46 protein-coding genes and 3 tRNA genes are annotated in these 56,764 nt (G+C 69.3%); 32 read left to right on the top strand and 17 right to left on the bottom strand.

The window, feature by feature from the left end:
• The 3 genes from ACK5KK_RS01155 to ACK5KK_RS01145 all read left to right on the top strand — a co-directional run.
• On the top strand, nt 1-2,072 hold a 2,072-nt coding region (locus ACK5KK_RS01155; protein ID WP_416888256.1), incomplete at its 5' end, for a ComEC/Rec2 family competence protein.
• 10 nt (nt 2,073-2,082) lie between these two features.
• Nucleotides 2,083-3,111, top strand: a complete 1,029-nt coding sequence (holA, locus tag ACK5KK_RS01150) for a DNA polymerase III subunit delta (RefSeq protein WP_416888255.1) — start codon at nt 2,083-2,085, stop codon at nt 3,109-3,111.
• A gap of 140 nt (nt 3,112-3,251) precedes the next feature.
• Nucleotides 3,252-4,169, top strand: a complete 918-nt coding sequence (locus ACK5KK_RS01145) for a hypothetical protein (protein ID WP_416888254.1) — start codon at nt 3,252-3,254, stop codon at nt 4,167-4,169.
• 51 nt (nt 4,170-4,220) lie between these two features.
• On the opposite strand, the gene rpsT is transcribed toward ACK5KK_RS01145, so the two are convergent.
• From rpsT to ACK5KK_RS01130, 3 genes are all read right to left on the bottom strand, one after another.
• Entirely contained in the window at nt 4,221-4,481 is a 261-nt protein-coding gene (gene rpsT / locus ACK5KK_RS01140) for a 30S ribosomal protein S20 (protein WP_416888253.1), read from the bottom strand.
• A gap of 115 nt (nt 4,482-4,596) precedes the next feature.
• Nucleotides 4,597-5,340, bottom strand: coding sequence for an alpha/beta fold hydrolase (locus ACK5KK_RS01135; RefSeq protein WP_416888252.1), 744 nt, complete (start codon nt 5,338-5,340; stop codon nt 4,597-4,599).
• A 51-nt stretch (nt 5,341-5,391) separates the two neighbouring features.
• Nucleotides 5,392-10,095, bottom strand: a complete 4,704-nt coding sequence (locus tag ACK5KK_RS01130) for an ExeM/NucH family extracellular endonuclease (protein WP_416888251.1) — start codon at nt 10,093-10,095, stop codon at nt 5,392-5,394.
• A 202-nt stretch (nt 10,096-10,297) separates the two neighbouring features.
• On the opposite strand from ACK5KK_RS01130, the gene lepA reads away from it, so the two are divergent.
• The 12 genes from lepA to era are packed head-to-tail and all read left to right on the top strand — an operon-like array spanning nt 10,298 to nt 24,060.
• Nucleotides 10,298-12,142 carry a translation elongation factor 4 gene (gene lepA / locus ACK5KK_RS01125; protein ID WP_416888250.1) on the top strand — a complete coding sequence of 615 codons (1,845 nt, stop codon included), beginning with the start codon at nt 10,298-10,300 and terminating at the stop codon, nt 12,140-12,142.
• Between the two features lie 24 nt (nt 12,143-12,166).
• Nucleotides 12,167-12,817, top strand: coding sequence for a DUF1990 family protein (locus ACK5KK_RS01120; RefSeq protein ID WP_416888249.1), 651 nt, complete (start codon nt 12,167-12,169; stop codon nt 12,815-12,817).
• On the top strand, nt 12,817-14,034 hold the full coding sequence (gene hemW, locus ACK5KK_RS01115) for a radical SAM family heme chaperone HemW (protein ID WP_416888248.1): 1,218 nt from the start codon (nt 12,817-12,819) through the stop codon (nt 14,032-14,034). The genes ACK5KK_RS01120 and hemW overlap by 1 nt, the downstream gene beginning before the upstream one ends.
• A 60-nt stretch (nt 14,035-14,094) precedes the next feature.
• The gene (gene hrcA / locus ACK5KK_RS01110) at nt 14,095-15,129 is read left to right on the top strand and encodes a heat-inducible transcriptional repressor HrcA (protein ID WP_416888247.1); all 1,035 of its coding nucleotides are present in this window, start codon (nt 14,095-14,097) and stop codon (nt 15,127-15,129) included.
• A 39-nt stretch (nt 15,130-15,168) separates the two neighbouring features.
• Complete coding sequence (dnaJ, locus tag ACK5KK_RS01105) at nt 15,169-16,278, top strand: molecular chaperone DnaJ (RefSeq protein ID WP_416888246.1); 1,110 nt, start codon at nt 15,169-15,171, stop codon at nt 16,276-16,278.
• A 3-nt stretch (nt 16,279-16,281) separates the two neighbouring features.
• The gene (locus ACK5KK_RS01100; RefSeq protein ID WP_416888245.1) at nt 16,282-17,016 is read left to right on the top strand and encodes a 16S rRNA (uracil(1498)-N(3))-methyltransferase; all 735 of its coding nucleotides are present in this window, start codon (nt 16,282-16,284) and stop codon (nt 17,014-17,016) included.
• The gene (locus ACK5KK_RS01095) at nt 17,010-19,949 is read left to right on the top strand and encodes a DEAD/DEAH box helicase family protein (protein ID WP_416888244.1); all 2,940 of its coding nucleotides are present in this window, start codon (nt 17,010-17,012) and stop codon (nt 19,947-19,949) included. The genes ACK5KK_RS01100 and ACK5KK_RS01095 overlap by 7 nt, the downstream gene beginning before the upstream one ends.
• A 33-nt stretch (nt 19,950-19,982) precedes the next feature.
• A complete protein-coding gene (locus tag ACK5KK_RS01090; protein WP_416888243.1) occupies nt 19,983-20,330 on the top strand; it encodes an HIT domain-containing protein in 348 nt (115 codons plus the stop codon).
• 46 nt (nt 20,331-20,376) lie between these two features.
• Nucleotides 20,377-21,405 carry a PhoH family protein gene (locus ACK5KK_RS01085; RefSeq protein WP_416888257.1) on the top strand — a complete coding sequence of 343 codons (1,029 nt, stop codon included), beginning with the start codon at nt 20,377-20,379 and terminating at the stop codon, nt 21,403-21,405.
• A complete protein-coding gene (gene ybeY / locus ACK5KK_RS01080) occupies nt 21,402-21,872 on the top strand; it encodes an rRNA maturation RNase YbeY (RefSeq protein ID WP_416888242.1) in 471 nt (156 codons plus the stop codon). Before ACK5KK_RS01085 ends, ybeY begins: the two co-directional genes overlap by 4 nt.
• A complete protein-coding gene (locus ACK5KK_RS01075) occupies nt 21,869-23,167 on the top strand; it encodes a hemolysin family protein (RefSeq protein WP_416888241.1) in 1,299 nt (432 codons plus the stop codon). Before ybeY ends, ACK5KK_RS01075 begins: the two co-directional genes overlap by 4 nt.
• A complete protein-coding gene (gene era / locus ACK5KK_RS01070; protein ID WP_416888240.1) occupies nt 23,164-24,060 on the top strand; it encodes a GTPase Era in 897 nt (298 codons plus the stop codon). The genes ACK5KK_RS01075 and era overlap by 4 nt, the downstream gene beginning before the upstream one ends.
• 21 nt (nt 24,061-24,081) lie before the next feature.
• Here era and ACK5KK_RS01065 read toward each other — a convergent pair whose 3' ends face one another.
• Nucleotides 24,082-24,735: a hypothetical protein gene (locus ACK5KK_RS01065; protein WP_416888239.1), complete on the bottom strand. Its 654-nt coding sequence runs from the start codon at nt 24,733-24,735 to the stop codon at nt 24,082-24,084.
• A gap of 101 nt (nt 24,736-24,836) precedes the next feature.
• Between ACK5KK_RS01065 and ACK5KK_RS01060 the strand changes: the two genes are divergently transcribed.
• The 3 genes from ACK5KK_RS01060 (at nt 24,837) to fmdA (ending at nt 27,089) form a co-directional block, all read left to right on the top strand.
• Nucleotides 24,837-25,475 carry an AmiS/UreI family transporter gene (locus ACK5KK_RS01060; protein WP_416888238.1) on the top strand — a complete coding sequence of 213 codons (639 nt, stop codon included), beginning with the start codon at nt 24,837-24,839 and terminating at the stop codon, nt 25,473-25,475.
• The gene (locus ACK5KK_RS01055; protein ID WP_416888237.1) at nt 25,472-25,753 is read left to right on the top strand and encodes a zinc ribbon domain-containing protein; all 282 of its coding nucleotides are present in this window, start codon (nt 25,472-25,474) and stop codon (nt 25,751-25,753) included. The genes ACK5KK_RS01060 and ACK5KK_RS01055 overlap by 4 nt, the downstream gene beginning before the upstream one ends.
• Nucleotides 25,754-25,838: 85 nt before the next feature.
• On the top strand, nt 25,839-27,089 hold the full coding sequence (fmdA, locus tag ACK5KK_RS01050; protein WP_416888236.1) for a formamidase: 1,251 nt from the start codon (nt 25,839-25,841) through the stop codon (nt 27,087-27,089).
• A 17-nt stretch (nt 27,090-27,106) separates the two neighbouring features.
• On the opposite strand, the gene ACK5KK_RS01045 is transcribed toward fmdA, so the two are convergent.
• A complete protein-coding gene (locus ACK5KK_RS01045; protein WP_416888235.1) occupies nt 27,107-28,111 on the bottom strand; it encodes an ABC transporter substrate-binding protein in 1,005 nt (334 codons plus the stop codon).
• A 131-nt stretch (nt 28,112-28,242) separates the two neighbouring features.
• Here ACK5KK_RS01045 and ACK5KK_RS01040 point away from each other — a divergent pair, with 131 nt between their 5' ends.
• The 5 genes from ACK5KK_RS01040 to ACK5KK_RS01020 all read left to right on the top strand — a co-directional run bounded on the left by ACK5KK_RS01040 (nt 28,243) and on the right by ACK5KK_RS01020 (nt 32,976).
• Nucleotides 28,243-28,728 carry a MarR family winged helix-turn-helix transcriptional regulator gene (locus ACK5KK_RS01040; protein ID WP_416888234.1) on the top strand — a complete coding sequence of 162 codons (486 nt, stop codon included), beginning with the start codon at nt 28,243-28,245 and terminating at the stop codon, nt 28,726-28,728.
• A gap of 168 nt (nt 28,729-28,896) precedes the next feature.
• A complete protein-coding gene (gene leuA, locus ACK5KK_RS01035) occupies nt 28,897-30,660 on the top strand; it encodes a 2-isopropylmalate synthase (protein WP_416888233.1) in 1,764 nt (587 codons plus the stop codon).
• Nucleotides 30,661-30,755: 95 nt separating this feature from the next.
• Entirely contained in the window at nt 30,756-31,484 is a 729-nt protein-coding gene (recO, locus tag ACK5KK_RS01030) for a DNA repair protein RecO (protein ID WP_416888232.1), read from the top strand.
• Nucleotides 31,481-32,281: an isoprenyl transferase gene (locus ACK5KK_RS01025; protein ID WP_416888231.1), complete on the top strand. Its 801-nt coding sequence runs from the start codon at nt 31,481-31,483 to the stop codon at nt 32,279-32,281. Before recO ends, ACK5KK_RS01025 begins: the two co-directional genes overlap by 4 nt.
• A 29-nt stretch (nt 32,282-32,310) precedes the next feature.
• On the top strand, nt 32,311-32,976 hold the full coding sequence (locus ACK5KK_RS01020) for a DsbA family oxidoreductase (protein ID WP_416888230.1): 666 nt from the start codon (nt 32,311-32,313) through the stop codon (nt 32,974-32,976).
• 1 nt (nt 32,977) lies between these two features.
• On the opposite strand, the gene ACK5KK_RS01015 is transcribed toward ACK5KK_RS01020, so the two are convergent.
• A complete protein-coding gene (locus tag ACK5KK_RS01015) occupies nt 32,978-33,475 on the bottom strand; it encodes a glutathione peroxidase (protein ID WP_416888229.1) in 498 nt (165 codons plus the stop codon).
• An 11-nt stretch (nt 33,476-33,486) separates the two neighbouring features.
• On the opposite strand from ACK5KK_RS01015, the gene dusB reads away from it, so the two are divergent.
• From dusB to ACK5KK_RS00990, 5 genes are all read left to right on the top strand, one after another.
• The gene (dusB, locus tag ACK5KK_RS01010; protein WP_416888228.1) at nt 33,487-34,698 is read left to right on the top strand and encodes a tRNA dihydrouridine synthase DusB; all 1,212 of its coding nucleotides are present in this window, start codon (nt 33,487-33,489) and stop codon (nt 34,696-34,698) included.
• Complete coding sequence (locus ACK5KK_RS01005) at nt 34,688-36,061, top strand: deoxyguanosinetriphosphate triphosphohydrolase (protein WP_416888227.1); 1,374 nt, start codon at nt 34,688-34,690, stop codon at nt 36,059-36,061. Before dusB ends, ACK5KK_RS01005 begins: the two co-directional genes overlap by 11 nt.
• The gene (gene dnaG, locus ACK5KK_RS01000; RefSeq protein WP_416888226.1) at nt 36,061-37,911 is read left to right on the top strand and encodes a DNA primase; all 1,851 of its coding nucleotides are present in this window, start codon (nt 36,061-36,063) and stop codon (nt 37,909-37,911) included. The genes ACK5KK_RS01005 and dnaG overlap by 1 nt, the downstream gene beginning before the upstream one ends.
• Before the next feature lie 33 nt (nt 37,912-37,944).
• The gene (locus ACK5KK_RS00995) at nt 37,945-38,724 is read left to right on the top strand and encodes an ATP-binding cassette domain-containing protein (protein WP_416888225.1); all 780 of its coding nucleotides are present in this window, start codon (nt 37,945-37,947) and stop codon (nt 38,722-38,724) included.
• A 42-nt stretch (nt 38,725-38,766) separates the two neighbouring features.
• Nucleotides 38,767-38,842: transfer RNA gene (locus ACK5KK_RS00990), tRNA-Asn, on the top strand.
• A gap of 20 nt (nt 38,843-38,862) precedes the next feature.
• Here ACK5KK_RS00990 and def read toward each other — a convergent pair.
• A complete protein-coding gene (gene def, locus ACK5KK_RS00985; RefSeq protein WP_416888224.1) occupies nt 38,863-39,429 on the bottom strand; it encodes a peptide deformylase in 567 nt (188 codons plus the stop codon).
• Nucleotides 39,430-39,478: 49 nt separating this feature from the next.
• Here def and ACK5KK_RS00980 point away from each other — a divergent pair, with 49 nt between their 5' ends.
• From ACK5KK_RS00980 to ACK5KK_RS00970, 3 genes are all read left to right on the top strand, one after another.
• Complete coding sequence (locus ACK5KK_RS00980; RefSeq protein ID WP_416888223.1) at nt 39,479-40,576, top strand: DMT family transporter; 1,098 nt, start codon at nt 39,479-39,481, stop codon at nt 40,574-40,576.
• Between the two features lie 14 nt (nt 40,577-40,590).
• Nucleotides 40,591-40,664, top strand: a tRNA-Ile gene (locus ACK5KK_RS00975).
• Between the two features lie 149 nt (nt 40,665-40,813).
• Complete coding sequence (locus ACK5KK_RS00970; protein ID WP_416888222.1) at nt 40,814-41,317, top strand: DUF3145 domain-containing protein; 504 nt, start codon at nt 40,814-40,816, stop codon at nt 41,315-41,317.
• Between the two features lie 156 nt (nt 41,318-41,473).
• On the opposite strand, the gene ACK5KK_RS00965 is transcribed toward ACK5KK_RS00970, so the two are convergent.
• The 10 genes from ACK5KK_RS00965 to ACK5KK_RS00920 form a co-directional block, all read right to left on the bottom strand.
• Nucleotides 41,474-42,712 (bottom strand): beta-ketoacyl-[acyl-carrier-protein] synthase family protein, encoded by a 1,239-nt coding sequence (locus ACK5KK_RS00965; protein ID WP_416888221.1) that lies wholly within the window; start codon nt 42,710-42,712, stop codon nt 41,474-41,476.
• 55 nt (nt 42,713-42,767) lie between these two features.
• Nucleotides 42,768-43,016, bottom strand: a complete 249-nt coding sequence (locus tag ACK5KK_RS00960; RefSeq protein ID WP_416888220.1) for an acyl carrier protein — start codon at nt 43,014-43,016, stop codon at nt 42,768-42,770.
• A gap of 78 nt (nt 43,017-43,094) precedes the next feature.
• Nucleotides 43,095-44,096 carry a beta-ketoacyl-ACP synthase III gene (locus ACK5KK_RS00955; RefSeq protein ID WP_416888219.1) on the bottom strand — a complete coding sequence of 334 codons (1,002 nt, stop codon included), beginning with the start codon at nt 44,094-44,096 and terminating at the stop codon, nt 43,095-43,097.
• The gene (locus ACK5KK_RS00950; protein WP_416888218.1) at nt 44,093-45,013 is read right to left on the bottom strand and encodes an ACP S-malonyltransferase; all 921 of its coding nucleotides are present in this window, start codon (nt 45,011-45,013) and stop codon (nt 44,093-44,095) included. Before ACK5KK_RS00950 ends, ACK5KK_RS00955 begins: the two co-directional genes overlap by 4 nt.
• Before the next feature lie 92 nt (nt 45,014-45,105).
• Nucleotides 45,106-46,317, bottom strand: coding sequence for a PucR family transcriptional regulator (locus ACK5KK_RS00945; protein WP_416888217.1), 1,212 nt, complete (start codon nt 46,315-46,317; stop codon nt 45,106-45,108).
• Nucleotides 46,318-46,325: 8 nt separating this feature from the next.
• Nucleotides 46,326-49,055, bottom strand: coding sequence for a pyruvate dehydrogenase (acetyl-transferring), homodimeric type (gene aceE / locus ACK5KK_RS00940; RefSeq protein WP_416888216.1), 2,730 nt, complete (start codon nt 49,053-49,055; stop codon nt 46,326-46,328).
• Between the two features lie 163 nt (nt 49,056-49,218).
• Nucleotides 49,219-51,027: a glycosyltransferase family 2 protein gene (locus ACK5KK_RS00935; protein ID WP_416888215.1), complete on the bottom strand. Its 1,809-nt coding sequence runs from the start codon at nt 51,025-51,027 to the stop codon at nt 49,219-49,221.
• Nucleotides 51,024-52,385, bottom strand: coding sequence for a UDP-glucose dehydrogenase family protein (locus ACK5KK_RS00930; RefSeq protein ID WP_416888214.1), 1,362 nt, complete (start codon nt 52,383-52,385; stop codon nt 51,024-51,026). Before ACK5KK_RS00930 ends, ACK5KK_RS00935 begins: the two co-directional genes overlap by 4 nt.
• The gene (locus tag ACK5KK_RS00925) at nt 52,382-54,469 is read right to left on the bottom strand and encodes an acyltransferase family protein (protein ID WP_416888213.1); all 2,088 of its coding nucleotides are present in this window, start codon (nt 54,467-54,469) and stop codon (nt 52,382-52,384) included. The genes ACK5KK_RS00930 and ACK5KK_RS00925 overlap by 4 nt, the downstream gene beginning before the upstream one ends.
• Before the next feature lie 10 nt (nt 54,470-54,479).
• Complete coding sequence (locus tag ACK5KK_RS00920) at nt 54,480-55,844, bottom strand: glycosyltransferase (RefSeq protein WP_416888212.1); 1,365 nt, start codon at nt 55,842-55,844, stop codon at nt 54,480-54,482.
• A gap of 626 nt (nt 55,845-56,470) precedes the next feature.
• Between ACK5KK_RS00920 and ACK5KK_RS00915 the strand changes: the two genes are divergently transcribed.
• Nucleotides 56,471-56,543 (top strand) — tRNA-Val (locus ACK5KK_RS00915).
• Nucleotides 56,544-56,764 lie beyond the last annotated feature (221 nt).

The following is a 56,764-nucleotide window of genomic DNA, read 5'->3' as shown; positions in this document are numbered from 1 at the left end:
CGTTGGCGTGCGCGGTGGGCGCCGCGGCGGCGGCGGGGGTCGCGGTCGCCGCGCCCGATCGTGCGGCTGTCGCCGACCGGCTCGCGAGCGGGCCCGTCGCCGAGGAGGTCACGGTCGCGGGCAAAGTGGAGCGATACGGGCGGTCGTGGAGCTTCGATGCCCGGCTCCGCGACCCGGCGGCGACGCCGATCCTGGTCGTGCTGCCCGATCCGCCCGCGCGGCTCGATGTCGGAGCGATCGCGGAGGTCGCCGGCAGTGCCCGCGCGGCGGAGGCCGGTCGTCGTGAGGTCGCGGTGGTGGAGGTGCACTCGACGCGGGTGCGGCAGCCGCCGACCGGTGTGCTCGCGGCGGCGGCCGATCTTCGCGCCGGTCTGGCGGCGGTCACGCGGGATCTCGCGCAACCCGGCGCGGGCCTCATCGCGGGACTCGCCGTGGGGGACACCGGCGGCGTGGAGCCGAATCTGGAAGAGCGGATGCGCACCGCCTCGTTGTCGCACCTGACGGCGGTGTCGGGGGCGAACTGCGCCCTGGTGGTGGGACTGGCCTTCGGTCTGTCGGCGCTGGCCGGGGCGCGCCGCGGAGTGCGGGTGGTGTGCGCCCTCGCGGCGCTGGCCGGGTTCACGGTGCTGGTGACGCCGGAGCCGAGCGTCGTGCGAGCCGCCGCGATGGCAGCGATAGCGATGCTGGGGGTGCTGTTGGGGCGAGTGGGCGCCGGGCTGGCGCTGTTGTGCACCGCGGTGATCATCGCACTCTTGTTGGATCCGTGGCTGTCGCTGTCGCTGGGGTTCGCGTTGTCGGTCGTTGCGACGGCGGCGCTGCTGGTCGTGGCCGACCCGCTGGCCGACGGCCTCGGGCGGTATCTCCCGGGTCCGTTGGCGCTGGGGGTATCGGTTCCGCTGGCCGCGCAGCTGGCCTGCGCGCCGCTGCTGGTGCTCATCACGCCGGTCGTCTCGGCCTACGGCGTGCTCGCGAACCTGCTTGCCGCATCGGCGGCTCCGGCGGCGACGGTGCTCGGGCTTGCGGCCTGCCTGGGCGCGGGCATCCCTGTGCTCGGCCCCGGGCTCGCCGCGGTGGCCTGGTTGCCGGCGGCGTGGATCGCCGCGACGGCGCAGGTGTTCGCCGATCTGCCCGGAGCACTACTGCCGTGGCCGGCGGGGCTGGCCGGGGTCGCGGGGTTGGCCGTGGCCGGGGCCGCCGTGGTGGCGGTGGTCGTCGGGCGCGCCCGACGGCTCGCGTTCGCGGTGCTGGGGGCGATCGTGGCAGCATTGATCGTGGTGGGGCCGGTGGCGGCCTGGTGGGATCGCGCCGGAGTGCCCGAGCGATGGTCGGTTGCGATGTGTTCGGTCGGGCAGGGGGATGCCGTGCTCATCGCCTCCGCTGGACAGGTGGCCCTCATCGACACCGGACCCGACCCGGACGTCTTGGCGCGTTGTCTCACGCGTTTCGGCGTGGACCGCGTAGATCTGCTCATCCTGACGCACTTCGATCGTGACCACTCCGGAGGCGTCGCGGCGGTGCGGGGCGCCGTGGGCGCTCTGCTGCACGGCCCGGTCGACGACGCCCATGCCGCAGCCGTGGTCGACGACCTCACCGCGGGTGGGGCGCGGCCGGTGCCCACCGTTGAGGGCGCCTCCGGCGCGCTGGGAGACGCCCGGTGGCGCGTGCTGTGGCCCTCCGCCGACACCGAAACCGGAGGTAACGATGCCAGCGTCGTCGTCGAGGTCACCGGTGGGGGCGTTCCTTCCGCGGTGTTCCTGGGTGATCTGTCGGCCGCCCCGCAACAACGATTGCGGGCGTCGTTGGCCGGTCCAGTCGAGGTCGTGAAGGTCGCCCACCACGGCAGCGGCGATCAGGACCCGGGGCTGTATGCCGCACTCGCACCTGCCGTCGCGTTGATCTCGGTGGGGGAGAACGACTACGGGCATCCGCGCGCGGAGACCCTCGATGTCCTCGCCGGGGTCGGGGCGACGATCGCGCGCACGGATCGTGATGGCGACATCGCGGTGTGGCGCGACGGCGACTCGCTGCGGATCTGGCGGTCGCCGCCCAGCGTTGTCGTTCCCGGCGGGTAGGCTGACGGGCATGCCGCCCGCCCCGCGTCGCGCCGCTTCGCGCTCCGCCATCCCGCAGGTGTCGTGGCGTGCGCCGCAGCCGGCACCGATCGTGCTGGTGTCGGGGCCGGAGGAGGTGTGCGCAGAACGCGCGATCGGCGGCATCCGGGACTACCTGCGGGCCGAGGATCCGAGTCTGGAGGTGTCGGATCTGCGCGCGGACGACTACGCGGTGGGGGAGTTGCTGGCGCTCACCTCGCCGTCGCTGTTCGGGGAGCCGCGGCTGGTGCGGGTCGCGGGGGTGGAGAAGTGCACCGACGCTTTTCTCGCCGAAGCCCTGGCCTACCTGGAGCATCCCCAAGACGGGGCGACCGTCGTGCTGCGTCACACCGGTGCGAGCGTCCGGGGAAAGAAGCTGCTCGACGCCATCCGTGCCGGAACCGGCGACGGCATCGAGATCGCGTGTGCGGCCATCAAGCGCGACGCCGACCGCTTCGACTTCGCCGCGGGGGAGTTCCGCGCTGCGCAGCGGCGTATCGCTCCGGCGGCGCTGCGGGCTCTGGTCTCGGCGTTCGCGGACGACGTCACCGAACTGGCCGCGGCGTGCCAACAGCTGATCTCCGACGTGTCTGGCGACATCGGTGAAGACATCGTGCAGCGTTACTACGGGGGCCGGGTCGAGACCACCGCGTTCGCGGTTGCCGACACCGCCATCGCGGGACGATACGGCGACGCACTCATCGCCCTCCGGCACGCCCTCGCCAGCGGCGCCGACCCGGTGCCGATGGTCGCCGCGATCGCGATGAAGCTGCGCTCGATGGCGCGCGTGGCCGGTAACCGCGAACCCGCCAAGCAGCTCGCGGCCCGCCTGGGCATGAAGGACTGGCAGGTGGACCGCGCCCGCCGCGACCTGACCGGCTGGAACGAAGCGTCGCTGAGCACCGCGATTCAGGCCGCGGCCCGGGCCGACGCCGAGGTGAAAGGCGCATCCCGCGACCCGGTGTTCGCCGTCGAACGGCTGGTGACCGTCATCGCGACCCGCGCCCCGTACGGAGCGTGACGCCCCCGGGCGCGGCTGCCCGGCAGGCAGCCGGTGTCAGCGCACCCGATGTCTCACCTCATGTCTCAGAACGGATGCTGGCGCCTCTCTACTGATACGGGCGAGCCTCGCACCGGTGCCGCCCGCGAAAGGAGACGGGCATGTCCGTTCTGTTCCTGCAACGCACGCGCGTCGCGCGCGTGTCCGTGCCCACTGTCGTGGAGCGCTACCGCGGCGAGGTGCACGCCACCTACCGCTACCTGCGGCTGGCGATCATTCTGCTCACAGTCCTCCTCGGGTGCGCCGTAGGCATTCAGGTGCTGGGCGACGGGGGCACCGTCCTGCCGTCGGTCAGCGCGTACTACTACAGCCCGGCACGTGCCGTATTCGTGTCGAGCCTGTGCGCGATCGGAGCGTGCATGATCGTGCACCGCGGCCGCAGTGACCTCGAGGACGTGCTCCTGAACTTCTCGGGCTACCTCGCCTTCTTCGTCGCCTTCGTGCCGACCCCGTCCGTCGTGATCGCCGGGACGGATGCCGCGGCCCAGGCGCCGCGCGATCTGACCGACGCCGTGAGCAACAACACCGGGGCGATCCTCATCGTCGGGCTGATCGCGTTCGTCGTGGAGATCTTCGTCGTTCCGCGGCGGGAACGCTCCTTCCGCGGACGAGCGGGCCGCACCGCCCACGTCGCGAGCGCGATCGCTTTCGCCGGCCTCGGGGTCTTCTTCCTGGTGGCGCGCGACGAGTTCATCCAGCGGGCCCACACGATCGCCGCCGCCGGACTGTTCATCGGCATCGTCGGTGTCGTCGGTGTCAACGGGGTGGCCCTGGCCCGCGCGGCTCGGGAGCGGGGGGAGAGCCGCCGTGCTCAGGTGTGGAACCGCTACACGATCGGGTTCCTCGTGATGATCGGGTCGGTCGTCGCCGTCGTCACGGTGGCGCGGCCGATGGTCGCGCAGTGGGTGTTCGTGCTGGAGACCGCGCTCATCGCCCAATTCCTGCTGTTCTGGATCGTCCAGACCGTCGAACGGTGGCGGGTGCCTGAGCCGCCGCAGGACGACCTCGTGCCCGGCTGAGCGTGCGAACGACGAAGGCCCGCCTCCGGGGCGGGCCTTCGTCGTTCATGCTCAGAGAGCGGCGACCTGCTTGGCGATCGTCGACTTGCGATTGGCAGCCTGGTTCTCGTGGATGACGCCCTTGCTGACGGCCTTGTCGAGCTTCTTCGTGGCGCGCGCCAGGGCCACCTGCGCGGCAGCCTTGTCACCGGCGGCGATCGCCTCACGGGTGCGCCGCACCTCGGTCTTCAGCTCGCTCTTGACGGCCTTGTTGCGCTCACGCGCCTTCTCGTTGGTCTTGTTGCGCTTGATCTGCGACTTGATGTTCGCCACGTTCGACGGGTCTTTCGTTCGGAGTTTCGGATGGACGTGCCGAGTGACAAGGAGAGGGCTGTCGCCCGACGGTCGTGTGAGGAGGAGCCCACACGCAAGCCAAGGAGAGAGTTTATCAGCTTTCCGAGGGACGACCGTCCTGGCTCTGCTCGACCGTGGCGACCGCGAGGTCGAGCAGAGCGTTGAACACCTTCGGCCGCATCGCGGTCACGAGATGGCTGGTGCGGGGGACCACGATGAGCTCGGCGGCGGGCAGCGTGCGAGTGAAGAGCCGTTCGTGCAGCCGCAACTGGTCGAACTGGCCGTTGATGAACCACGTGGGCACCGTAATGCGCCGCAGCGAATCCAGCAGATCGAGCACCGACAGGCTCCGCAACGCGAGGTCCTGCGCGTCGTACGCGTAGCCGCCCGCGCCGAAGTCGGGTCGCGTCTCGGCGGGGAGCGTCGCGTCGAGGATGCGATCCGCGATGGGCTGACCCCTTCCCGGCAACCGGTCGAATCCGCGGGCCAGAGCGCGATAGGCGGCAAGGCCCAGCCCCCGCGGAATCGCGGAGCACGAGGCGGCGATGAACGCGTCGATCGGTGGCGGTTCGGCGCGCCCGGCGTACGCGATGGACAACAGTCCGCCCATCGAGTGGCCGACGAGGAGCACCGGGCCGTGCGCGGCGGCGTCGCGCACGGCCCGGTCGATCGTCTCGAACGCGCCCTCCAGCGTGAACGTCTCCGTCATCCGGCTGCCGTGCCCGGGAAGGTCGGGCGCGATGCCGCTGATGCCGCGCGCCTCCAGGTGCGCTCGTTGCGAGCGCCACATGGTCGCCGATGTGCGGATGCCGTGGACGAACACGACCTGCACCGACATGGCGCTCAGCTTACCCGCGCCGCCGCCCGCCCCCGCTCCTGAGCGGCGCGGTCACCACAGCGAACGCACCGTGACCGCTCGGCTCGTGCTGCCCGCCGCGAGCGTCGCATCATCGGGGACGAAGACGGCGACGTAGCGGTGGGTGCCGCGGGTGAGCCGGCCCAGACGCACACTGGCGGTACCGCTCGCGGAGACCTCCGCGGTACCGACCACGGCGCCGTCGGCACTGCCCTCGCGGAACTCCACCCTCCCCGCCGGGGCGCCCTCGTCCTGCGTGACGCGCGCGATCAGTGTCGAGGGCAGGAACCGGTTGATGTGGATCGGCAGATAGGCCCGCAGCGTGGTCTGCGTCGCGGACGGCTCAACCGCCGCGTCCACCGTCACCGGCACCCGCACGACGGTGCCGGACTCGGCGGCGGTCAGGGTGACGACCATGGTTCCGGCGGGAGTTCCGGCGGGAACCGCGATCGTGACCGTCGCGGCGCCGCTGGCGATCGCGGTGGTGCCGTGCACGATGCCGTCGATGCTCACCTCGAACTCGGTGTTCTCGGGTGCGCCACGGCTGGTCAGATCGACCCCGCCGACCTGGAAGGAGAACTCCTCGCCCGCCGCGACGGCCGCAGGCAGACCGGACACGGCGATCGCCTGCGTCGCGAACGACGGCGCCACCGGCGACTGGTCGGCAAGGTAGTCGACCCACGCCTCGTAGTCCAGCAGCCCGGTGTCGACCGGGTCGCTGCCCTCGGTGAACACCCGGAAGTTGTCACCCCCGGAGGCGAGGAATGAGAAGGTGCCGATGCGGTACTGGCCGGCCGGGTCGATGGGTGCCCCGTCGACCCACACCCCGGTGATCCGCTCTCCCTCGGGGAGGGTGTCGTCGAACGTGTAGGTCACGTTGTCCGACAGGCCGAGCTGCAGGTAGGGGCGCTGCGGGACGTTTCCGTCGGCGTCGCGCTGCCACTGTTGCTCCAGCAGCATCACGAACTGCGCACCGGTGAGGGTCACCAGGGCGAGCGTGTTGTTGAAGGGCAGGACGGCGTTGGCCTGTGAGAACGAGACCTGACCGTCGGCGAGGCCGTCGACCGCGGTGGCGCCGAACTCCGCCTGCGTGTCCCACAGGTCCGCGCGCAGACCGCCCGGGTTGGTCACACCGATCACCGCTCCATCCGGAAGGATGCCGAGGCTGTCACGGAGCATGTTCGCGACCGCCTTGCCGAGGGAGGACTCGGCGGCGCGGTCGTCGCGGACCCCGCCGGTCCACACGCCGTCCACGAAGGCACCGCCGCTGAACGCGGTGGTGATGTCACCGGCGACGTCAGCCACGGCGGTGTCGCCCACCTCCGCCGCCGCCGCGAGAGCCTCCTCGACGATCTGCGCCACCTCGGCCACGCGGGGGTAGTCGGCGATCAGTGCGTCGTCGTCGACGTCGGTGCGGGGAACGAGGCGTTCGGTGTGGGCGGTCACATCGGCGGTGTCGGGGTCGATGGTGAGGGTGATCTCGCCCAGGTTCGCGCCGTACGCGCCCGTCTGCACGACCGGGCGGGTCGCGTCGGTGCCGGGAACCGGCGCCGACCACGCATACTCCTTGTGGGTGTGGCCGGTGAAGACGGCGTCCACTTCGGCCGTCGTGTCGTTCACGAGGTCGGCGAAGGGGCCACCCGCGGCCAGCTCCTCCTCGAGGGTGACGCCATCGGGTGTTCCGGCACCGGCCCCCTCGTGATAGAGCGCGATCAGCACGTCCGCCTCGCCGTTGCCTTCGTCGCCGTCCGACAGCTGCGCGGCCACGCGGTTGACCGCGGTCACCGGGTCACCGAAGGTGAGGTCGGCGATCCCCGCTGGTGATACCAGCGACGGTGTCTCCGCGGTGACCGCGCCGATGAGACCGACCGTGATGCCGTCCGCTTCCCACAGCGCATACTCGGGGAACGCCGGTGTCTCGGTTCCCGTCAAATAGACGTTCGAGCCCAGCTGCGGGTAGTCGGACGCAGCCGAGACGCGTCCGGACAGGTCTGCGAACCCGCGGTCGAACTCGTGGTTGCCGACCGCGGTCGCCTCGAGGCCCAGGGCGTTGAGCACATCGATCGTGGGCTGGTCCTGTGCGACCGACGACGCGAACAGAGACGCCCCGATGTTGTCGCCCGCAGAGACGAACAGCACGGGGCCGGATGCGGCCTCCCGCAACTGTTCCACCGTTCCGGCGAACGCCACCGTGTTGGCGTCGATGCGGCCGTGGAAGTCGTTGATGCCCAGGAGCGTCAGCTCGATCGGCGCCGCCTGCGAGGTCAGCCCGACGATCAGCGGGTCGTGGTCGCTGGAGCGATACACGTCGTCGGCGTAAAACAGTGTTCCGTGTGAGGCGTAGCGACTGTATTCCAGGGCCACCGACTCGCCCGAGTTGATGTTCCAGATGTCGGCACCCGTGGCTCGCGAGCGCGCTGCGGGGTTGAGCAGCACGTGGTCCAGCGACCCGGACTGACCGCCGAAGCTGTACGACGCGGTGTCTACGGCGAACTCCTGCGCCGCGTCGACGTAGCCCGCCTCGTACAGGACATGCAGGGGGTCCTCCTGGCTGTACGCGTTGAAGTCGCCGGCGAGCGCCACCGCGGGCACATCGCCCTGGATGTCGGCGACCCAGTCGCGCAGCGCCGTCGCCTGCCGGACGCGCGACTCATTGGAGGCGCCCTGTCCGTCACCGGCGTCGGCGTCGCCGGGCCACGGGCCGGCTGACCCCTTCGACTTGAAATGGTTCACGACGAACCAGAAGGGCTCGCCGCCCGCGGTCGGCGCGAAGGCCTGCGCGATGGGCTCGCGCGCATTCGCGAAGGCGCCGCCCTCGCCGCTCTGATCGCCAAGAGCGCGCGAGGCGCCGACGGGAGACACGGCGGCGGTCCGGTAGATGATGGCGTTGCTGATGGCGTCCTGCTCCGCGACGGCGGGAAGGTCCGCCGACGACGGCACGAACGCCCATTCCTCGGCGCCGGCGGCGGCGTTGAGGGCGGCCACCAGCGTCGCAGTCGCCTCGTCGGCTGCCTCGCCCAACGCGGCGGAGGTCTCGATCTCCATGAGACCGACCACATCGGCATCCAGCGCCGAGATCGCATCGACGAGTTTGTCCTGCTGGCGCTGCAGATCGTCGGCATCCCACGCGCCGCGCTGCGGGCAGCCGCTGCGCACCGTGACGCCGTCGCCGAATCGATCGGTGTAGGCCACGCACGAGGGGTCCTCGGCTCCGAGCGTCGTGAAGTAGTTCAACACGTTGAACGAGGCGATCGACATGTCGCCGCCGACCGGCTCGGGCGCGGCGGTGCGCGGGGAGCTGAACAGCACGTCGTCGACCCCGGAGCCGTCCGCCACCAGCGGGCGGGTCGGGTTGAGCTTCCACGTGTCGTTTCGCCAGTCGACGATCAGCGGTTCGTTGAAGGTGACCGATCCCCCCACGACGATCGGCTCGACCAGCGACACGTAGGCCGGTGTCAGTGCGCGGTTCGCCGTGGCGAGGAAGTTGATCGTGGTGCCGTCGTCGAGCACGACGCCACGGGCAGCGTTGTCGACGGCCACGGCCGCCGCGTCGGCCGAGCCCGGGCGTGCCAGGTCGGTGGGCTGGCGGAGCGGATCGGACCCGGCCGCGAGACCGACTTCGCCGTACTGGCTGGTCGGGTAGGTGTCGGTCACCGTGAACTCGCCGCGGGGGGCGATCAGCATCGATTCCAGGGCCTCACGTGCGGCGTCGCCGGCGGGCCAGGTCACCTCGGCGGGGATCGGGGCGAGGGCGTCGTCGACGACGACGGCGGCACCCGGTTCGACGGTGACCTCGGTGAGGCCGTTCCACTCGGACACGACCCCGGTGATCTCGACGGTGTCTCCGAGCGCGACCTCGTCGACTGCGCCCGGGGCGTAGACGAACACCGCGTGCGAGGTCCCGTGGGAGGTCGGGTCGACTCCGCCGGTGCCAGGGGTTTGGATGACGTAGCCGGAGAACCCGCCGGTGGGGTAATGCGCCGTGACGACCCCGGTGGTCATGACGGTGTCGCCGACGTGCGGACTGACCGCCCCGGTGCCCTGGATCTGAGCGATCGTCAACGTCAACGTGTCCGGGTCGGGGGAGAACTCGTCGTCCAGACCGACCGGCGACGGCGCACCGGGCGCGAAGTCGGCGGCGTTGTCGGCCGTGTTGGTGAACGCGCCGTCGCGCGCCGCGCTGGTCGCGTTGGAGGTCCCCGGGGCGGCACCGGCTCCGGCGAACGTGGAGGCACCGCCCCACCCGACGAAGTCGACCACGTCGGGGAGCGTCACGAGGTCGGTTGCGCCGGTGAGGGCCGTCAGCGATGCGACGAGCGCCACCTTGCCCTGCGACCCGCTCATCGCGATCGTGCCGTCGACGTCGGCGGGCACGTCGGGGAGCGCCTCGTTCGCGCCGAACGCTTCGCCGATGAGCACCTGGCCGCCCGCGGGCACCGTGAGCTCTCCCAGCGGCGTCACCTGCCACGTCGATCCCGTCGCCGATGCGTACTGCACGCTGTAACCGGACAGGTCGATGTCACCGTCGCTGACGTTAGCCAGTTCGATGAAGTCGCGGTCGAACGCCGCGCCACTGTTCCCGCCGCCACCGTAGACCTCGGAGATCACGACGGGGGCGTCGGGGGAGACCGCGGCGACGGCGGCGACGGGTGTCAGACCGGCGGCGAGGACGGCGCCCACCGCGGCGGCGGCGATCGCGGGGCGGACAGGGGGGCGTCGGCGGCTGTTGTACGTCACGTCATCTCCCGGCGGCCGAGCGCGGGGGTGCTCCGCGCTGGGGACGACCGCCTCCTCGAGCATCGTGCGATCGTTGCACTGCTCACAAGCCCCTGACGATGAACATTTCGTACATGAGTGGTTTCTCATCTGTGGCACGGTCGTCCCGGCGGAGCCCGGCATGCCCGGGGCCACGCCCGCGCCCCGGTAGACTTCTGAGGACATGTCACCGCGCGCCCTCCAGCCTCTCGAGCCCGCCGCCACGCCGCCCGAGTTCATCCGCAACTTCTGCATCATCGCCCACATCGACCACGGCAAGTCGACGCTGGCCGACCGGATGCTGCAGATCACGGGAGTGGTCGCCGATCGCGACATGCGCGCGCAGTACCTCGACCGCATGGACATCGAGCGGGAGCGAGGCATCACGATCAAGTCGCAGGCGGTGCGGATGCCGTGGGAAACCGGCGAGGCCACCTTCGCGCTCAACATGATCGACACTCCTGGGCACGTCGACTTCACCTACGAGGTCTCCCGCAGCCTTGCCGCCTGCGAGGGCGCGGTGCTGCTGGTCGACGCCGCCCAGGGCATCGAGGCGCAGACCCTCGCGAACCTCTACCTCGCGCTGGAGAACGACCTCCACATCATCCCCGTCCTCAACAAGATCGACCTGCCTGCCGCCGACCCCGACAAGTTCGCCGCCGAACTGGCGAACCTCATCGGTGGACGCCCCGAGGACGTGCTGCGGGTCAGCGGCAAGACGGGGCAGGGCGTCGATGAGCTGCTCGACCGCATCGTCCAGGAGATCCCGCCACCGGTGGGGGCCGCCGACGTCCCCGCGCGCGCGATGATCTTCGATTCCGTGTACGACGCCTACCGCGGCGTCGTCACCTACGTGCGCATGGTGGACGGTGAGCTCCGCCCGCGCGAGCGCATCCAGATGATGTCTACGCGCGCCACCCACGAACTGCTGGAGATCGGGGTGTCGAGCCCGGAGCCGGTGCCGACCAAGGGGCTGGGCGTCGGCGAGGTCGGCTACCTCATCACCGGTGTCAAGGACGTGCGCCAGTCGAAGGTCGGCGACACCATCACCGACCAGCGCAAGCCCGCATCGCAGGCGCTGCCCGGGTACACCGACCCGAAGCCGATGGTGTTCTCGGGCATCTACCCAATCGACGGCAGCGACTACGCCGACCTTCGCGAGGCGCTCGACAAGCTGAAACTGTCCGACGCGTCGTTGCAGTACGAGCCGGAGACCTCCGTCGCGCTCGGTTTCGGTTTCCGATGCGGGTTCCTGGGGCTGCTCCACCTCGAGATCATCACGGAGCGGCTCTCCCGCGAGTTCGGCCTGGACCTCATCACGACGGCGCCCTCGGTCACGTACGAGGTCGACACCGACACCGGCGAGACGGTCACCGTCACCAACCCCAGCGAGTACCCCGACGGGCGGGTCGCATCGGTGTCGGAACCGGTCGTGAAAGTCGGCATCCTGCTGCCGAAGGACTACGTCGGGACGGTCATGGAGCTGTGCCAGTCCCGCCGCGGCACGCTGCTGGGTATGGACTACCTCAGCGAGGACCGCGTGGAACTGCGGTACAACATGCCGCTCGGCGAAATCGTGTTCGACTTCTTCGATCAGCTGAAGTCCAAGACGCAAGGCTACGCGAGCCTCGACTACGAGCCCGCCGGCTCGCAGAGTGCGGACCTGGTCAAGGTCGACATCCTGCTGCAGGGCGAGAAGGTCGACGCCTTCAGTTCGATCGTCCATCGCGACAAGGCCTACGGGTACGGCACGATGATGACCGAGCGCCTGCGCAAGCTGATTCCGCGGCAGCAGTTCGAGGTGCCGATCCAGGCCGCGATCGGAGCCCGCATCATCGCGCGGGAGAACATCCGCGCGATCCGCAAGGACGTGCTCGCGAAGTGCTACGGCGGCGACATCACCCGCAAGCGCAAACTGCTGGAGAAACAGAAAGAGGGCAAGAAACGCATGAAGATGGTCGGGCGCGTCGAAGTTCCCCAGGAGGCGTTCATCGCCGCGCTGTCCGGCGACGTCGAAACCAAGAAGTGACGACCGCCAAGTAGGGTGGACAGCATGCGTCGCGGGAGCTTCCAGGAGGGGATGGTCGACTACGCCGCCGTCGGAGCGACGCAGGCCGCCGACCTGATGGGCTACCCGCCGCACCGCAGCGTACCGGCCGAGAACTCGTGGCGGATCGGCAGCGGCCAGGCGCGGTTCGCGTCGTCGACCGAGGCGCTGCTGTCCTGGTCGGCGTTGCGCGGCGCGGGCCTGGAGGTCTCCAACGTGCGCCCCGCGTCGGGTCCGACGTACGCCGGCGTGAGCTTCGACGCCGAGGGGTCCCCGATCGCGCCCAGCAGGCTGGAAGCCGACCAGCGCTTCGCCGCCGACGGCACTCCGTACGTCGGCGCGGGCACGACCGTGCACGTGCACGGGCGTGTCAAAGGCATGCGCGGCGACGCGGAGCTGCGTGTCATCTCGGCGGTGGAAGAACCGCGGCGCGTAGGCTTCGCGTTGGGCACCGTGTCGGGGTCGGTCGTCAGCGGCGAGGAATCGTTCCTGTTGGAGTGGCGTGACGACGACGAAGTGTGGTTCACCGTGCGGGCGTTCGATCGGCCCACCGCGGTGCTGTACCGGCTGTTGCCGCCGCTGGTCAAGCGCCGTCGCCGCGAGCTCTTCCAGCGCTACTTGCGGGCCATCTCTCCGCTGTACGCGACACCGTCCTGATGGGGGCGGCGCTACCGGTCGGCGAACCGGCGCCGGCCGACGGCGCGCTGCCCGCCGACCTCACCGTCGACGCGGAGGTCGACTTCGGCGTGTACCTGCACGTGCCGTTCTGCCGGGTGCGGTGCGGATACTGCGACTTCAACACCTACACCGCGACAGAACTTCGCGGCGCCCGCCAGGACGACTACGCCGACACGGTCCAGCGGGAGATCGAGCTGTCGACCGGCGTCCTGGCCGCGCGCGGACCGGTGCGTCCCGCGGCGACTGTGTTCTTCGGCGGCGGCACCCCCACGCTGTTGCCTGCGGGCGACCTGGCGCGCATGCTCTCGGGCATCCGCTTCGCCTTCGGCCTCGTGCCCGGAGCCGAGGTGACCGTAGAGGCCAACCCTGACACGGTCACCGCCGACCTCGCTGCCGGGCTCGCACGGGCGGGCGTGACGCGGATGTCGATCGGGATGCAGTCCGCCGTGCCGCACGTTCTGGCCGCTCTCGACCGCAGCCACGACCCCGCCGCGGTTGCGCGTTCGGTCGGGTTCGCACGAGAGGCTGGACTGGCGGTGAGTCTCGACCTCATCTACGGGGCCCCGGGGGAGAGCCTGGCCGACTGGCGCACGTCCGTGCGTACTGCGCTCGAGCTGCGGCCCGACCACATTTCCGCGTACGCCCTCATCATCGAAGAGGGCACGGCGCTGGCCCGGCGCATCCGACGCGGTGAGATGCCAGCCCCCGACGACGACCTGCAGGCGGACATGTACGAGACGGCGGACACCGAGTTCGCCGCCGCCGGCTACTCGTGGTACGAGGTGTCGAACTGGTCCACCGATGCTGGCACCCGGTCGCGGCACAATCTGGCGTACTGGCGCGGCGCCGACTGGTGGGGCTACGGGCCCGGCGCCCACAGCCACATCACGGGGCTGCGCTGGTGGAACGTGACGCACCCGGCCGCCTACGCGCAGCGCCTCGCCGGCGGACAGTCCCCGGCGGCGGGCCGCGAACGCCCGGATGCGGCGGCGCGACATCTGGAGTCGGTGATGCTGCGATCGCGCATCTCGGAGGGCCTGGCGATCTCGGACCTGTCTGACCGGGGCCGGCGACGCATCGCCGGACTGATCGCCGACGGTCTGATCGACGGCACGGCCGCCGTGCATGGCCGGGTCGTGCTCACGCGGCGCGGGCGGCTACTGGCGGATGCCGTGGTGCGTGCGCTGACCACGTGACGGTCCAGGCCGCGTTAGAATTGGCACTCAGTCGTCACGAGTGCCAGCGGAGGAGGGATCATGGTCTCGGATCGGGGACTTCAGGTCCTTCGCGCGATCGTGCAGGACTACGTCGACACCAACGAGCCGGTCGGCAGCAAGGCGGTCGTCGACCGCCACCATTTCGGGGTGTCGGCGGCGACGATCCGCAACGACATGGCGCTGTTGGAGGAGGAGGAGCTGATCGTGGCACCGCACACGTCCTCCGGTCGTGTGCCGACCGACAAGGGCTACCGCGTGTTCGTCGATCATCTCGCCGAGTTGCAGCCGCTGTCCCCGGCCCAGCGCACCGCCATCGCCTCCTTCCTGGAGGGCACGGTCGACCTCGACGACCTGCTCGTGCGCACCGTCCGGGCCCTCACCCGCCTGACCGGTCAGGTGGCACTCGTGCAGTACCCCTCGTTCGCGCGGGCGCGGGTCTCCCACGTCGAGGTGGTGCCGGTCGGCGGCGGGCGCTCTGTCGTGATCGTCGTGACCGACACCGGCCGTGTGTCGCAGCGGATCGTCCTGCTGCCGGGCGCGTTCGACCCCGACCAGGTGCCGGTCGTGCGGTCGCTCGTGTCGGACCTGGTCACCGGTAAAAACGTCCGCGACGGACTTCAGGCGATCGCCGCCCTCGAAGCGACGACGGCCTCGGTTCCGATCGACGAGGTCGTGCGCGCCGTGGCGCGCGTCGTCGCGGAGGAACTCGAGGAGTTCCGGCAGGACAAACTCGTCATGGCGGGGTCGGCGACCCTCGCGCGACGTGAGTCCGACTTCCGCGGCAGCATCTACCCGCTCCTGGAAGCCATCGAGGAGCAGGTGACCCTGGTGCGCCTCATGAGCGACATGGTGGCTGACGACCAGGGCCTGGCCGCGTCGATCGGGCGCGAGAACGAGGCGTTCGGGCTCGAGGAAGCCTCGGTCGTGACCGGCGACTACGACGCGTCGGTCTCGCGCGCCCGGGTCGGCGTGCTCGGCCCCACGCGCATGGACTACCCCAGCAACCTCGCGGCGGTTCGTGCCGTCGCGCATTTTCTCAGTCGGCTGCTCGAAGAAGACGAGCGCACTCGCTGACGCGAACGGACCGCGCCCGGTGGGGCAGGAAAGGCGAATGTGGCAGACCACTACGACGTACTCGGTGTGTCTCGGGACGCGTCTCCCGAAGAGATCAAGAAGGCGTACCGCCGCCTGGCGCGCGAACTGCACCCCGACGTGAATCCCGGGGCGGACGCGCAGGAACGCTTCAAGCTCGTCACCCACGCCTATGACGTGCTGAGCGACCCGGACCAACGCCAGCGCTACGACCTCGGCGGTGACGGGGGCGCGTTCGGCGGCGGCGGATTCGGTGGCTTCGGCGACATCTTCGAGACCTTTTTCGGCGGCGGCGGCGGTGGCCGTGCCGGCCGACCCCGGGATCGGCGCGAGCGGGGGCAGGACGCGTTGGTGCGCGTGACGCTGCAACTGGGCGACGTCGTGTTCGGCACGCACCGCGACATCGAGGTCGACACCGCCGTGCTGTGCGAGACGTGTCAGGGCTCGTGCTGCCAGCCCGGCACCCAACCGGTCACGTGCGACGTGTGTCACGGCTCCGGTCAGGTGCAGCGCACCGTGCGCAGTCTGCTGGGAAACGTCGTCACCGCCGCCCCGTGCACCGCGTGCCAGGGGTATGGCACGACGATCCCCTATCCGTGCGCCACCTGTCAGGGGCAGGGACGGGTGCGGGCGCGCCGCACCGTCTCGATCGACATCCCCGCCGGGGTGGAGACCGGGCTCCGGCTGCAGTTGCCCGGCTCGGGCGAGGTGGGCCCCGGCGGCGGCCCCAAGGGCGACCTCTACCTGGAGGTCACGGTGGAATCGCACGAGGTGTTCAGCCGCGATGGCGACGACCTCCTGGCGACGCTGGAGGTGTCGATGCCGGATGCCGTCCTCGGCACCACCACGACCATCGACGCACTCGACGGCACGGTCGATCTGGAGGTGCGTCCCGGCGTGCAGTCCGGCGACGTGCTCACCATCAAGGAGCGCGGCGTCACCCCGTTGCGCGGCACGCGGCGCGGCGATCTGCGCGTCGGCGTGCAGGTGGTCACCCCGACGCGACTGGATGCGAAGGAGCGCGCCCTCATCGAAGAGTTCGCGGCGCGCACGAAGGCACCCGGTCCCCAGCTCGCGCAATTCCATCAAGGATTGTTCGCCAAGCTCCGCGATCGTTTCCGTGCCGGCTGACCCGTGGCGCTGCACTTCGTCGTCGACGCACCGCTGACCGAAGCGGTCGGTGGGCTCCTGACGCTCACGGGCGCCGAAGCGCACCACGCCGCCACCGTCCGCCGGGTGCGGGTCGGGGAGACGGTGACCGTCGGCGACGGAGCCGGAGTGTGGACGACCGGGACCGTCGAGTCCACCGGGCCGCGTGCCGTGGGCATCCGCGTGATCGCGCATGAGGAGGTGCCGCGTGCGGTGCCCCGCCTTGTCCTGGTGCAGGCGCTGGCCAAGGGCGGACGCGACGAGTCCGCCGTGCAGGCGGCGACCGAGCTGGGTGTCGACGAGGTGGTGCCGTGGCAGGCCGCGCGAAGCGTGTCGCGCTGGGATGCGGCGAAAGCGGTCAAGGGTGTCGCGCGCTGGTCGGGGATCGTGCGCGAAGCCGCTAAACAGGCTCACCGCACCTGGATCCCCGCGGTGGGAGCGCCCGTGACGACCGGTGCGCTCGCGGCGCGCGCCGGCGCCCGGATGCTGGTGCTCGACCCCACGGCCGACGCCGCGCTCACGTCGGTCGAGCTGGACGCGGCGGACAGCCGGGACCTGGTTCTCGTCGTGGGCCCGGAAGGCGGGATCGCGCCCGAAGAACTCGACGCGCTCGGTGCTGCCGGCGCCACCGCCGTACGCCTGGGCGACACGGTGCTGCGCAGCTCGACGGCGGGACCGGCGGCGCTCGCCGTCCTCAACGGGCGTCTCGGCCGGTGGTGAGTCCGGACGTGACCGGGGAGGCGGCGCGGCCGCTCGCATCGTGGCGGTTCACCGGCGACCTGCGGCACTACCAGGCCGATGTGCTCGAGCGCGTGGTCCCCGACGGGGACGACCGCGTGCACATCGTCGCGCCGCCGGGATCGGGCAAGACGCTGCTGGGGCTGCTCCTGGCGGCGCGGCGCGGCGCGCGCACGCTCGTGCTCGCGCCGACGACCACGATCCGCGCGCAATGGGCGGACACCGCCGCATCCCTCGTCCCCGACGGCGCCGCCGCCGTCTCGGATGATCCGGGTTCCCCGGGGGATCTCACGGTGCTCACCTACCAGCTACTCAGTGTGCTCGACGGCGCCAATCCGCTGGAAGAGCTGGCCCGCACCCGATGGCGAGAAGAACTGGAGGAGACCGGGCGGTCCGCCGCCGACGCCGATCAGTGGCTCCGCGAGCTGGCCGCCGGGAACCGGCCCGCCTACCGGGCGGGGATCGTGCGTCGTTCGCGCGCGCTGCGCCGCGCACTGGTCCGGCAGGATCCGGCGAGCCTGGAGGGTGTCCTGCACCCCAACGCCCGCGCGGCCGTCGCCGCGCTCGTGGCCCATGGTGTCGAGACGATCGTTCTCGACGAGTGCCATCACCTGCTCGACCACTGGGCGATGGTGGTCGCTGCGCTCGTCACGCGCCTGCGTGACGCCGGGCGGCGGCCCCTGGTGATCGGGCTCACGGCCACGCTTCCCTCGCCGGACGATGCCGACGAATACGACAACTACACATCGCTGCTCGGCGAGGTCGACTATGAGGTCCCCACCCCGGCGGTGGTGCGGGAGGGAAACCTCGCGCCGTATCGGGACCTGGTGCACTTCGTGGAACCGCCCCCCGACGAGCTCGCGTTCCTCCGGGACCGCGCCGATGCGCTCTCGGTCCTCATCCGCACGACATTCGCCCGGGATGCGGGGCTGGAGTTCCTCTTGTCCGAGCTCCAGCCCGAGCTGCCGTCGTCGGACGCCGACCCGCTCACCCCGCCGCCGGCGGACGACGGCGGGGACGCGCGCCTGCAACGCGCCTTCACGGAGGACTTCGCCGGTGCCGAAGTGATCGCAGCCATGCTGGCGACGGTGGCACCGGACCACCCGCTGGTCGCGCTCCTGCCATCGGCGGCGCGGCGCACGCCCACCGCCGACGAGGGGATGCGCACACTGTCGCGCTTCGCGCTGAACCATGTGCTGCCCGATCCTCGGCGGCGTCCGCAGTGGGAGCGCATCCGACGTTCGCTGGCGGATTTCGGCTACACGCTCACCGACCGCGGCGTGCGGCGGTCGCGGGATGCGGTCGACACGATGCTCGCCTCCTCGCGGGCCAAGGATCACGGTGCGTGCGACATCATCGCGAGCGAACGTGCCGCCCTCGGCGACGACCTGCTGCGGGTCCTCGTGGTGACCGACTTCGTGCGGCACGGAAACCGGCAGGGCGGACTGGTGGACGGCGCCGGTGCGCTGCGCACGTTCGATGTGATCGCGACCGACACGGCGACCCGTGATCTGCCGGCGGTGCTCGTGACCGGAACGACGGTGCGTGTGGCGACCGAGCACGCCGGTGACGTTGTCCGCGCGCTGGGGCGGGAAGTCGGCACGTCGGTCGCCGCGGCCCCGCGGCTGGAGCGGGCGTCGATCAGCGAGGTGCACGCCCCGGGGGTGACCACCGCAGACCTCGTGCGGGCGGTTTCGGAGCTGTTGCGGCGTGGGGTGGTGCGGATCGTCGTCGGCACGCGGGGCCTGTTCGGTGAGGGGTGGGACTGCCCATCGGTGAACACGCTCGTCGACCTCACCGCCGTCGCAACGGCGGCGGCCACACAGCAGTTGCGGGGACGCACTCTGCGCCTGGACTCGGCGTGGCCCGAGAAGGTCGCGCACAACTGGACCGTGACGGCGCTGCTCCCGGCCGGCTTCCCTCTCGATGCCGATCCCGACGCGAGGCGGCTGCGCCGCAAGCATTCGCGGCTGTGGGGTCTGGACCGCGACGATCCGGACCGGGTCGTGCGCGGGCTGGGCATCGCGCTCACCCGCTCGGCCCGAGAGCTCGTGCGTCGGTCCAGCCGGGCAGACGCGGGGGTCTCGGCGGGCGCGCTCAACGAGGCGGTCGCGGCCGATGTGGCATCGCGTGTCGACACGTACCAGAGCTGGCGCGTGGGCACCGCGTACCGTGACGACGAACGCACCAGCGTGGTGCTGTTGCGCCCCGCCGGTGCCGCGGTGTTCCGCACGAGCACCTCGGTCGCCCACACGCTCACGACCGCGACGACGCTGCTCGGTGCGGTCGCCGCCGGCGGTGCGACGTTGGCCACCGTCGCCCCGGACCCGGCGGTTTTGGGCGTCGGAGTCGCGGTGGGCGCACTCGGTGCGCTGGGCGCGGTCGCCCTGAGCGGGCCGACACGGCGCGCACGGCGACAGACCGCGCGGGCCGGTCGCGGCTACCGGGATGTCGCGGCCGTCGTGTGGGAGGGACTGCGTGCCGCGGGGCGGGTGCGCGACCTCGAGGCGCCCGAGGTCGTCGTGCGCGCCGCGAACGCGGATGGCCGCGTAGAGTGGACGGTCGGCTGCCCGGACGTCGATCTCGCCGACCAGCGCACCCTGGCCGACGCGTTGACCGACCTGTTCGGGCCGGTGCGCACGCCGCGGTTCCTGCTGGGTGTCGGGCGTTCGGCCGGGTCGGCGTGGTCGGAGCTCGTCCTGCGGGCGGGCCGCGCGAGTGACGAGCAGTTCCTCCCGGTCCCGTCCGCGATCGGCCGCCGCCGCGCGGACGCCGTGGCGTTCGCCGAGCGCTGGCGCCGCGACGTGGGGCCCTGCATCCTGCACCCGGTGGACGGTCCGGAGGCGACAGAACTGCTCGCGCGTGCACGACGCGACGAGGCGCCCGCGCCGGTCACCCGCACCGAGTGGCTCTGAAACCCGTGGCGACGCGCCCTCTAAACTGGACGCATGAGCGAACCCTCGATCTTCACGCGTATTCTCCGAGGCGAGATCCCCTCCGAGATCATCGCCGAGACCGAGAACGTCTTCGCGATCCGCGACATCGCGCCGCGGGCGCCGGTGCACCTCCTGGTGATCCCGAAGTCCGAGCAGTACCGCAACGTGGTGGACCTCGCTGCCGGGGATCCCGCACTGATGGCGGAGATCGTCGCGCTCGCACAGCACCTCGCCGCCGAGCACGCGGACGGGGAGTTCCGGCTGACGTTCAACACCGGGTCCGGTGCCGGGCAGACGGTCTTCCACGTGCACGCCCATGTTCTGGCCGGGGGCTTGACCGAGGGGAGCCTCGGTGGCTGAAGCCCCCGAACCCGACGTCGCGCGCATCCTCGCCGACGGCGTCGCCATGGTCCAGTTGCTCGGACCTCAGGACCGGCTGCTGCGGGTGGTGGAGCGTGAGCACCCCCGCGTCGACGTGCTCGTGCGGGGCAACGAGATCACGCTGACCGGCGACGCCGACGACGTGGCCGCGGCCCGCGCCCTCGTTGACGAGCTGATCGCGATGGCCCGTTCCGGTCAAGGCATCGACCCCGCCGACGTGTCCGCGGCGGACCGCATCCTGCAGTCCGACGGCGACGTGCGTCCCTCCGATCTGCTCGGCGAAGCGATCCTGTCCGCCCGGAGCAAGGTGATCCGGCCCAAGACCCTCGGACAGAAGGCGTACGTCGACGCGATCGAGCACAACACGATCGTGTTCGGGATCGGTCCGGCCGGCACCGGCAAGACCTACCTCGCGATGGCAAAGGCCGTGCAGGCGTTGCAGCGCAAAGAGGTGAACCGGATCATCCTCACCCGCCCCGCCGTCGAGGCGGGGGAGCGGCTCGGGTTCTTGCCGGGGACCCTCACCGACAAGATCGACCCGTACCTGCGACCGCTCTACGACGCGCTCAACGAGATGATGGACCCGGAGCTGGTCCCCAAGCTCATCGCGTCCGGCACGATCGAAGTGGCCCCGTTGGCGTACATGCGCGGGCGGACGCTCAACGACTCGTTCGTCGTTCTCGACGAGGCGCAGAACACCACCCCCGAGCAGATGAAGATGTTCCTGACCCGGCTCGGCTTCGGCACCCGGATGGTGGTGACCGGCGACATCACCCAGGTCGACCTGCCGCAGGGCTCGTCCGGGCTGCGCCTGGTCACCCGGGTGTTGCGCGACATCGACGACATCCACTTCGCGATGCTCACCAGTGACGACGTCGTCCGGCACAGTCTGGTCGGCCGGATCGTCGACGCCTACAGCGTCTACGACGAGCAGCGGCTCGCGGGCCGTCGCGAGCGGGACGAGGCCAGCGAGTTCGCCAATCGCGTCGAGCGCCGCGCGCACGCACGCGCGCAAGGCCCGCGGGACAGACTGCCGAAGCGAGGACGGTCATGACGATCGAGATCAGCAACGAGTCCGGCGTGGACGTCGACGAGACGGTGCTGCTGCGTGCCACCGAGCACAGTCTCGCCGAACTGCACGTGAGTCCCGACGCCGAGTTGGCAATCCTGCTGATCGACGAGGGCGCGATGGAAGCGCTGCACGTGCAATGGATGGATGAGCCGGGGCCGACCGATGTGCTGAGCTTCCCGATGGACGAGTTGCGCCCCGGCACAGAGGAGATGCCGACTCCGCCGGGCCTGCTCGGCGACATCGTGCTGTGCCCACAGGTCGCCGAAACCCAGGCGCAGGCAGCCGGGCATCCCACGATGGACGAGCTGGTGATGCTCGCCACGCACGGTTTGCTGCACCTGCTCGGCTTCGACCACGCCGAACCCGCCGAGGAACGGGAGATGTTCGGCCTGCAACGCGATCTGATCGTGTCGTTCCAACATGCCGAACGGCGGCGACGCCGCGCATGATCCCCACGCTGCTGCTGATCGCCGCGGTGCTCCTGGTGGGCTTGGGTGGTCTCATGGCGGCGCTCGATGCGGCGCTGGGCGTGACGTCGCGCGCCGACCTCGCGGAGATGGCCGAAACGGGACGCAACCGCCGGCCGCTGGAGCGGATCGCCGCCGACCCCGACGCGCACGACAACGCGGTGATCTTCGTGCGCATCCTCGCCGAGACCGCCGCAGCGGTCATGGTTACCGTCGCGCTCACGCTCGTGTTGGACAACATCTGGTGGGCGATGCTGGTCACGGTCGTCCTGATGACGGTGGCCTCGTTCGTGCTCGTCGGCGCGAGCCCGAGGGCGGTCGGGCGTCAGCACGCGAAGGGCTTGCTGCGGGTGTGCGCCCCGATCGTGCGGGGCGCGCGCGTGCTGCTGGGTCCGCTCGCGCACCTGCTGGTGGTGGCGGGCAACCGGGTGACTCCGGGCGTGCGTCACCGCGCCTCGTTCGCCTCCGAGGAGCAGTTGCTCAGCATGGTCGACGAAGCCGCTTCGGAGGCCCTCATCGAGCAGGACGATCGCGATCTGATCCACTCCGTCTTCGACTTCACCGACACCCTGGTCCGGGCCGTCATGGTGCCGCGGACCGACATCGTCACGATGGATGCCGACACGACGGCGCGCGAAGCCATGCGGCTGTTCCTGGACAAGGGGGTCTCGCGCGTACCGATCGCGGACGACGAGGCGGACGACATGACGACCGTGGTCTACCTGCGCGACCTGGTTCAGTTCGCGTTCGGCACCGGCGACCAATGGCAGGACGTGCCGGTCACCGGGATCGCACGCCCGGCGGTGTTCGTGCCCGAATCGATGCGCGCCGAGACCCTGCTGCAGCAGATGAAGCGCGACGCGGTGCACGTGTGCCTCGCCGTCGACGAGCACGGCGGCATCTCCGGCCTGGTGACGCTCGAGGATCTGCTCGAGGAGATCGTCGGCGAGATCGACGACGAGTACGACCCGCGCTCGGCCGAGGTGGTGCCGCTGGGCGAGGGACGCTACCGTGTGAGCGCGCGGCTCAGCCTGGACGATGTCGGCGACCTGTTCGATCTCGAGCTCGACGACGAGGACGTCGACTCGATCGGCGGCCTGCTCGGCAAGGCGCTCGGCCGGGTTCCGGTCCCCGGAGCCACGGCGACCGCGGAAGGGATCGTCATGACCGGTGGCGCGTCGCGCGGGCGCGGGCGCGGGCTTGCGACGGTGCTCGTCGAGCGGGCGCCGCGTGGCGCGCGGTACGCCGCCGCCGATCCCCGAAACGAGGACGCATGACGGCGTCCAGATCCGGTTTCGTCACCTTCGTCGGGCGCCCCAACGTGGGAAAGTCGACGCTCACCAACGCGTTGGTCGGGGAAAAGGTGGCGATCACGAGCGACAAGCCGCAGACCACCCGTCGGGCGATCCGGGGGATCGTCAACCGGCCCGGCGGGCAGTTGATCATCGTGGACACCCCCGGCATCCATAAGCCGCGGACGCTGCTGGGGCAGCGCTTGAACGACCTGGTCGAGCAAGTGCTCGGTGATGTCGACGTCATCGGATTCTGCGTACCGGCCACGGAAAAGGTGGGGCCGGGGGACCGGAGGATCGCGGAGTCGCTGGACGGATACCCGCGTGCGAAGAAGGTCGCCATCGTGACGAAGGTCGATGCCGCGCCTCGCGAGGAGATCACCGAGCGACTCCTGCAGGTCGACAGCCTGCGCGAGGACTGGGCGGCGGTCATTCCGCTGTCGGCGGTGACCCACGATCAGCTCGACGTGCTCGCCGACGAACTGCTGACGCTCATGCCCGCGGGGCCGCCGCTCTACGAGGCGGGTGTCGTCACCGACGAGTCCGTGACCGACCGCATCGCCGAGATCATCCGCGAGGCGGCGCTGGAGGGGGTGCGCGACGAGTTGCCCCACTCCATCGCGGTGACCGTCGAGGACATCTCCTCGCGGGAGGACCGCGAGGATCTGACGGACGTCTACGCCAACATCGTCGTCGAGCGGGACAGCCAGAAGGCCATCATCATCGGACGCAAGGGCACGCGTCTGCGCGACGTCGGCGCCCGGGCTCGCGCCGGCATCGAGCCCCTGCTCGGCACGAAGGTGTTCCTGTCGTTGCGCGTGCGCGTCGCGAAGGAGTGGCAGCGCGACGCCAAGCAGCTCGGGCGGCTGGGTTTCTAGGGGTGAACCGTGGCCTGGGGGTCAGGCCGCAAGCGACCGCAAGGCTGAGACGATGACGACGACCCCGACGCCGTAGGTCTCATCGACAGTGGTCTGGAGCGTCCCGTCGTCCCACACGACCCGGGTCCACAGGCGGCCGCGCTCCGGCCACGATTCGAGCAGGTGCGCTCCCAGCAACGGGGGGAGCTGTTCCTGGATGTCGGCCAGAGTCGCCTCGTCGATGTCACCCGGCTCGCCGCCGGTCGGATCTTCGACGGGAAGCGGGTCATAGAGCGCGAGCTGCATCGGGTTCCGGGTCACGGTGATACGGCTGCCGTCGTAGGTTCCGATGACGGCATACGCTCCCCAGGTGACACCGGCGGCCGTCTCGGCGTCGTTGAGGTCTTCCCACGACCAGCCGAGCAGCGGGATGCCCTCGCACTGCGGCGGAAAGGACTCCATGACCGCCCCGAGACACAGTGACGGCCCGGCCCCGGCATCCAGAACCGTCCCTTCGCCGACGACCTCGCCGGACGGCGGCGACGGCTCCACGTTGGCCGTTCCCGGGCGTGGCGCGTCCGTGCCGGGGAGGGACGCAGCACCCCCTGCGGGGGCGCTCGCGGGGGTCGCGCACGCGGTGAGGAGCATGAGGGCTGCACCGATGGCGGACGTCACTGCGGTTCGGAACGTGCTCATGCCTGACAGTGTCGGCTCCCCGCCGACCGTCTCACGCACGTCAGCGACCCCCCTTGACACTTCGCGGATGACCGCGGTTGCATGGAGGCGAGGTGGGTGATATGACCAACGTCGGTCTTCTCCTAGTAGGAGTCGTCCTCTTCGTCAACGGGGCGAGTTTGCTGGGCGCCGTGCGCCCGAGGGATGCCGTGCCGATCAACTTCTTCGTCGGCGGCGTTCAGGTGGTCTTTCCGACGCTCGCGATGCTCGTGGCCGGGTCGGGCCTCGACGCCGGGTACTCCGTCGCCGCGCTCTATCTGTTCGGGTTCACCTACCTGTATGTGGCGCTCAACACCCTGATGGGCAATGATGGCAGCGGACTGGGGTGGTTCTCCCTCTTCGTGGTCGCGATCACGATCTGGTCGGGCATCACGTCGCTGGCCACCGACCCCGCGTTCGCGGTGATCTGGTTCGTGTGGGCGGTGATGTGGTTGATGTTCTTCCTCAGTCTCGCACTGGGCGTGGCCGGGTTGACCGGATTCACCGGCTGGCTGCTGCTGATCGGATCACACCTGACGGCGACGATCCCCGCCCTCATGATCTTCGAGGGCGTCTGGTCCACGTCGACGACCGCGGGAGTCGTCGCGGCCGTGATCGCCGTCGTGTTGATCGCCCTCTGCGCGATTCTCGGGCGCGTCCGGCCGGTGCTGATTCGTCAGAAGGCCGATCCGGACGGTGCGGGAAGGGGGCGGTCGGCATGACGCGGTACGACTTCCGCTGCGCGCACGGCGACCTGCACGAGCGGAGCTTTCCGATGGGTCAGGCCCCCGACGCGATCGAGGCGGAGTGCGGCTCGGCGGCACGGCGCGTGTTCGCGGCCCCGTATCTCAGCGGCGCCGTCAGCGGCGCCTTCCAGGCCATCGAGACGTCGATGCGATCGGCGTACGAGCCCCCGGTCGTCACCGCGCTGCCCGGCGCCCCCCGCACACCGACTCCGGTGAGTGCGGAGCCGCGCCATGCGAGGTTGCCCCGGCCATAGCGAAGTGGAGCTGCCGTGCGGACCAGCGCGGCCGGAACGGTGCCGACCGAGATGCTTTCGGCACCCTACGATGGGAGATGGATCAATGCCAGAAGTGATCTTTCCGCTCGATTCGAGCAAGCGGTTCGAGGAGCAGCTGAAGGTCGGCCACAACCGTTGGCACCCGGAGATCCCGCCGGTGGCATCCGTCCGACCGGGGGATGCGTTCCGCGTCGACTGTCGCGAGTGGTTCGACGGGGCGATCGTCAACGACGACAGTGCCGACGACATCCTCAACGCGCCGCTGGACACGGTGCACAAGCTCAGCGGGCCGTTCCGCATCGAGGGTGCGCAACCGGGCGACCTGCTGATCGTCGACATTCTCGACGTCGGGCCGATTCCGCAGGAGGACTCCGGTCCGCTGGCCGGACAGGGCTGGGGCTACACCGGCATCTTCGCCAAGCGCAACGGTGGCGGGTTCCTCACCGATCAGTTCCCCGACGCGTACAAGGCGATCTGGGATTTCACCGGGCAGGTCGCCAGTAGTCGGCACATTCCGGAGGTGTCTTTCGAAGGGCTCATCCACCCTGGATTGATGGGGACGGCACCCAGCGCCGCGTTGCTCGCGACGTGGAACACGCGCGAGGCGGCGCTGATCGCAACCGACCCGGACCGGGTGCCGCCGCTCGCGTTGCCGCCGCAGCCGGTCGATGCCGTTCTGGGCTCGTTGCCGGCGTCGGAGTATGACCGGGTCGCCGCGGAGGCCGCCCGCACCGCGCCACCGCGGGAGAACGGCGGCAACCAAGACATCAAGAACCTCTCCAAGGGCACCCGGATCTTCTACCCGGTGTTCGTGGATGGGGCGAATCTGTCGCTCGGCGACCTGCATTTCTCGCAGGGCGACGGCGAGATCACCTTCTGCGGCGCGATCGAGATGGGGGGTTTCATCGATCTGCACGTCGACCTGATCAAGGGCGGGATGGACACGTACGGGGTGACTGAGAACGCGATCTTCATGCCGGGGCGGGTCGATCCCCGCTTCTCGGAGTGGCTGGCATTCTCCGGCACGTCGGTGACACTCGACGGGGAACAGCGCTACCTGGACTCCCACCTGTCGTACCAGCGGGCGTGCCTGCACGCGATTGACTACCTGACGAAGTTCGGGTACAGCCCCGAGCAGGCGTATCTGCTGCTCGGGGCTGCGCCGATCGAGGGACGGTTGTCGGGTGTCGTCGACATTCCCAACGCGTGTGCGACGGTCTACCTGCCGACGTCGATCTTCGACTTCGATGTGCGCCCGTCGGCATCCGGTCCCCATCAGGTGACGCAGGGGGTTCCCGCTCCCCACGCCGCCTGACGGTCAGGTCGTCACGGTCAGTCGAGCACGACCGTGTCCAGGTCGGGTTCGCTGTCGATGAACCCGTAGGCGTACGCGGTCGCGCTGAGGTCTTCCAGGACGCTGCGGTCGAGGTCGGCGGAGAGGTACTCGAGGTTGAGGCCGTCGACCACGGCAGCGTCCATACCGGTGAAATCGACGATCGCCGCGCGGAACGCGGACTGGTCGTCCATCGCGCGGTCGGTGGATTCGGCGATGGAGGCCCGGAACGCGGCCACGACGTCGGGGTTCGCCGCCGCGTAGTCCCCGGTGGTGAAGGTCACCATCGAGTACAGGCCTGGGATGGCGCGCAGCGCGTCCCCGATGAAGGTGATGCCCTCGGTGGCGCGCGCCTGGCTCAGAAACGGCTCGGGAATCCATGCCGCATCGATGTTGCCCTGCTCCAGCTGAGCGAGCTGGTCGGGAAAGGCTATCTCGGTGAAGGTGACCGCCTCGGGGTCGCCGCCGTCGTCCTCGACCGAGCTCATGATCGTGAGGTCGCCTTGGGTGTTGAGGGCGTTGACGGCGACGGTCTTGTGCTCCAGGTCCTGCCACGTCGTGATCCCGGAGTCGGTGCGGACGACGACGCCGGACGGCGCGAGGTCTTCGGGGTCGTCCACGTTCTCATAGCTCGTCGAGTAGCCGGCGATGATGCGCATGTCCAGTCCCTGGCTGGCGGCGACGAGGACGGACAGAGGATTACCGACCGCGAATTGGATCGAGCCGCTCGACACGGCCGGAAGCAGCGCCGCCCCGCCCTGGCCGAGCTGGATGTCCACGTCGAGTCCGTGCGCGGCGAAGATGCCCTCGTCGATGCCCATCGGCACCGCGGAGGAGGTGGCGATCTGCAGCAGACCCACTGTGACCGGCGTCGACGCGCCGGTGCCGTCGCCGGCTGGGGTCTGCTCATCACCGCTGAGCGTGCCCGACGAGCATCCGGCGAATCCGAGCGCCAGCGCGGCGCCGGTCAGCAGGGCGATGGTGCGAAGACGGGTTCTGTGCATGGTGATCACTCCTTGTCGGGACCGCGTCGCTGTGGTCCTCGCGCCGTGGCGCGTCCCAACCATCTAAGGATTAAATGATTACATTTGTCAATGATCGTCTTCTTCTGCTGTGGCGCGGTAGGGTCGCCTGCATGACCCACCTCCAGCCCACCGTGCCCTCACCCCCCGGTGGCGCCGACCGTCTGTGGGCGAGCGTCGTGGGGGGCGACGTGAGCTTTCTGCTCGCGCGGGCGAACTTCTTCTCGATCTCGAAGGTCAACGCCGCGCTGGCCCCGTTCGGACTGAAGGCGCGGTCCCTGTCCGTGTTGGCGATCGCCGCATCCGAGCTGCGACCGTCGCAGCGCGAGCTGGCCGACTTCCTCTGCCTGGACGCGCGGCAGATCATGCTGATCGTCGACGACCTGGAGTGCCGCGGGTGGGTCACGCGCGAGCCCGCGCCCGCGGACCGTCGCATCAACATCGTGGTCGCCACCACCGAGGGCCGCCGGGTGCACGACGAAGCCCGCGCGAGTGCCACGGCGGCGGGGAACGAACTGATGAGCACCGTGGCGGCCTCCGATTTCGATCGCTTGTCGCGGGCGCTGCGGGCCCTCGCCACCCCGCCGCGTGAGCCCTGAGCGAGCGCAGCACGCATGCGGGTGTTCGACATCGGTGTATCCTGGGTGCATGCGTGCGCGCTCGCTGCTCCTTAGCCGCCGCGACGAGACCTTGATCTAGGGCCTTTCTCGTCGCGGAGCTCGTCGTTGGCCCGCCATCCTGGACGAGAAGAGAAGCGACACGACATCATGGACAACAGCCAGCAGCCCTCGGCGATGCCGATCCACAAGTACCGGCCCTTCCACGAGCAGATCCGCGTCGATCTGCCCGACCGCACCTGGCCGGACAAACGCATCACCGGCGCACCGCGCTGGTGCGCCGTCGACCTGCGTGACGGGAACCAAGCGCTCATCGACCCGATGAGCCCGGAGCGTAAGCGGATCATGTTCGAGCTGCTCGTCTCAATGGGCTACAAGGAGATCGAGGTCGGATTCCCGTCGGCGAGCCAGACCGATTTCGACTTCGTCCGCCAGATGATCGAAGTGAACCTGATTCCCGACGACGTCACGATTCAGCTGTTGACGCAGCCTCGCGAGCACCTCATCGAGCGCACCTACGAGGCGATCGCCGGGGCCAAGCAGGCCATCGTGCACTTCTACAACTCGACGAGCGTGCTGCAGCGTGACGTGGTCTTCCGCACCGACAAGCAGGGCATCGTCGATATCGCGCTGGAGGGCGCGCGACTGTGCCGGTCGTTCGAGAAGCGCATCCCCGAGACGGCGGTGTACTACGAGTATTCGCCGGAGAGCTACACCGGCACCGAGCTGGATTTCGCCGTCGACATCTGCAACCAGGTGCTGGAGGTGCTGGAGCCGACCGCGGACCGCAAGGTGATCATCAACCTGCCCGCGACCGTCGAGATGGCCACCCCCAACGTGTACGCCGACTCGATCGAGTGGATGTCGCGGCACCTGAACCACCGCGAGAACGTCGTGCTGTCGCTGCATCCGCACAACGACCGCGGTACGGCCGTCGCCGCCGCCGAGCTGGGCTACATGGCCGGAGCCGACCGCATCGAGGGATGCCTGTTCGGCAACGGCGAGCGTACCGGGAACGTCGACCTGGTGGCGCTGGGCATCAACCTGTTCACGCAGGGCATCGATCCGCAGATCGACTTCAGCGACATCGACCACGTCAAGCGCACCGCGGAGTACTGCAACCAGTTGCCGGTGCACGAGCGCAGCCCCTGGGCGGGCGATCTGGTGTTCACGGCGTTCAGCGGATCCCACCAGGACGCGATCAAGAAGGGCTTCGAATCGATGGCCGCGCGGGCCGAGGCCGAGGGCGCGTCCGTCGATGAGATCGAGTGGGCGGTGCCGTATCTGCCGATCGACCCGAAGGATCTGGGTCGTTCGTACGAGGCCGTCATCCGTGTCAACTCGCAGTCTGGCAAGGGCGGGGTCGCCTACCTGCTGAAGGCGGACCATTCGCTGGATCTGCCGCGCCGGCTCCAGATCGAGTTCTCCGGCGTTGTACAGGCGATGACCGATGCCGAGGGCGGCGAGGTCTCTAGCGACCAGATCTGGTCGATCTTCAGCGACGAGTACCTGCCCGCCGACCGGTCCGAGGCCAAGTGGGGTCGGTTCGAGTTGCTGTCCACGGCCACCTCCAGTGACATGTCCGGCGATGTCTCGCTCGAGGTGACGCTGCGCGACGGGGAAGCGGTCGTCCCGGCATCCGGCATCGGCAACGGCCCGGTGGCCGCGTTCCTCGATGTGCTGGGGGCTCAGGGCATCGAAGTCACGGTGTTCGACTACGTCGAACACGCGCTGAGCGCCGGCGGCGACGCGCAGGCCGCATCGTACGTCGACCTGCAGGTCGACGGCGAGCGCCTGTGGGGCGTCGGCATCGACGGTGACATTTCCACCGCGAGCCTGAAGGCGATCGTGTCGGGCGTCAACCGCGCCTTGCGTACCCGAAGCCAGGCCCCCGCGATCCTCGCCGCCGTCTGACCCCGCACGGGTCGGCCCGCCACCCCCAACCCGCGGCCGGGGGGATGCTGGGCGTGCCGCGTCGGGGTGTCGGGAGCGGAGCGGATAATGGACGCGTGCCCACATATCGCGACGAAGTGGTGGTGCTGCGCACCCACAAACTGGGCGAGGCAGACCGCATCGTGACCATGCTCAGTCGCGGCCACGGCAAGATCCGTGCCGTCGCGAAGGGCGTGCGGCGCACGTCGTCGCGGTTCGGGGCACGACTGGAACCGTTCATGGTCGCCGACGTGCAGCTGCACAAGGGCCGCAGCCTCGACATCGTGCAGCAGGCGGAGTCCCTCGGCTCCTACGGGGCCGACATCGCCACGCACTACGAGCGGTACACCGCGGCCCACGCGATGGTCGAAGCGGCCGACCGCCTGAACGAGGCGGAGACCACCCCGCAGCAGTACCTGCTGCTGGTGGGAGGGCTCCGATCGCTGGCCCGCGGCGACCACGACGGCCGTGCGATCCTGGACTCCTATCTGCTGCGCGCGATGGCGCTGTCGGGCTGGGCGCCGGCTCTGGACGCCTGCGCCCGCTGCGGCGCGCCCGGCCCGCACGACGGGTTCGTCGCGCAGCTGGGCGGTAGCGTCTGCGCCGTGTGCGCCCCGGCGGGTTCGGCCCGCATCCGGCCAGATTGTCTCGAACTGCTGCGGGCACTCATGGCGGGGGAGTGGGATGCCGTGGACCGCGCCCCGGTCGCGGCGAGCTCGGCGGCGTCCGGGCTCGTGGCCGCGTACGCGCAGTGGCATCTGGAACGCGGCATCCGGTCGCTGGCGCACGTGGAGGCCGTGCGGTGAGCCCGAAGCCGTACACGCACCGCGACGCGGTGCCTTACCGGCCGCTGGACTGGACGGGTCTGAATCCGCCCGCCTTCCCGGCGGTTCCGCACCACGTCGCCATCGTCATGGACGGCAACGGCCGCTGGGCGAACCGACGCGGCCTCACCCGCGTCGAGGGGCACCGCGCGGGGGAGGAAGTGCTGCTGGATGTCGTCGCCGGCGCCGTCCAGGCGGGGGTCAAGCATTTGAGCGTGTACGCGTTCTCGACCGAGAACTGGGCGCGGTCCCCCGACGAGGTCCGCTTCCTCATGGGGTACAACCGCAAGGTGCTCCATCGTCGCCGCGATCAGCTGAACGAGTGGGGGGTGCGGGTGCGGTGGGCCGGTCGCGCGCCGCGGCTGTGGCGGTCGGTCATCACCGAGTTGCAGTATGCGGAGCGCCTCACCGCGGACAATGACGTGCTCACCCTCACGATGTGCATCAACTACGGCGGCCGGCACGAGATCGTCGACGCGATGCGGGCGATGGGGGAGCAGATCGTGCGGGGGGAGCTGAAACCCTCGGCCATCACCGAGAAGACGGTGCGCCGCCATCTGTACGTCCCCGACATGCCCGATGTGGACCTGTTCGTGCGGTCGTCGGGGGAGCAGCGCACCTCGAACTTCCTGCTGTGGGAGGCGGCGTACGCGGAGATGGTCTTCCTCGACACGCTGTGGCCGGACTTCTCGCGCACCGACCTGTGGGGGGCGATCCAGCTCTACCTCGACCGCGACCGGCGCTTCGGCGGTGCCGTCGATGCCCCGACCGCGGAATAGACCGGCACGGGCCCGCGGTTGCATCCGATGTGACGGATGCCATCAAGATCGACGTGTGGAGTGACATCGCCTGCCCCTGGTGCTACATCGGCAAGCGCAACCTGGAGAACGGACTGGCCGCGACCGCGGACGACGAGGACGCGCCGGTCGTGGAGGTGACGTATCACTCCTACGAGTTGTCGCCGGACACGCCGGTCGACTTCGACGGCGACGAGATCGACTACCTCGCCGGCCGCAAGGGCATGCCCCGGGCGCAGGTGGAGCAGATGCTTGCCAGCGTCACCGACGCCGCCCGCGGTGCCGGATTGGACTACCGGTTCGACCGGGTTCGGCACACCAACACGGTGAAGGCCCACGAACTGCTGCATTTCGCGCACGCCCTCGGCAAGCAGCACGAGATGGCCGAGCGGCTGATGTCGGCCTACTTCACCGAGGGCCGCCATGTCGGGCAGGTCGACGACCTGGTGCGACTGGCCGGCGAGATCGGATTGGACCCGGATGCCGCGCGCGCCGCACTCGACGAGAACCGCTACCTCGATGCGGTCCGCGCCGACGAGACGCGTGCGCGTGAGCTGGGCATCAATGGGGTGCCGTTCTTCGTCATCGACGGCACCTACGGCGTCAGCGGTGCGCAGCCGCCAGAGGCGTTCGCGCAGATCGCGCGCCAGGTGTGGACGGAGCACACCGCCGGCTGAATCAGGCCAGCGCGTCCTCGATCGCCGCGATCACTTCGGGGGCATCCGGCGTCGTCTTCGGACGGAAGCGGTGCACCTGTCCGTCGGAGGTGACCAGGAACTTCTCGAAGTTCCACATGATGGGACCCTTCGTCCCTTCGACGGTGGGTGCCTGCTTCAGGGCCTTGTACAGCGGCGCGGCGTGGGAGCCGTTGACCCGGATCTTGGCCATGATCGGGAAACTGACTCCCCACGTCGTCGCGCAGTAGTCCAGAATCTCCGCCATCGTCCCTGGTTCTTGACCCATGAACTGGTTGCACGGAAATCCGACGACTGTCAGTCCCCGGTCGTGGTAGGCGCGCTGCAGTTGCTCCAGCTGTTCGTACTGCGGCGTGAGACCGCACTTGGAGGCGACGTTGACCACGAGCACGGGGCCGGCGGCCAGGTCTTGAAGCGTCGTGTCGGTGCCCTCGGCTGTCTGGAACGGAATGCTGCGCAGGTCGGTCTCGGTGTGGCTCACCTCCCCAGGCTATGCCGGTTCCGCCGTGGGCGGCAGAGGTCTGGGAGAATGGTCCGGTGACCCTACCCGCCACCGCCGCGCGCCCCCTGCGCATCGGCCCGTTGACGCTGGCTGCACCGGTCGTCCTGGCCCCGATGGCGGGCATCACGAACACGGCGTTCCGGCGGCTCTGCCGCGAATACGGCGCGGGGCTGTACGTCTCCGAGATGATCACGACCCGCGCGCTCGTCGAGCGCAACGCTGCAACGATGCGCCTCATCCGTCACCACGAGTCCGAGACGCCGCGCAGCATCCAGCTCTACGGCGTCGACCCGGCGACGACCGAAGCGGCCGTGCGGATGCTGGTGACCGAGGATCACGCCGACCACATCGACCTGAACTTCGGGTGCCCGGTGCCGAAGGTGACGCGCAAGGGCGGCGGCGCGGCGCTGCCGTGGAAGCTGGGGTTGTTCCGCGACATCGTCTCCCGCGCCGCCCGCGCCGCGGGGGATGTGCCGCTCACGGTCAAGATGCGCAAGGGGATCGACCCCGATCACCTCACGTTCCTCGACGCGGGCCGCATCGCGGAGGACGCCGGGGTTTCGGCGGTCGCCCTGCACGCGCGCACCGCCTCGGAGTTCTACTCCGGCACCGCCGACTGGGATGCCATCGGTGAGCTGAAGCAGGTGGTGACCTCCGTCCCGGTGCTCGGCAACGGCGACATCTGGGCGGCCGACGACGCGGTGCGCATGCTGGCCGAGACTGGATGCGACGGCGTCGTGGTCGGGCGTGGTTGCCTCGGCCGGCCGTGGCTGTTCGGCGACCTGGCGCGGGCGCTGGGCGGTCCCGACGCCGCCCCGGACGATCCGGTCGATGCCACGCTTGCGTTCGTGGCCCGGGCGTTCCGCCGCCACGCAGAGCTTCTGGTCGAGTTCTTCGACGACGAGGGGCGCGGATGCCGCGACATCCGCAAGCATGTCGCCTGGTACTTCAAGGGCTACCCGGTGGGCGGCGAGCTGCGAGCGAGCCTGGCGACGGTGTCGACCCTGGCCGAGATCGACGATCTGATCGCGACGATGGACCTGACCGCCCCCTACCCCGGGGCCGCGGCCGAGGGGCAGCGGGGTCGCGCCGGCAGTCCCAAACGCACGGCGCTGCCGCAGGGCTGGCTCGACTCGCGCGATCTCGGCGAGGATGCCTCGTGCGCGCTCGCGGAGGCAGAACTGGACCACAGTGGCGGGTGAGTCGGCCAGCGGCGTCGGGGTGGCAGCCGGCCGGCCGCCGGGCTACACCGATCGCGACGCCGAGCGCTTTCACCCCGAGCGTCACCGGTCCCAGCGTGACAGTTTCGCGCGCGACCGCGCGCGGGTGCTGCACTCGGCCGCGTTCCGACGGCTGGGGTCCAAGACGCAGGTGCTGAGCCCGGCCAGTCCCGCCGACTTCGCCCGTAACCGGCTGACCCACTCGCTGGAGGTGGCGCAGGTCGGTCGGGAGCTGGCGATCGCACTCCAGCTCGCCCCCGACGTGGTCGACACGGCGTGCCTGAGCCATGACATCGGGCATCCGCCGTTCGGTCACAACGGCGAACGGGCGCTCAACGAATGGGCGGAGGACATCGGCGGGTTCGAGGGCAACGCCCAGACCCTCCGCATCCTCACCCGGTTGGAACCGAAGGTGCGCGGCGACGGCGGGGAGAGCGTCGGCCTCAATCTCACGCGGGCGAGCCTGGACGCGACCTGCAAATACCCGTGGACCCTCGACGCACCGGTCCCCGACCCCGGGGGGCGCCTGAAGTTCGGGGTCTACCCCGACGACGAGCCCGTGTTCGCGTGGTTGCGCCAGGGGGCACCGGGCCGGGTGCGATGCATCGAAGCGGAGGTGATGGATCTCTCCGACGACATCGCCTACTCGGTGCACGACCTCGAAGATGCGATCCTCAACGGCTACCTCGATCCGCGCCGTTTGGCTGATCCGCGCGAGCGGGAAGCCATTTTAGGCGCGATCCAGACCTGGGTGGGGTACGACTTCACCCGCGACGAGCTCGCCGACGGGCTTTACCGGCTGTCACGGGTGCCGGAGTGGCTGACGTTCTTCGACGGCACCCGGCCCGCGGTGGCGCAGCTGAAGAACCTGACCAGCGACCTCATCGGGCGGTTCGCCCGGGCCGCGACGGCTGCCACGCGCGAGCACTACGAGACACCCGTCCTGACACGGTTCCGCGGGTGTGTGATCGTGCCCCGCAGCATCGAGACCGAGATGGCGGTGCTGAAGGGCATCATCGGGGCGTTCGTCGTGACGATCGACGGACGCAAGGGTCTCTACAAGGAGCAGCGCCGCGTGCTGAAGCGCCTCGCGTCGGCGCTGGCGGCGCGTCCCGAGCACCTCGACGCGATCCACGCGGCGGACTTCGCTCAGGCGACGACGGATGCCGCGCGTCGTCGCGTCATCGTCGATCAGGTGGCCAGCCTCACCGACCGGTTCGCTATCGAGTGGCACGCCCGTCTGATTGGGCCTGTCGACCTGCGCGAGCTCGGGCTGTGGTCGGCGGATGCCCGGGTGACGGTCTCCGCGGGCTTCGCCCTCCCCGAACCGATCGAGGGCCTGTAATGCCCCGCATCCGGCAGGCCGACGTCGACGAGGTGAAGGCGCGAACGAACATCGCCGACATCATCGGCGAGCGGGTCGCGCTCAAACCCGCGGGGGTGGGCTCGATGAAGGGCCTGTGCCCCTTCCACGACGAACGCAGCCCGAGTTTCAACGTGCGGCCGCAGGCCGGCTATTACCACTGCTTCGGGTGCGGCGAGTCCGGTGACGTGTACTCGTTCCTGCGGGCGATGGATCACCTGTCGTTCACCGAAGCGGTGGAACGGCTGGCCGCCAAGATCGGGTATCAGCTGCACTACGAAGACGGCGGCGCCGCGCCTGAGACCAGCGGGCGCAGCCGTCTCTACCAGGCGAACTCCGCGGCCGCGGAGTGGTTTCGCGGGCAATTGTCTTCGTCGGAGGCCGACGCGGGGCGCAGGTTCCTTGGGGAGCGGGGCTTCGATGCCGGGGCGGCGGCGCACTTCGGCATCGGGTACGCCCCGAAAGGGTGGGAGCACCTGCGCGACGCGCTGCGGTCGCAGGGGTACACCGACGAGGAGCTCGCCGCGGCCGGGCTCGTCTCGCAGGGGCAGCGCGGTGTCTACGACCGGTTCCGTGGTCGGGTGGTGTGGCCGATCCGCGACGTCACGGGGCAGACGATCGGGTTCGGTGCGCGGCGGCTGTTCGACGACGACAAGGGGCCCAAGTACCTGAACACCCCCGAGACCGCGATCTACAAGAAGGCGCAGGTGCTCTACGGCCTCGACCTCGCGAAGAAGCCGATCTCCCGCACGCGCCGCGTGGTGGTCGTCGAGGGCTACACCGACGTGATGGCCTGTCACCTCGCCGGTGTCACGACGGCGATCGCGACCTGTGGCACGGCGTTCGGGTCCGATCACATCTCGGTGCTGCGGCGGGTCATGGGCGATGATTCGACCGCAGGCGAGGTGATCTTCACGTTCGACCCGGATGCGGCCGGTCAGAAGGCGGCGTTGCGGGCATTCGGTGAGGAGAAGCGGTTCGCGGCACAGACGTACGTCGCGGTCGCCTCCGAGAACCTCGACCCGTGCGATCTGCGGTTGGCGCACGGCGACGCCGCGGTGCGTGCTCTGATCGAGGCGAAGACCCCGATGTTCGAGTTCGCGATGGACCAGCGACTGGCTGGTTTCGACCTGTCGACGGTCGAGGGGAGGATCGGTGCGTTGCGGGCGGCCGCGCCCATCCTCGCTGAGATCCGCGACGCGGCGTTGCGGCCCGGCTCCACGCGCGTGCTGGCGCGCCCACTCGGCGAGGACCGCGCCGAGGTCACCCGCGAGGTCGAGCGCGCGGCGCGCGCCCCCCGCCGGGGCGAGGGCGACCGTGCGCGACCGCGTGCGCCCGAGCCGGACGTCGCGGCACCCACCAGGGTGACGCTGGCGTCGCTGCCGCGCGGCGTCGATGTCGGATTGGAACGGGACGCGCTGATGGGCATCCTTCAGTACGGGCATGCACTGGAAGCCGCGGAGGTGGACGCCGCCCTCGCGCTGCCGATGCTGCATCCGGCGCTGGACGCGGTGCGACAGGCGGTCGTCGCGGCGGGCGACCGCACGCGGGTGGGGTGGGCGTCCGGCGCCGTGGACGCGACGCGGGAGCCCTACCGGTCGTTGGCCGCGGAACTGCTGACGGCGCGCTTTCCCGCGCTCACCGAGGAGGAGGCGCGGGCGTCAGCGCGGGCGCTGTGCCAGCGGCTGCGGTTGCGGGCGCTGGACCGGGAGAAGAACGAGCTGCTGGGGCGGGTGCAGCGTGTGGCGCCCGACTCCGACGAGGGCCGCGAGGTGCGGGTGCGGTTGCGGGATCTGGACCAGCGGCGCCGGGCGCTGGCCGACGCGCAGTAGCGCGGCGGCGTCGGAACGGGCAGGATGAGGCGCATGCGCCGACCCGTAGACGCCGTGCCTGTTCGCTGTGACGACCTGTCCCTGTCGCGCGGTGCCGACCGCGTCGTGGACGGCGTGACCCTCACGCTCGAGGAGGGTCGCACGCTCGCGGTGATGGGAGCCACCGGCGCCGGCAAGTCGTCGCTGGCGGCGATGCTGGGCGGCGCGGAGGTGCCCGGCCTGGTCGTCTCGGGCGGGGACGCATCGGTGCTCGGGGTGCCGATCGGCAAGGGCGGGCGCGCGCGCCGGCATCGCCTGTTCGCGACCGGGTATCTGCCGCAGCGCGCCGGGACGTCGCTGCCGCCGCGACTGACCGTCGGGGAGGTGATCGGCGAGCCGGTCGCCAGTCGTGACCGCCGCGTGAATCAGCGGGCACTGGCCGAGCGGGTGGCGGGATTGCTGGACGAGTTCGGCCTGTCGCTCGGGGCGGCGTCGAAGTACCCGTACGAGCTGAGTGCGGGGATGCGCCAGCGGGTCGCGATCGCGCGTGCGCTGATGCTCGACCCGCGCCTGCTGGTGGTCGATGAGCCGTTCGCGAACCTCGACCCGGAGGTGCACGTGCTCGTGCGGTACGCCCTCCGCCGCCGCGTCGCCGATGACGGGGTCGCGATGCTGATGGTCACCAACGACGCCGATGTCGCGCGCGACATCGGCGCGGACGTGCTCGTGCTCCACGGCGGGCACCCCGTCGCTGCCGGGCCGGGGGTCGATGACCTCACGTGGTCGCCGGGTGGCCGGGAGCAGGCCGGCGGCGGCGTGCGAGCAACCCCCTGAGCTTTGCTATGATCGTCTGGTTGCCCGCACGCGGGTGATTGATCCTCGGTAGCTCAATTGGCAGAGCAATCGGCTGTTAACCGATAGGTTCTTGGTTCGAGTCCAAGCCGGGGAGCCACCTCCCTCCCTCCCGTGATCTCACGCGTCGAGTTCGTCGATCCCTGGCGTCCACTGCGCGCCCGGGCGGCCCCAGCCGCGTTTGCGGGCGATCTTCTGCACGGTCTTCCAATCGCCGTCGTCGAGCCGGTCAACGTACAGGATGCCGTCGAGGTGGTCGAACTCGTGCTGCATGATGCGTGCGCACCAGCCGTTGACGCGGATGTCGACCGGATCGCCGACGAGGTCGGTCCCGGTGACGTGCACCGCGGGGGAGCGGCGCAGCGGGAACCGTTCGCCGGGGAAGGACAGACAGCCCTCCGATTCCTCGTCCGGGTCGGGCACGCCCGGCTCGAGCGGACGCATCCAGAGTTCGGGGTTGATGATCTCGCCGCGCCACGGCGCCCCGTGGTCGTCCTGGTACGAGTACGTGTAGATCCGCAGTCCGACACCGACCTGCGGGGCCGCCAATCCGACGCCGGGAGCGGCGTCCATCGTCTCGTACATGTCCGCGACGAGAGCGCGGATCTCGTCCGTGATCTCGTCGACCGGAGCGGCGACGGAGTGGAGGATGGGGTCGCCCATGATGCGGATTGGAAGAACAGCCACGACACGAGCCTAATCGAGCCGGTCGTACGGTTAGGGTCGAGGTGTGGACGTGGTTCTCACCGCCATCGGTGACCTGACGGACGACCTGGTCGGTGTGTTCCGCGACCCCAAAATCCTCATCGGCATCCCGCTTGCGCTGCTGGGTGCGGTGTTCATGTCGTTCGGTGCGCAGTACCAGCATCGCGGCGTGCAGAAGGTCGAGGCCGACTCCCGGGTCTCCGGCGGGGAGGGGCTCACCGGCGGGCAGTTGCTGCACCTGCTGCGCCGGCCGTCGTGGGTCGCCGGCACGATCATGCTGGGGTTGGCGATTGTGTGCCAGCTCGGAGCGCTGTCGTACGCCCCGCTGATCCTGGTGCAGCCGCTCGGCGCGGTTTCCCTCGTCATCACCACGCTCCTGAACGCCCGGATCAGCGGGCATCGTCCCACCCGGGGGTCGATCACGGCGATCATCCTGTGCGTGGGGGGCATCCTCGTGTTCGTGACGATCGCGGCTTTGTACGCAACCGAACGGCCGGTGACCGACCACCAGCTGATCACGATCCTCCTCATCTTGGCGGCGGTGATCATCGTGCTCACCACCCTGTGGCTGTGGTTGCGCAACCGGATGAAGGCGTTGTTCTACATCGTCGCCGCCGGCATCATCTACGGGTTCGTGGCCACCCTCGCGAAGGTGGTCATCAGCCGGCTGCAGACCGGCGACTTCGAGTGGCTGACGCTGCTGTGCCTGTTCGCGCTGATCGCGGGCACCGCCGTGGGCGCCTATTTCGTGCAGACGGCGTACGCATCGGGTCCGCCCGACCTCGTGATCGCCGGGCTCACGGTCATCGATCCGATCGTCGCGATCGTGATCGGGCTGGCGGTGCTCGGTGAGGCACAGTCGGCGCCGGGGGGAGCGTATGTGGGATTCCTCATCGCCGGGGCCATCGCGATTCTGGGCGTATACCTGCTCGCTCGTCACCACCCGCAGGTGGTGAGCGAAAGTCAGGAGATCCCGATTCAACGCGGCTCCAGCGGAACGGGACAGGAGCCGCCGCCGACCACGGGGTCGATCCGTCTCACCGAGGCCGTGTCGAGGGTGTGGCCGAACCCGCCCGTCGACGACGACCACGAGTTGGGCTTCCACGGCGACGACAAGGACGTCCGGTAGGCTCGATCCGTTACGGGGCGGTGGCCAAGCTGGTCAAGGCAGCGGGCTCATAACCCGACGATCGTGGGTTCAAGTCCCACCCGCCCCACCGAAGAAGGTTCACGCAGCGCGCACCGTGAATGACACGGTTGTGATTTTCGGCGCCGATGCGGGATACTGGAGTCACAATCGCATAAGCCCGCCGTACTCCGGCACACAGGTCGTAGGGGAAGACGTACCTGACGAAACGGAGAAATGATGGCGACACCACACGCGCGTGGAGTGATCTTCATTCACTCTGCGCCACGAGCGTTGTGCCCCCACTTGGAGTGGGCGGCGGGGCGCGCGCTGGGTACCGCGGTCAACTTCGATTGGGCAGACCAGCCCGTGCTCGCGGGCAGTCGGCGCACCGAGTTCGCGTGGACGGGACCGGCTGGTACCGGCGCGGCGCTCACGACCGCGATCCGAGGGTGGGAGCACCTCCGGTTCGAGGTCGTCGAAGAACCGACGGTTCGCAGCGACGGCGGACGCTGGATGCACACCCCCGGTCTCGGGATTCACTTCGCGCAGACCGACACCGTCGGCAACGTCGTCATCGGTGAGGACCGCATCCGCTACGCGATGGAGATCGCCGCAGGAGACCCGATCGAACTGCAGCGAGAACTGGAGGTCGCGCTCGGTGCGGCCTGGGACGAAGAGCTCGAGCCGTTCCGTCAGGCCGGGGACGACGCCCCCATTGTGTGGCTGCACAAGGTAGGCTGACACGCGGGACACAACTAGAGATTTCAGGCGGCAGGAGAGTGCGGGTACCTGCCTCGGATGATTTTCCCGGGGACGGGGACAGCTCATCCTTCGCCTGGTGCGGAGTACGCCCTCGGACAATGACGCCGGGGGCGTCTTCGTGTGTTGCGCCGGTTGTCAGACCGACGCGAACGCCGCGACCGCGTTGTGTCCGCCGAAGCCGAACGAGTTGCTGATCGCGAGCTGATCCCCGGCACCGAGCGGTGTCGGCTGCCCCGACAGGCGGAAGGGGACGTCGGGGTCCTGCTCGGTCAGGTTGATCGTGGGGGGAGCGAGGCGGTTCTGCAGCGCGAGGATGGTGAAGATCGCTTCCAGCGCGCCAGTGCCACCGAGCAGATGCCCGGTGGAGGCCTTGGTCGCCGACACCGGAATCTCATCGATGCGGTCGCCGAAGACCTGCTTCAGGGCAACGTACTCGTTGGGGTCGCCGACCGGCGTGGACGTCGCGTGGGCGTTGATGTGCGTGACCTCGTCCGCTCCGCGTCCAGCCGCCGCCAGAGCAGCCTCGACAGCGCGTGAGGCGCCGGCGCCGCCGGGGTCGTTGGCCGTGATGTGGTAGGAGTCGGCCGTGACGCCGCCGCCGAGCACCTCGGCGTAGATCTTCGCCCCCCGGGCCTTGGCGTGCGCCTCGGTCTCGAGGATGAGGACGCCGGCGCCCTCGCCCATGACGAAGCCGTCACGGTCGACACTCGCGGGGCGGGATGCGGTCTCGGGCGAATCGTTGCGCTTGGACAGCGCCTGCATCGACGCGAACGACGCGATCGTGATCGGGTGAATGACCGATTCGGTGCCGCCGGCGATGACGACATCAGCCAAACCTGCCCGCAGGTGCTCCGCCGCATTGACGATCGATTCGGTGCTGGAGGCGCACGCGCTGGCGACCGTGCGCGCGTACGCGCGCGCGCCGAAATGCAGCGACAGGTTACCCGCAGCCGCGTTGGGCATGAGCATCGGGACCGTCATCGGAAGCACCCGGCGCGGGCCCTTCTCGCGCAGCGTGTCCCAGGCGTCCAGCAACGTCCACAGCCCGCCGATACCGGTGGCGAAGTCCACACCGAGTCGCTCGGGTTCGACGTCGGGCGCTCCGGCATCCTCCCAGGCCTCAGCCGCGGCGACCATCGCCAGTTGCGACGAGGGATCGAGTCGTTTGGCGACCGGACGGGCCAGGATCGTGTCGGGGCGTACCTTGGCCTCCGCGGCGAACGTGACCGGCAGCTGGTACTGCTCGACCCAGTCATGTTCCAGCGTTCGGGCGCCGGACGCCCCGGCCAGCAGGGCCTCCCAGCTCTCAGGGGCCGTCCCGCCGATGGGTGAGGACGCGCCGATGCCGGTGACGACGATGCGCGAAGTGCTCATGGTGGTTCCTCGGGTTGCGCCGGTGGGGGCTGGCAGGCCCCCACCGATGTGTGGTTTACGCCTGGTTGGACGCGATGTAGCTGACGGCGTCGCCGACCGTCTTGAGGTTCTTGACCTCCTCGTCGGGGATCGTGACACCGAACTTCTCCTCGGCGTTGACGACGATCGTCATCATCGAGATCGAGTCGATGTCGAGGTCATCGGTGAACGACTTCTCCAGCGCCACCTCGTCCGCGGCGATGCCCGTCTCGTCGGTGATGAGCTCGGCGAGTCCGGCGAGAACCTCGTCGTTGGTGAATGCCATTGTGTCTCCTTGTTATCGGGGGTGTATCACCGGCCCGGGGCTGGGCCGATCTCAGTCTAGGTGCGGGCGGCGGCCGTTTTACGGAAGGACGACCACCTGCGCGCCGAACACGAGGCCGGCCCCGAATCCGATCTGCAGTGCCAGGCCCCCGCTGAGTTCGGGATGCTCTTGCAGCAGGCGATGCGTGGCCAACGGGATCGACGCCGCGGAGGTGTTCCCGGTCGTCTCGATGTCGCGGCCGACGATGACCGATTCCGGCAGCTTCAGCTGCTTGGCGAACTCGTCGATGATGCGCATGTTCGCCTGGTGGGGGACGAACGCGGCGAGGTCCTCGGCGGTGACACCGGCGGCGTCGAGCGCGTCGCGAGCGACCTTGACCATCTGCCACACTGCCCAGCGGAATACGGTGGGTCCTTCTTGGCGCAGAGTGGGCCACGGCGCCTTCCCGTCGCGGAAGTCCACGAGGGTGTGGTTCATGGTGACCGCGTCGGCTTTCGAGCCGTCAGAACCCCACACGGTGGGGCCGATACCGGGGACGTCGCTGGGGCCGATGACCGCCGCTCCGGCACCGTCGCCGAGGAGGAACGAGATGGAACGATCCGCCGGGTCGACGATGTCGCTGAGCTTCTCGGCGCCCACGACGACCGCGTACGTGGCCGCGCCGGCCCGGATGAGCGCGTCGGCCTGGGCCACGCCGTAGGCGAAACCGGCGCAGGCGGCGTTCAGGTCGTACGCCGCCGCCGGGTTCGCACCGATGCGGTCGGCGACGATGGCCGAGACCGACGGCGTCTGCCGAGGGTTGGAGATGGTCGCCACGATCACCGCGTCGACATCGTCCGGTGACACCCCGGAACGTTCGACGGCCTCCGCGGCAGCCGCGGCCGCGAGGTCGATCGCCGTGGTCTCGGCGACCGCGCGGGTGCGCGTGATGATGCCGGTGCGTTGGCGGATCCACTCGTCGCTGGAGTCGATCGGGCCGACGAGGTCGTCGTTGGGGACCGCGTTCTCCCCACGCGCTGCGCCGTACGCGTAGATGCGGGTGTGGGCGGGCCCGGATGCCTGGGTCAGGGTGGCGGTCATGCGTGTGCTCCTGTCAGCAGTGCGGCTGCAGCGTCGAGGTCGTCGGGGGTCCTCACGGCGACGCTCGGCACGCCGCGCAGCGCGCGCTTGGCGAGTCCGGTGAGTGTGCCGGCGGGGGCCAGCTCGATCAGTCCGGTGATCCCGGCGTCGGCGAAGGACTGCATGCACAGGTCCCACCGCACCGGCGAAGCCACCTGGTTCACGAGCCGGTCGACGGCGTCGCGGCCGTCCGTGATGTTCGCGCCGTCACGGTTGCTCCACAGCCTGATCGTGGGGTCTGTGACCGCCACATCGGCGGTGGCGGCCCGCAGCGATTCCACCGCGGGTGCCATGTAGCGGGTGTGGAAGGCGCCGGCGACCTGCAGCGGGACGACCCGGGTGCCGCGGGGGGCGGACTCCGCGAGCTGCGCGAGCGGGCCGAGGGCGCCGGCGGCGACGATCTGACCGCCACCGTTGTAGTTGGCCGGCGTCAGGTCGAGTTCGGCGAGACGGGCGAGGACGGCGGTTTCGTCGCCGCCGAGCACAGCGCTCATGCCGGTGGCCTCCCGGGCCGCCGCATCCGCCATCGCCCGGCCGCGAAGGCCCACCAACCGCATTCCGTCCGCCGCCGAGAACACGCCCGCCGCCGTCAGCGCGGCGATCTCGCCGACGGAGTGACCGGCGACACCGGCAGGGGAGGCGTCCGCGGCCTCACCGAGTGCCGCGTACGACAGCAAGGACGCCGCAACGATCAGGGGCTGTGCGACCCGGGTGTCGCGGATCGCCTCGGCATCCCACTCGGTTCCCGCCGCGAGGAGGTCGACCTCGGCGAGGTCGGAGTACTCCGCCAGAAGCGCTCGCGTCCCGTCGCGCTCCAGCCACGGGGACAGGAAGCCGGGGGTTTGGGACCCCTGCCCGGGGAAGACAGTGATGATCACGCTCTTCATCCTTCCAATAACCGCGACGCGCCCACTGGCGTATCGCTCACAAGAAACAAGGGGAGCTTTGTGCGCGCCCTACATCGGGTGCATCAGGCGCGCCGCGAGGCCGCCCCGCGCCGGCGGGTGACCTCCGTGCCGATGGAGCCGATGATGAGGGCGGTCTGGAGGATGAGCGCCTCGCGGGGGCCGGTCGCGTCCCACCCGATCACGTCCGAGACGCGCTTGAGACGGTAGCGGACGGTGTTCGGATGCACGAACAGCTCACGTGCCGTGGCCTCCAGCGAGCGGCCGTTGTCAAGGTAGCTCCACAGCGTCGTGACGAGGTCGGTGGAGTGCGCCTGCAACGGGCGGTAGATGCGCTCGACCAGCGTCGTCTTCGCGAGCGGGTCTCCGGCCAGCGCCCGCTCGGGTAGGAGATCGTCGGCCTCCACGGGGCGCGACGCGTGACGCCAGGCGCTGGCGACCGCGAAACCCGCCAGTGCGGCGCGGGCACTCACGTTGGCGTCCACGAGGGCTGGGACGGTCGAGCCGAGCACGAGGTGCCCGTCGCCGAAGCCGGGTTCGAGGCGCCGGGCGATCTCGGGGAACGCCAGCGCGGTGGCCTCATCGCCGCCCGCGGTGGGCTCCGACCGGCCGATCACCAGCACGAGCCGTGAACCCTGCACGCCGATGAGGACGTCCACGCCGAGCTTGCGTGCCATGCGCCGCAACTGGTCGACATCGAACTGCGGGGGTGTCGTGCCGACCAGAACCGCGACCTCGCCGTGACCGTGCCACCCGAGCGCCGCGATGCGGCTGGGGAGTTCCTCGTCGGCCTCACCGGTGAGGATCGAGTCGACGACGAGTGCCTCCAGTCGGGCATCCCACAGCCCGCGCGCCTCGGCCGCGCGGGCATACACGTCGGCCGCCGCGAAAGCGACCTCCCGGGAGTACAGCAGCATGCTCTCTCGGAGGTCGTCGCCGCGGCCGGCGACGCGTTCCTCCGTGACGGCGACGGTCACCCGGATCAGCTGCAGCGTCTGGGTCAGGCTGACGCTGCGCAGCAGCTCCCGCGGGGCGGCGGCGAACACGTCGGCAGCGATCCAGGGGGTCGCGTTCGGGTCGTCGTACCACTCGATGAACGAGGTGATTCCTGCCTGGGCGACCAGGCCGACCGCGGACCGCCGGGCCGGCGGCATCTCCGCGTACCAGGGCAGCGACTCCTCCAGGCGCGTGATCGTGGCTGTCGCGAGGTCGCCCGAGATCCGGCGCAGCCAGGCGAGAGTCGAGGCCTTCTGCGCGGAAGCGGGGGGATGTGTCATCGAGGTGGTCAGCTTTCGCCGCCAGCGTTTCCGCTCGTTCCCGCGTTCACGTCGAACAGTCGATACTTGTCGATCGCCTGTGCAGCCAGGGAGCGGTCGACCACGCCGTCCTCGGCAAGAGCCTGCAGCGTGCGCACGACCACGGACGGGCCGTCGATCTTGAAGTAACGTCGTGCGGCGGCGCGCGTGTCGGAGAACCCGAATCCATCCGCACCGAGCGTGACGAACCGGCGCGGCACCCAGGGGCGGATCTGATCCTGGACGGCGTGCATGAAGTCGCTGACGGCGACGATCGGTCCCTCGCTGCCTTGCAGCTTGTCGGTGAGGTAGGCGGTGCGGGGCTGATCGGACGGATGCAGGAAGTTGTGCTCGTCGGCGGCCAGCCCGTCTCGGCGCAGTTCCGTCCAGCTCGTCACCGACCACACGTCGGCCTGAACGCCCCAGTCGTCGCGCAGCAACTGCTGTGCTTCGAGCGCCCACGGGACGCCGACACCGGAGGCGAGCAGTTGTGTGCGGGGGCCGTCACCTGCGCCCTCCGAGATGCGATGAATACCCCGGACGATGCCCTCCACATCGACACCCTCGGGCTCGGCCGGCTGCACCAGTGGCTCGTTGTAGACGGTGATGTAGTACATCACGTCGGGGTCGGGGTGGTGCCCGCCGTACATGCGGTCCAGGCCGCTGCGGACGATGTGGGCGATCTCGTAGCCGTAGGCCGGGTCGTACGAGACGGTGGCCGGGTTGGTGGCCGCGAGCAGGTGCGAGTGACCGTCGGCGTGCTGCAGGCCTTCGCCGGTGAGGGTGGTGCGGCCGGCGGTGGCGCCGATGATGAAGCCCCGCGCCATCTGGTCGCCCGCGGCCCACTGGGCATCGCCGGTGCGCTGGAAACCGAACATCGAGTAGAACACGTACACCGGGATGAGCGGCTCGCCGTGGGTGGCGTAGGAGGTGCCGACATTGGTGAACGCGGCGACGGCGCCCGCCTCGTTGATGCCTACGTGGAGGATCTGCCCCTGCGGGCTCTCCTTGTACGCCAGCAGCAGCTCACGGTCGACCGAGGTGTAGTTCTGCCCGTTGGGGTTGTAGATCTTCGCGGTGGGGAAGTAGGCATCCATGCCGAAGGTGCGTGCCTCGTCGGGGATGATCGGCACGATGCGGTGCCCGAAGTCCTTCGCCCGCAGCAAGTCTTTCAGCAGACGCACGAAGGCCATCGTGGTGGCGACTTCCTGCGTGCCGGAGCCCTTCTTCGGCAGTGCGTAGGCGGAGTCGTCGGGGAGGGTGATCGGCACGTGGTGGGTGCGTCGCTCGGGCAGGAAACCGCCCAGTCCGCGCCGCCGCTCCATCATGTACTGGATGGTCTCGTTCTCCATGCCTGGGTGATAGTACGGGGGCAGATACGGGTTCTCTTCCAGCTGCGCGTCGGTGACCGGGATGCGCATCGAGTCGCGGAACTGTTTCAGGTCGTCGAGGGTCATCTTCTTCATCTGGTGGGTCGCGTTGCGTCCCTCGAAGTGGTGACCGAGACCATAGCCCTTGATGGTCTTGGCGAGGATGACCGTGGGCTGGCCCTTGTGCGCCATGGCCGCCGCGTACGCGGCGTACAGCTTCTGGTAGTCGAGGCCGCCGCGGCGCAGCCTGCCCCAGATGTTCTCGTCGGACCAGTCCTTCACGAGAGCGGCGGTGCGCTCGTCGCGTCCGAAGAAGTGGTTGCGGATGAACGCGCCGTCCTCGGCGCGGTACGTCTGGAAGTCGCCGTCCGGGGTCGTGTTCATGAGGCGGACGAGCGCACCGTCGACATCCGCCTTGAGCAGTCCGTCCCAGCCGCGGCCCCAGACGACTTTGATGACGTTCCAGCCGGCACCACGGAAGAAGCTCTCCAGCTCCTGGATGATCTTGCCGTTGCCGCGCACCGGTCCGTCGAGGCGCTGCAGGTTGCAGTTGACGACGAAAGTGAGGTTGTCCAAGCCCTCGTTTGCGGCGACCTGGAGCTGGCCGCGCGATTCCACCTCGTCCATCTCGCCATCACCGAGGAATGCCCACACCCGGGATTCGCTGACGTCCTTGATGCCGCGGTTGGTGAGGTACTTGTTGGTCATCGCCTGGTAGATGGCGTTGATCGGTCCCAGCCCCATCGACACGGTCGGGAACTGCCAGTATTCCGGCATCAATCGTGGATGCGGATACGAGGGCAGTCCGTGGGGGGCCCGCGACTTCTCCTGACGGAAGCCGTCGAGTTGGTCGGTGGACAGGCGCCCCTCGAGGAACGAGCGGGCGTAGATGCCGGGGGAGGCGTGGCCCTGGATGAAGATCTGGTCGCCGCCGCCGGGGTGGTCCAGTCCGCGGAAGAAGTGGTTGAACCCGACTTCGTACAGCGAGGCCGACGACGCATAGGTCGAGATGTGGCCGCCCACCCCCACGCCGGGGCGTTGCGCGCGGTGCACGGTGATCGCGGCGTTCCAGCGGATCCAGCGCCGATAGCGCCGCTCGAGCTCCTCGTCGCCGGGGAACTCGGGCTCGTTCTCGGGGGCGATCGTGTTGATGTAGTCGGTCGTGGGCACCTGCGGCACGTTCAGTTGCAGCTCTCGCGAGGTCTGCAACATGCTCAGCATGATCTCGCGGCCGCGTCCGGCGCCCTTGGCATCGACCAACTGGTGGAGCGACTCCTGCCACTCCGCGGTCTCCTCCGGGTCACTGTCGAGGGGGCCCTGCGAGTACGGATCCTGATCGTGAACAGTCACGGATGGCCTTTCGTCGTCTGGCAGATCGTGCCAGTAGTGGGGCTACGGATGCGCGCTGCTTTGTCGGGCAGTGACAACACATCGTGCATCAGCCTAGCGACCTCCATGGGCTCCGCGTGCGTGGGTTGTGCGTGCGCGCTCCCGGGATGGATTCGTTCGGTCCTCAGCCCCGCGGGGTCACCACCCATCGGTGCTCGCCGAGTGCCAGCTTGACGAGCCCCACCCGTGCGAGCATGGCCTTGTACTCCTGGTACGCGAGCATCGAGACCACGGCGTACATCCACCACCAGGCCCGTCGGCGAGCGATCTCGCGATCGGCCACGCGCCAGGTTACGAGCAGGATCATCGGCGTGGTCGACAACGCGAACGCCATCAGGACAAGCCCGCCCTCGCTGAAGGTGAGCCCGCCATCGCGCCAGAAGAGGAACGCGAGCAACGGCCACATGAGTGCTGAGATCAAGGGATAGGTCTCACGCCACAGCATGTGGAAGAACAGGCCGGCACGTTGGCGAACGGTCATCTCGTCGCCGCGGAACAGGGCGTTCGCGTGCGTGAGGGCGACCTCGGACCAGCCCTGCGCCCAGCGCAGACGTTGTCGTGTGAGGGCACGCAGGGATGTCGGGGCCAACTCGCGACTGATCAGTCCCGGGTCGTTGAGGATCCGTGCGCCGGCCCGCACTGCACGGATCGAAGAGTCGATGTCTTCGGTGAGCATGTTCGAGTGCATCCGCACGGTCCGGAGCAGGTCGCTGCGCCAGTACCCGTTGGATCCGGCGAAGATGCCATACCCGTGCAGCCGCTGACGCCCGCGGTGGCCGACGGCGTAGATCTGCTCGAACTCGACGGCGACCAGGCGTGTGATGGGTGAGTGGTCGCCGTTGCGGACGACGCAGTGACCTTGCACGACATCCATCCCCGAGGCGATCCATCGCCCGGCTCGGTCGAAAGACCCGTCGTCTGGTGTGTGGTCCGCATCGAAGATGCCGACGAACTCGCCGGTGACCAAGGCGAGCGCCGCGTTGACGTTCTGTGCCTTCGATGTGCTCCCCGCCACACGAGCGAGCGTGAGTCGAGGGTTGGCGCGTGCGAGGTCTTGAAGCTCGGCCTCGACGGCGAGCGGCTCGGGGGTGTTGTAAGCCAGGATCACTTGGAGCCCGCCCGCATAGTCGTGCGCCAACAGGCTTGCGAGCGTGTCGGCGATAGTGTCCTGCTCGTTCGGCAGGTAGGCGGCGACGATGGCCGAGGCTTGCGGCGGCGTGTCGGCCCACTCGGGCGGGTTCGTTCGACCGCGTGCGCCCAGCAGTGTCTCGATCCACTGCAGCGCGACAGTGATGGCGAGCACGGTCACCACCGCCCAGAACACGACCTCGGCGACGGGGACGCCGGCGAAGTGCCCGGCCGCCATCGCGGCGAGCGGTGCCGCGAATAGTGCGAGGAACAAGATCGCCAGGTGCCACAGTGTGTGCGTGGTCAGCCGAGGTCGCCACCGCCGCCTTCCGGCACGAACCGGACGAAGATCACGTGCTGCGAGCGCCCGGGAGGCGTGTTCGATCAGCGCGGTCGTCTCCAGCGCGCGTCCGCGGGGTGGCGCCCACGCCACCCCGACATCGACGTGCACCGTCTGACCGGCGACTGACAGCGGGCGATGCGCGATGGCCTGGGCGATCGCATTCAGACGCATGCTTCGCTCATAGCCGTTGCCGCGCCTGATCCGCAGGAACAGGAACCCATCTTGCGACCAGCACTCTTCGGTGTCGTGCATAAGCTGCCAGACCCTCGTCTTCGCCTCGGTGAGCAGCTCATCGGACGGCGCAGGATGTCGAGCATCCAACCCCGCCTCTGCCACCGCGAGCACGACCGTGACGTGGCGCGGTGCTGCGAGGCGAGCCGGGAGGAGTTCTCGGGGCAGCCGCGGACGGGTGCGAGCAGAACGGTCGGCGGAGGTGGTGGCTGCGGGTACCGCGATCGTCATGGGCCTACGGGCAATCCGCGGGCCAGGAGCCGCGCGCGGGACTCGGCGATGCGGCGGCGCCCCATGCTCATGACCTCCCAGCCCGACATCATCCAGCGCGCACGATCCACGCAGTTGCGTGCGTCGATGAGCACGCGGCGGTTGACGCGGTTGCCGAGGATCTCCGGATCGATGTGCTGGTACTGCGCCCATTCGGTGACCAGGACCGTGGCGTCCGCGCCCGTGACCGCCGTGAGGAGGTCCTGCTCGTACGACAGCTGCGAATGCAGTCGCGCCGCGTTCTCGATGGCTTCGGGGTCGGTCGCCACGACCTCGATGCCCAGCCCCTTCAGCCGGACGGCGACATCGAGCGCGGGCGAGTCGCGGACGTCATCCGATTCAGGCTTGAAGGCGAGCCCGAGCACGGCAACGCGACGCCCGTGCGGCTCGCCGCCGAGCGCATCGAGCACGAGTTTGACCACCCGCTCGCGGCGTCGCAGGTTGATCGTGTCGACTTCTTTGAGAAAGGCGACCGAGTCGCCGCGGCCGAGCTCTTCGGCGCGCGCGGCAAAGGCACGAAGGTCCTTCGGCAGGCAGCCACCGCCGAACCCGACCCCTGCGTTGAGGAACCGGCGCCCGATGCGCGCGTCGTACCCGATGGCATCGGCGAGTTCGGTGATGTCGGCGTCCACCGCCTCGGCGATCTCAGCCATGGAGTTGATGAAGGAGATCTTCGTTGCGAGGAAGGCGTTGGCCGAGACCTTGACCAGTTCGGCGGTTTGGTGGTCGGTGGCGATCACCGGTGTGTCGCGCTCGAGGAGATCCGCGTAGACGGTGTCCAAGACGTGCTTGGCGATGACCCCCACTGACCCTGACGGCAGCCCATAGACCAAGCGGTCCGGCGAGAGCGTGTCTTGCACCGCGAACCCTTCCCGGAGGAACTCCGGGTTCCAGGCGACTATCGCGCCCGTGAAGGCAACCGTCTCGGCGACCTCCGCTGCCGTTCCCACCGGCACCGTCGACTTGCCGATCACGACCGACGCGGGTTGCAGATGCGGCGTCAGGGCCTCGACGGCGGCGTGAAGATACGTGAGGTCAGCGGCTTGTCCGCCCTTGATCTGCGGGGTGCCGACGGCCAGGAAATGCGCGGGGCAGTCGCCGACCTCACTCATGTCGATCGTGAACCGCAGACGACCCGAGTCGAGCTGCTCGGACAGCAGCTCGGCGAATCCCGGTTCGAAGAACGGGGGGTGGCCGGCGGCGAGCATGTTCACCTTGTGTTCGTCGACATCGACACCGACGACCTCGTGGCCGAGGGCCGCCATGCTCGCGGCGTGGACGGCTCCGAGATAGCCACATCCGATGACTGAGATCTTCATTGGGGAAGTTCCTTTCCGAGAACGTTCGCAAGCAGCGTGGAGTAGGTCGAGGAAACGTGACTGTTGTCGGTGAAGACGACTGTGTTGCCGACGATCACCGGGCATGCCGACGTCGTGCAGAACCATCGGTACGGGTCGATGACGGTCGCCCCGGCCGTGGCTGCGGCGGCGGCGCTGGCTTCGCGGCGACCGTTGTCGCTATAGGCCTCCTCGGGTGTGAGGACGCACTCGGGCGTGTTTGTCATGTTCCGAGAGAGGCACGTCGGAATGTCGACCTTGGGATAGGGCGTGTCTTCGAGCACGATCACCTCGGCGCCGGTGCCGACCAGAGTGTCGACGCCCGTGCTGACCCCTGCCACCCACCGCTCGGCGAAGTCGCCCGGACGCGGGTTGAAGATCGCCGCTGTGGTGATGATCGTCGTGGGGTTCTCTTCCTCGATGCGCTCGAGTGCGTTCTCGCGCCACTGGTAGCACTCGCGGAAGTCGCGCTTGAGATTGGTGTTGATCAACTCGACGTCCCAGAACGCGCAGCCACCCTTGGTGAGGGATACCAGACGCCAGTCGCGTTGCTTTGCGATCTCGCGAAGTGCGGGCATCCACTGGTAGGCATGGGAATCGCCGACCAAGACGACCGTCTCGCTACCGTCCTCGGTGCCCCCGGCGACACAACTGCCACCCGGCTCGGCGCTCACGGCGGACTCCTGGAGCGAGACCATGCAGGAGATCCCATCCGCTGCTTCGAGGTCTGGCTTGTCCTTCGATGCCTTATCCAGCGACGGTGAGAGGTTCCCGGGCACCTTCGTCGTCTCGGCCGCGGCCTCGACCGCCGCGACGATCTCGTCTCGGTCAGCGGGGCTGACTGCCTCGCCGGTGCGGTAGGGGAGTGGGCCAGCGAAGAGCGCAGCCACCGCGACCGCGGCAGTGAGCGCGATCGCAACCGCGCCGACCAGCAGGCTCTTACCGGTTGACCGCTGAAGGCGCGCATCGGTGCGGAAAGGCTCCTCGATCGCGACGAACGAGAACATCGAGAGAACGAGGGCGAGCGCGCAGACGATCACGTTTTCGAGCACGCCCATCCGCTGGTCGAGGATCAACGGTGCGAGCATCAGCGCGGGCCAGTGCCAGAGGTACAGGCTGTAGGACAGTCTCCCGATGAACTGGAATGGTCGCCGCGAGAGGAAGAACTTCTCGGGCGCAGTCGAGGCCCGCAACCCGGCCGCGATCACCAGTGCCGTCCCCATCGTCGGCAGCAGCGAAGCGGTGCCGGGGTATGGCGTCTCGTCGTTGAACACCGTGCTGGCGGCGAGGATCATGACCAACCCGACCGCGACGACGAAACCGTTCTGCAGCATCCGCAGGCGGACGAGCCATGGTGCCCCGGCGGCCACGAGGGCACCCAGCCCCAGCTCCCAGGCGCGGCTGGGCATCAGGAAGTACGCGAGCGTGCTGGACTCGGCCATCAGCTGCTGCGAATACCAGAACGAGAAACCGCCGAACACTGCGATGGCGCAGATGATCCAGACACGACGGTCTACCCGTGGCACGAGCCGGGCGCCGATTACACAGACCACGAGGATCACAACCGGCCAGAAGAGGTAGAACTGCTCTTCGACCGACAACGACCAGTAGTGCTGCACGAGTGACGGCTCTTGATTGGCCTGATAGTCAACGCCCTCGAGCGCGAACCGGATGTTCGCCGCGAAGATCGCCGCCCAGAACGCGTCGACACCGACGTCGGCGCCGAGCAGGCCCGACACCATGGCCCAACTGACGATCACCGTGGTGATCAGCACGAGCGCTGCTGCGGGCAGCAGCCTTCGGGCACGTCGCGCATAGAAGCGTCCGATCCGGATCGTGCCGGTGCGGGCCACCTCCTGTGTCAGGTGCAGCGTGATCAGGAAGCCGCTGATCACGAAGAACACGCTCACGCCGACATAGCCGCCGCCCAGCGCGGGAACCCCGGCGTGGTACAACACGACCGTGAGGACGGCGACCGCGCGTAGGCCCTCGACGTCTGGTCGGAAGCTGCGGATCGAGGGGAGAGTTCGAAGCGCCTCAAGCGGGCGCTGTCCGGTGATCGTCATCGGTGCCTCCTCACGCGGCCCCTCGAAGCGGAACTGCGCTGCGTGAGGTGTCGAGCGCAACCTCGACCGTGGCCCGGGTTCCCCAACCGCGACGAGGAACCGGGCGAACGATCGCCACGTAGTACAGCGGAAGGAGCACGCACACATAGAGCGCTGTTCCGACGGGACTCGCCAGCCACGTGAGCACACGCTGAGCGAGCGGATCATGGCGGTGCGCGAGTACGACGTAGCGCGCGTGGACGAGCCCACCGACCAGCATCGCGAACAGCAAGGTGACCAACGCCGCGCTGATCGGAGCGGATCCGGTCACCGATCCCACCACGATGATGACGACGACCAGCCCGAAACCGAAGATGCCGGCGAGTTGCATCAGGGTGAACCAGAACTCGGCCGAGCCGACGGGGCGGCGCAGCAGCAGCAGCGTGCCCCAGCACCATGAGCGTGCCCAGCGCAGACGCTGGCGCGCGAGGTGGCCGAGCGTCTCTGGCAGAGCGGAGTAGGCGATCGCCTCTGGCTGGAATTCGTTGCGACCTCGCTCCTTGGCGAAGTAGGTCAAGGCGCGGTCATCGCCCGCCTTGACGGGCGCGCCGAGGAAGACCTGGTTCAGGTAGCGGTCGAGGTTCTCACGCACCACATCGGCACGGTATGCGGCGATGATCCCGCAGTTCACCCGCACCGCGCCGAAGAACCCTTCGGCCATCCGCCCCTGCAGCGACGACATCGTGAAACTCAGATCGACGACACGGGTGAGGAGGTTCTTTCTGTAGTTCATGCCGGTGGGAAGCCCCGCGACGCTTTGTACCTCACGGCGTGAGAAGGGCACGAGCAGCTTCTCCACGGCGTGGGAATCGAGGTAGGTGTCGGAGTCGATCGTGATGAACACGTCGGCATCGGAGGCCTCGAAAGCGACAGATTGCGCCCAGCGCTTGCCCCGGTTGGTCTGGCGGATCGGATGGATCTCGATGCCGGCCTCCGCCGCGGCAGCCAGTGCGCGGCGCACCGGATCGGTCTCGAGCACGAGGAACGGCTGCCCATCCTGCTGGGAGCCGTCGTCGATGACCCAGACCGCGCGCGGCAGCATGGTCTGCGTGGTGATCGAGCGCAGCCCCGCCGCGAGCAGGTCGGGGTCTTCGTTGTACACGGGGATCACGATGTCGGCGCGCAGGCCGCTCAGGTCGAATCCCTCGGCCACGACGTGCGGGGGGGCAGCGACCGCGGCGAGCAGCTTCAGCATCAGATGGCAGAAGAGCACGACTTGCAGCAGCGCCAGGTTGATGAACTGCGTGACGGTGACAGCGTGGCCGACCATCAGAACCGCGACGGCGGCCAGAATCCCGATGGTCACCGCGATCTCGAGCGGACTTCTTCTGTGCATGTGCATTCTCCTCAACACGCGGCAACGCGGCGTGGTGGTCGGTAGGCGCGACGGCGCCGAAGGTGAGCGAAACCGCACGCCGTGCCAGCGAGTGCGGCCTGGCGCGCGAGTATGCGATGCGGCGAGACCGAGCCGACGCGTGTGCGCGTCCGCTGGTTCAGCCGAGATCGGCGAAGAAGCCGAGTTTCAGAGGCGACCGAGGCGCGTGAAACGCGAAAGCGCGAGGACCCCGCAGATGGCCGTCAACAGGGCTCCCAAAGCCCACGACCCACCAAACAGCACCCCGTTGAGAACAGATTGAAACTGCGCAATGTCGAATGACATGTCGACCCCCCCTGAGTCGTAACGATCGTCGGAATCGACTCTTGAGAATCGAGTCGACGACATCGGTAACGAGACTTCACGACTAGCATGCAGTCGCTCTCCCCCTTGCGGTGACCAGTAAAACACGCACGGGATCTGCTCGGCGCCGAATATGACGTTTTGTTACGCGCATCGGCCTCAAACATTGGAGATATTTCATTCTTGGTGTAGGGGGCGAACACCACCTCGCCGATGGAACTGTCGCGAGTCCACACGATCGCGCGAACGCGATGTGCGCGCGTTCTCGTAGACTGGACCGGTCCGGGCCTTTAGCTCAGCTGGTAGAGCGCCACGTTTACACCGTGGATGTCGTCGGTTCGATCCCGGCAGGGCCCACCGGATCGGACGTACTAGTACTACAGTCGCGTTTATTTTGCGTGACGTGGCGCGTTGACGCGGTTGTGGGTGGGGATCGTGTTAACCCTTGGTGGTGGGTGACGATATTGGTGTGGCGGATGTGCGGGAGTGGGTGGCGGGGCTGGATGAGGTCGCGGGCCTGATTGGTCCGCGGTTCGCGCGTTCGGAGCCGCGCAGGAGCGCTGTCGCGTATCTGCGGG

Source organism: Microbacterium sp. (assembly GCF_047972865.1).
Classification (GTDB): domain Bacteria; phylum Actinomycetota; class Actinomycetes; order Actinomycetales; family Microbacteriaceae; genus Microbacterium.
This window is presented reverse-complemented; position numbering and strand designations above follow the sequence as displayed.

What these genes read in the sequence shown, in the direction of transcription:
- ACK5KK_RS01090 (WP_416888243.1), top strand. Translation starts at nt 19,983, where the DNA reads ATGAGCGAACCCTCGATCTTCACGCGTATTCTCCGAGGCGAGATCCCC.
- ACK5KK_RS01045 (WP_416888235.1), bottom strand. Translation starts at nt 28,111, where the DNA reads ATGCACAGAACCCGTCTTCGCACCATCGCCCTGCTGACCGGCGCCGCG.
- dnaG (WP_416888226.1), top strand. Translation starts at nt 36,061, where the DNA reads ATGCCCCGCATCCGGCAGGCCGACGTCGACGAGGTGAAGGCGCGAACG.
- ACK5KK_RS01065 (WP_416888239.1), bottom strand. Translation starts at nt 24,735, where the DNA reads ATGAGCACGTTCCGAACCGCAGTGACGTCCGCCATCGGTGCAGCCCTC.
- ACK5KK_RS00995 (WP_416888225.1), top strand. Translation starts at nt 37,945, where the DNA reads ATGCGCCGACCCGTAGACGCCGTGCCTGTTCGCTGTGACGACCTGTCC.
- ACK5KK_RS01120 (WP_416888249.1), top strand. Translation starts at nt 12,167, where the DNA reads ATGCGTCGCGGGAGCTTCCAGGAGGGGATGGTCGACTACGCCGCCGTC.
- fmdA (WP_416888236.1), top strand. Translation starts at nt 25,839, where the DNA reads ATGCCAGAAGTGATCTTTCCGCTCGATTCGAGCAAGCGGTTCGAGGAG.
- ACK5KK_RS01075 (WP_416888241.1), top strand. Translation starts at nt 21,869, where the DNA reads ATGATCCCCACGCTGCTGCTGATCGCCGCGGTGCTCCTGGTGGGCTTG.
- ACK5KK_RS00970 (WP_416888222.1), top strand. Translation starts at nt 40,814, where the DNA reads ATGGCGACACCACACGCGCGTGGAGTGATCTTCATTCACTCTGCGCCA.
- ACK5KK_RS00960 (WP_416888220.1), bottom strand. Translation starts at nt 43,016, where the DNA reads ATGGCATTCACCAACGACGAGGTTCTCGCCGGACTCGCCGAGCTCATC.
- ACK5KK_RS00945 (WP_416888217.1), bottom strand. Translation starts at nt 46,317, where the DNA reads ATGACACATCCCCCCGCTTCCGCGCAGAAGGCCTCGACTCTCGCCTGG.
- ACK5KK_RS00920 (WP_416888212.1), bottom strand. Translation starts at nt 55,844, where the DNA reads ATGCACAGAAGAAGTCCGCTCGAGATCGCGGTGACCATCGGGATTCTG.
- ACK5KK_RS00965 (WP_416888221.1), bottom strand. Translation starts at nt 42,712, where the DNA reads ATGAGCACTTCGCGCATCGTCGTCACCGGCATCGGCGCGTCCTCACCC.
- ACK5KK_RS01040 (WP_416888234.1), top strand. Translation starts at nt 28,243, where the DNA reads ATGACCCACCTCCAGCCCACCGTGCCCTCACCCCCCGGTGGCGCCGAC.
- leuA (WP_416888233.1), top strand. Translation starts at nt 28,897, where the DNA reads ATGGACAACAGCCAGCAGCCCTCGGCGATGCCGATCCACAAGTACCGG.
- holA (WP_416888255.1), top strand. Translation starts at nt 2,083, where the DNA reads ATGCCGCCCGCCCCGCGTCGCGCCGCTTCGCGCTCCGCCATCCCGCAG.
- ACK5KK_RS00930 (WP_416888214.1), bottom strand. Translation starts at nt 52,385, where the DNA reads ATGAAGATCTCAGTCATCGGATGTGGCTATCTCGGAGCCGTCCACGCC.
- ACK5KK_RS00955 (WP_416888219.1), bottom strand. Translation starts at nt 44,096, where the DNA reads ATGACCGCCACCCTGACCCAGGCATCCGGGCCCGCCCACACCCGCATC.
- era (WP_416888240.1), top strand. Translation starts at nt 23,164, where the DNA reads ATGACGGCGTCCAGATCCGGTTTCGTCACCTTCGTCGGGCGCCCCAAC.
- hrcA (WP_416888247.1), top strand. Translation starts at nt 14,095, where the DNA reads ATGGTCTCGGATCGGGGACTTCAGGTCCTTCGCGCGATCGTGCAGGAC.
- ACK5KK_RS01145 (WP_416888254.1), top strand. Translation starts at nt 3,252, where the DNA reads ATGTCCGTTCTGTTCCTGCAACGCACGCGCGTCGCGCGCGTGTCCGTG.
- ACK5KK_RS01135 (WP_416888252.1), bottom strand. Translation starts at nt 5,340, where the DNA reads ATGTCGGTGCAGGTCGTGTTCGTCCACGGCATCCGCACATCGGCGACC.
- ybeY (WP_416888242.1), top strand. Translation starts at nt 21,402, where the DNA reads ATGACGATCGAGATCAGCAACGAGTCCGGCGTGGACGTCGACGAGACG.
- ACK5KK_RS01055 (WP_416888237.1), top strand. Translation starts at nt 25,472, where the DNA reads ATGACGCGGTACGACTTCCGCTGCGCGCACGGCGACCTGCACGAGCGG.
- lepA (WP_416888250.1), top strand. Translation starts at nt 10,298, where the DNA reads ATGTCACCGCGCGCCCTCCAGCCTCTCGAGCCCGCCGCCACGCCGCCC.
- ACK5KK_RS01085 (WP_416888257.1), top strand. Translation starts at nt 20,377, where the DNA reads ATGGTCCAGTTGCTCGGACCTCAGGACCGGCTGCTGCGGGTGGTGGAG.
- dusB (WP_416888228.1), top strand. Translation starts at nt 33,487, where the DNA reads ATGCCGGTTCCGCCGTGGGCGGCAGAGGTCTGGGAGAATGGTCCGGTG.
- hemW (WP_416888248.1), top strand. Translation starts at nt 12,817, where the DNA reads ATGGGGGCGGCGCTACCGGTCGGCGAACCGGCGCCGGCCGACGGCGCG.
- ACK5KK_RS00935 (WP_416888215.1), bottom strand. Translation starts at nt 51,027, where the DNA reads ATGACGATCGCGGTACCCGCAGCCACCACCTCCGCCGACCGTTCTGCT.
- ACK5KK_RS01060 (WP_416888238.1), top strand. Translation starts at nt 24,837, where the DNA reads ATGACCAACGTCGGTCTTCTCCTAGTAGGAGTCGTCCTCTTCGTCAAC.
- ACK5KK_RS00925 (WP_416888213.1), bottom strand. Translation starts at nt 54,469, where the DNA reads ATGACGATCACCGGACAGCGCCCGCTTGAGGCGCTTCGAACTCTCCCC.